Raw genomic sequence first — 53,071 nt, forward strand, 5'->3', positions numbered from 1 at the left:
CGCCGCCTGATGGTCGGCCGCTTCGGCTGGAAGGCCAACGTGGCCACCATTGCACACCAGACGGGCGGTGCCTTCCTGGGCGACATGGGCATCACCTCGCGCCACTTCGCGCAAGAGGCCTGCACACCCACGCAGAAGGACTGCCTGGCCGCCCCCAGCGGCAAGAGCGGTGGCGAGCAGGGCCAGCCCGGCGTCGAGATCGACGACAAGACCCTGGCCGACGTGATCTTCTACCAGGCCACGCTGGCCCCGCCCGCGCGCCGCAACATCAACGCTACGCAGGTGCTGCGCGGCCAGGCGCTGTTCTCGCAGGCCCAGTGCGCTACCTGCCACCGCCCGAGCTACGTCACCAAGGAAGGTCCCTTCCCCCATCTGACCAGCAAGGCACTGAACGGCCAGCGCATTGCGCCCTATACCGACCTGCTGCTGCACGACATGGGCGAGCGCCTGGCCGACGGCCGGCCCGACTTCGGCGCCAACGGCCGACAGTGGAAGACTCCTGCGCTGTGGGGCACGGGCCTGATCAAGGACGTCAACGGCCACACCCGCCTGCTGCACGACGGCCGCGCGCGCGGTGTGCTCGAAGCGGTGCTGTGGCATGGCGGCGAGGCCGAAGAGGCCAAGGACCAGGTGCTCAAGATGAAGAAGGCCGACCGGGACGCGCTCGTGAAATTTGTGGAGTCGTTATGACAGATCACCCCCACACTCCGCCGCTGCGCGGGTCGCTGCCCCCCAAGGGGGCCGCTGTTCACCTTCTCACAGCCGCCTTGCTGCTGGCCACCCTGGCCCCACTCGCAGCGCAGGCACAGTCTGCCGCTCCCACTGCAACCACCGTCCCACCATGGCAGCGCAACGCCGTGCCCTTCTACGACACGGTGCATGCCCTGCAAGGCATCTACGGCCACTGGGCCTTGCCGCGTTCACAGGACTTTGACCGCGATGCCCGCGCCCTGGTGCCCGCCGTGGCGGCGCTGTGCCAGGCCCCGGCGGCAGACGGCAAGGCGGCGCTCGAATCCGCACGCACTGCCTGGCAGGCCACGGCCCGCGCGTGGGAGCAGCTCGCCGCCGTGTCTGTGGGCCCCGTCATCGCACGCCGCAGCCAGCGCGCCATCGACTTCACACCCACACGCCCCGCGCTGATCGAAAAAGCCATCGGCACGCAGCCCCAGGGCGCCAAGGCCTTCGAGCGCATCGGCACGCCCGCCAAGGGCCTGCCCGCGCTGGAATGGCTGCTGTGGACACGCCCGGCCCAGCCCGGCAGCCCCGCCTGCAGCTACGCGCACGAAGTGGCCCAGGACGTGGCGCGTGAATCGGCCGCACTGGCCAAGGCCTATGCCGACGCAGCCACCACCGACTGGGGCGCCGAGGACGAGCAGGAGGCGTCCACTGCGGCCATCAGCGAATTCGTGAACCAGTGGGTGGGCGGCATCGAACGCCTGCGCTGGGCGCAGATGGACAAGCCCCTGCGCGCCGCGGGATCGGGATCCGGCACCCGCACGCCCGACTACCCCCGCACCGCCAGCGGCACCACACTGGCGGCCTGGGCCGCGACCTGGGGTGGCCTGCGCAGCCTGACCACCCTGCCCGCCAGCGCCGACATGCCTGCCGCCGGCGAAGCCCTGGTGCCGCTGGAGATGTACCTGCGCGGCAAGGGCCTGAACCCGCTGGCCGACAAGCTGCGCCAGGCCACCGACAAGGTCGACGTGTCGATGGCCCAGGTGCAGAAGTCCGGCTTGCAGAACAAGGCGGCCATCCAGCAGATGGCCAAGGATCTGACGGCGCTGAAGTTTCTGGCCGAGTCCGAAGTGGCGCCGGCGCTGCAGGTGAGCATCGGTTTCTCGGATGCAGACGGTGACTGATCTTCTGCACCGCCGCCGTGCGCTGGCCCTGCTCGGGGGCCTGGGCGCCTGCGTGATTGCGCCCAGTGCCGCCTTCGCCAAAGCCGGTGATCGCGTGCAGCTGGCGGCCGCGTGGGAGCGCCAGGGCAGCTTTTACATCGGCCTGCTGTCCACACGGGAAGGCGCTGGGCAGGCGCTGCAGATCCACGCCGCGCTGGAAGTCCCCACACGCGCCCACGGCCTGTGCGTGCTGGCCGACGGCTCCGTGCTGGCCACCGCCCGCCGGCCCGGTGACTGGCTCGTGCGCTGGCATCCGGGACAGGGGGCGGAGCCGCAGTGGCTCTGGCAGGACGGTGAACGGTCGTTCAACGGCCACGTGCTGGCCAGCGCGGACGGGGGTCAGCTCTACACCACCGAAACCGACGCAGAGACCGGTGCGAGCTCTATCGTGGTGCGCGACGCCCGCACCCTCGCGAAGACCGCCGAATGGCCCACCCTCGGCATCGACGCGCATGAATTGGTCTGGGACACGCAGGTCGGCAGAAACCAAAGCGGCGGCGCCCCCACCTTGATCGTCGCCAACGGCGGCGTGCCCACCGCGCCCGAAACCGGCCGCGTCAAGCGCAATCTGGACACCATGGACTCATCGCTCGTGCGGCTCGATGCCCGCACGGGCCGGCCGCTGGGCCAATGGCGTCTGCAGGACCCGCGCCTGAGCCTGCGCCACCTGGCCTGGAGCCCTGATGGAACCACGCTCGGCATCGCGCTGCAGGCCGAGCACGACGACACTGCCGCCAAGGACACCGCCCCCGTGCTGGCTCTGTTCGACGGCACGGCGCTGCGCGTGGTGGCCGCGCCCCAGCCCACCGCGCAGAGCCTTCGCGGCTACGGCGGCAGCATCGCCGCGACACCCACAGGCTGGGCCGTGAGCTGCCCACGCGCCCACGGCATTGCCACGTTTTCGTTGCAGGGCGCGTGGCAGGGCTTGGTGCCACTGCCTGAGGTGTGCGCGCTGGCGATGCGCGGCGGTGCGCTGTGGGCAGGCGGGTTGGCGTCCAGCCTGCAGGATGTGCAGGCGCGGGCCCCGTGGAACCACCCGCATGGTCAGGCCCTGCACGGTGCGCGGCTGGACAACCACTGGGTGGTGGCCTGAATTTCAGTAAAAACAGCCTCTAGCGCTTGATAGATAAGCGCCAAAAGCTATTAAAACAATAGCAAATGCACTTGTATGTTCCAGTGCCCGCGGTCACCGCCCCGTGAACATGAAATACGCCAGTACACACACCGCCAGCGCCACGATCAATTTGGCAATCCACGGGGTGACCAGCCACGCGCCCAGCACCACCGCGACGCGCCCCCACAGGTGCGGCGACTGCAGCGCGTTGGGCTGTTGCGCAGCAGGCGGGGCATTCTTGGCTTGTATCGGGTAGCCGCACGCCGGGCAGGCAGGCGCCTGGGATGACACCTCACGACTGCATTCGGGGCAACGGATGAGCGCCATGGTTTACCTGCCCTCCTTCGTCGGCACGCCGATCAGGATCTGCACACGCCGATTGAGCTGCCGACCCTGCGGATCGTCGCGTCCATCTGGCGTGGTGTTCGGCGCTATCGGGTCCCGCTTGCCTCGCCCCTCCACACGCGCCTGGCGTTGGGTCTGGCGCTGCAGTGCGCGCGCCACGGCCTCGGCACGGCGGAGCGACAACGCGTCGTTGTAGGCGTCGGTGCCCTTGCCGTCCGTGTGGCCCAGCACTGAGAGCGGGGCGGTGGCGTAGCTCTTGATGAGCTCAGCCGCCTTGTCGAGCGACGGCGCAGCGTCGGCACGTAGCTCGGCCTTGTCGAAGTCAAACAACACGTCCGCCGGCAGGTCGATGGAGATCGCCTGCTGGGGCGTCGGCCGGGCCTTGAGTTCGACCAGCAACGCACGTGTCTGCTCCAAACGCTCCTTGGGTACCTCGGCCTCGCGCAGGATGGTTTGTGGCCCGGCACTGCGCTGCAGCGTGGTGTCTTGGGTGCGGCTGACCAAACCGCCGGCAGGCTCCTGCTTGCGCAATGTGGTGGCTGGCGCACCCGACGCGGGCACGAGGCGGGTGGGCACATCAGCCAGTGCCCGGCCGCTGCGCACCACCTCTTGCGCCGCCACAGGCAACGCCCATGCCAGCACCACGAGCGCTAAGGACACCCCGGCCTGCCTGAGCGTGCCGGCGCGCGCCGGGCGGCCCGTCTGCGTTCGACGCCGCATCAGCCGCCTTGCAAGGGCAGGTCGACCACCAGCCCCGGCGCGACGATGTTGTCGCCTTGGTTGCCGTCGTTGAACACGAGCTTGAGCTTGCGCGCCGAGGGCGCGACCGCGCCCATGAAGACCAGCTGGCCGTCCAGCGTCTCGCCTTCGCGGATGGTGATGTCGCGGTTGTTGTCGGGCCGCTTGATGTGCAGGCGCGCACCGCTCTCGTCCTGCAGGTAGGTGTCGGCCAGGGCCAGCATGGTCGTGTCGGTGATGCGGTTGGCAAACGAGATGCTCACATCAAGCACGGTGGCGTCGGCGCCAATCTCAACCGCCTTGATGCGCACCGTGACGCCTGCAGCGGCCACGCCCTGGACGGACAGGGGCACGCGCTTGGGGGCTGCTGCGGTGGGAGGTGCCGCTGCCAGCGGGGGTGCCGGCTGCGCTGCAGCTGGGGGTGTTGTTGTTGCGGCCGGGCTGGCGGCGGGTGCAGCGCTGGCCGGCGGGGCGGCGGGCGCGTCAGGCGTGCGCTCTTTGCACGCGGCCAGCATCAGGGCGGCGGTGGCGACGGCCATGGCCAGGGCTGCGCCCTTGCGCGGCGGTGGCCATCCAGAGTTCGAAAAAATCATGTGTCTGATGCTCCTCGTGCGATAGGGGTGGTCGGTTCAGTGGTCCATGAACTACGAGCGGTGGATTGTTGCGGCGCACGGCTATTGCTGCGTAAAAAGATGTAGATCGGTCACACGCGCCACTCAGAGCTCGCGTTCGGCCACATGCGCTAAACCTGTTGGGGTCATACCCCCATGCATAAATGCCAAGACGAGTTTTGCCGAACGAACAGTTCCTCGGACCCGCCGCTCCACAAGGCAGCCACTCTGGTCCCCAGTTGATGGTTCGGCGTGTGCAAGTGAGACCCACCGGGCCTAAGGTTCACGCGCCTGCGGTCGGTGCTTTGAGTTTCCTGAGCTCAACCAGGATGCGCGCTGCCGCGTCATCGGCACTGCAATGCGCGGTGTCCACCACCAGGCGGTCGCCGGACACCCACGGCGCATAGTCGTGCCGGCGCACGGCGGCCCAGGTGGGTGGCAGGAGTCCGGGCACGTTGCTCACCTGCCGTCGCTCAACCCGCTTTTGATGCTCGGCCACATCCGAGCAGACCACCTCGACATCAAGCCACGGCACCTGCGCGGCAAGCGCCACGCCGTGCCAGGCTTTGCGCGTCACGGGCAGGGGGTTCACGCTGTCGGCCAGCACCGGCAGGCCCAGCGCAAGCTGGGTCTTCGCCACTGCATACGCCGCCATGTAGCCCGCTGCGCCCACATTGGGAACTCTGGGCCCATCGGGTCCATTGGCCGCATCGCATGCACTGCCTGCGTTGCCTGCAGTGCCTGCACCCTGACCCGCCAAAGCACCCGCATCCCGCAGCGCCTGCTCGATGGTGTCGATGCGCAGATACACCGCAGGCCACCGGGCCAGGAGTGCGCGGGCGATGGTGCTTTTGCCCACACCCGGCAGCCCGCCCAGCACCACCAGCATGGGGCCGGCGGGCGCGGTCACTCAGTCCACCACCGTGAGCTTGGCTACCGAAAGCGCCAGCCACTTGGTGCCGTGGCGCGGGAAGTTGACCTGTGCCCGCGCGTCGTCGCCCGTGCCTTCGATGGCCAGCACCTTGCCCTCGCCGAATTTGGTGTGGAACACGGCAATGCCTGCCCGCAGGCCGTGCGCCGGCGCCGCCTTCTGCACCGGCACCGGGGGGCTCGCAAAGGTATCGGATTTAAAGCCAAATTGGCTTCTAGCGCTTGATCCATAACCGCTACCAGCTCCTGAATTAGGAGCAAACGTGCCAAACCCCTGTTGCTTGGGCGTAATCCACTTGAGTGCGCCCTCAGGCAGTTCGTCGAAGAATCGGCTCTTGATGTTGTAGCGCGTCTGGCCGTGCAGCATGCGCGTCTGCGAGTGGCTCAGGTACAGGCGCTTGCGGGCGCGGGTGATGGCCACATACATCAGGCGGCGCTCTTCTTCCAGGCCGTCGCGTTCGTTGGCGGAGTTTTCGTGCGGGAACAGGCCCTCTTCCATGCCGCCGATGAACACGCCGTCGAACTCCAGGCCCTTGCTGGCGTGCACGGTCATCAGCTGCACGGCGTCCTGCCCGGCCTGGGCCTGGTTGTCGCCAGCCTCGAGTGCAGCGTGGGTGAGGAAGGCAGCCAGCGGCGAGAGCGTCTCGCCCGTGTCGGCGTCCACGATGCCAGGCACACCTTGCGGCAGCGACTCGTCGAGCACCGGCGCATTCGGGTCCAGGCCCTGGCTGACCGCGCTTTGCGTGAGCGGCGCGCCGTGCTCGTCCAGCGGCAGCGCTATGGCATCTCGGCCAAAGCCTTCCTGCGTCACAAAGCTCTCGGCTGCGTTGACGAGTTCTTCCAGGTTCTCGATGCGGTCGGCGCCTTCCTTTTCTGTGCGGTAGTGCTCCACCAGGCCAGACGATTCCAGCATCTGCTCGATAATGCCGCGCAGGTTCAGCCCCTGGGTCTGCTCGCGCAGCACATCCACCATGGCCACGAATGCGCCCAGGTTGGCGCCGGCCTTGCCGGGCACGGCGCTCACACCGTCGTGCAGCGAGCAGCCCGCGGCGCGAGCGGCGTCCTGCAGCACCTCGATGCTGCGCGCCCCGATGCCGCGCGGCGGGAAATTGACTACGCGCAGAAAGCTGGTGTCGTCGTGCGGGTTCTCCAAGAGGCGCAGGTAGGCCAGTGCGTGCTTGATTTCAGCGCGTTCAAAAAAGCGCAGGCCGCCGTACACGCGGTAGGGCACGCTGGCATTGAACAGCGCAGATTCGATCACGCGGCTTTGCGCATTGCTGCGGTAGAGCACGGCGATCTCCTTGCGCTCAAAGCCATCGTTGCGTACCAGCTGCTTGATTTCATCGACCATCCACTGCGCTTCGGCCAGGTCGGTGCTCGACTCGTACACGCGCACGGGCTCGCCGGGCCCCTGCTCGGTGCGCAGGTTCTTGCCCAGGCGGCGGCTGTTGTGGCTGATGAGCGCGTTGGCCGAATCCAGGATGTTGCTGTAGCTGCGGTAGTTCTGTTCGAGCTTGATCTGCTGCTGCACATCGAACTCGCGCACGAAATCGGCCATGTTGCCCACGCGCGCACCGCGAAACGCATAGATGCTCTGGTCGTCATCGCCCACCGCAATCACGCTGCCACGCGCCTCAAAGCGGCCGCCGATTTCATTGCCCGCCAGCTGCTTGAGCCAGGCGTATTGCAGCTTGTTGGTGTCCTGAAACTCGTCGACCAGGATGTGCGCAAAACGGCGCTGGTAGTGCTCGCGGATGGGCTCGTTGTCGCGCAGCAGCTCATAGCTGCGCAGCATCAGCTCGCCAAAGTCGACCACGCCTTCGCGCTGGCATTGCTCTTCGTACAGCTGGTAGACCTCGACCTTCTTGCGGCTGTCGCTGTCGTGGGTGGGCACGTCGCCGGGGCGCATGCCTTCTTCCTTGCAACCCGCGATGAAGTACGACAGCTGCTTGGGCGGAAACCGCTCCTCATCCACGTTGTGCTGCTTGCACAGCCGCTTGATGGCCGAGAGCTGGTCTTGGGTGTCGAGGATCTGAAACGCCTGCGGCAGCCCCGCGGCCTTGTGGTGCGCGCGCAGCAAGCGGTTGCACAGGCCGTGGAAGGTGCCGATCCACATGCCGCGCACATTGACCGGCAGCATGGCCGACAGGCGCGCCACCATTTCCTTGGCAGCCTTGTTGGTAAAGGTGACGGCCAGAATGCCGCCCGGCGTGGCGTAGCCGTTTTGCATGAGCCAGGCAATGCGCGTGGTGAGCACGCGGGTCTTGCCCGAGCCGGCGCCTGCCAGGATCAGCGCATGGCCCGCGGGCAGCGTGACGGCTGCGAGTTGCTCGTCATTGAGGTTCTGCAGCAGGGGAGGCTGCGGGTGTTGTGTGGACATATGCCATTGTAGAAAACAGCCCGACTATCATCCGGTCTCCATCCATCCCAGAAGGAGATCTACGTGAAGGTCAACGCTCGCAAACTTCGCGTGGCAGGAGTGGCAATGGTGCTGATCGGCCTTTACGGTTGCGGCGGTGGTGGCAATGAAGCGCCAACAGATACCTCGCCACCGACTCCGGTGCCGCTAAATCCGCCGCCGGCGCTGACATATAAGCCCGATGCGAAGGTTTGCGCTTGGATGATTGAGCACATCAAGCCCTTTGTGTGGCCTTCGCAAACATGGGGGCCGCGCACCTGGCAGCCGGCCCAAATCGAGACTGTGCAGACACCACTTCGTGACAACCAGGGACTGGTCCGATATCAAGTGACGAGCAGCCCCGTGGTGTTGCATGCCCACTATGCACCGCAAATTGAGGCGAAGGGGCTTGCCTATTCCAGCGGTGAGCTGTGGGCTCAGGAAGCCTCGTGCAAACACGGCATCGGCATTGACTCCCAACAATATTCGTCACTCAGCGCGTATTGGCTCGCATACATGCCGGATACCACCGCTGGGCGCGTGGCGCTTGAAGAGTACACAGCTGGCATCAAACAAATAGCCATGCCAGACCCTTGCAAGCCAGGGCCAGGGTTCCCGGAAGCCCCCGCACGGCCCCCCGGGTGCACAACTCCACCACAGTAGCTGCGAGCGACCATGCGTCTCCTGACTGCTCTTTTGCTTGCCACAACTTCGTTGGTGGGCCACACCCAATCTGTATGCTCCAGCGATGGTGATGCCAAGCCGGTTGCATTGTTCGAACGCTTCCTCAGCGCGGACTGCGAGGCCTGCTGGTCCGATCGCACCGTCCCGGCCCCATCTGCCACGAGTGGCACCGTGGTGCTCGACTGGATCGCGCCGGGTGCATTGGGTGACGACGCCCCGCTGTCGGCCGCTGCGACGCGCGACGCGCTCGACCGGCTCGATGCCCTGGGCCGCAAGCCACCCACCGCCACCGATGTGCACACCGCCGTGGTCGAGGCCGCTGGAGGCAACGCGGGGCTGCGCGTGGCGCACGGGATTCCGTTCAATGACTATGTGGGCGCGTCGATTCACTTCAATCCGGCGCGGCGGAATACGGGGAGCCGTGGCGCGGCGCTGGGTGACCTTCACTATTACCTGGTGCTGGTAGAGGCCGTGCCCGCGGGCACCGATGGCACCGCCAGCTCTCGAAATATTGTCAGAAACATGCTCCACGGCACGTGGAACAAGCGCAATACGCTATCAAAACAAGAGCATATGAAATGGATGGAGGCCCGGTCCATGCGCATCCCCGAAGGTGCCCAGTCCGAGCGCCTGCGCATGGTGGGCTGGGTAGAGGATGCCCAGGGCCGCACCATTGCCGCAGCGCAATCAACCTGCCGGTGATACCGGTCATACCGATGCGGTTATAGGGCCCCGGGGACAGGCGGGTAGAATCAATCACCGGGCCCAAGTTTCTTGACGCCCGGTTTTTTTGTGCCCGCGCACTGCGGGGATCGGAGCGGCCTCCTCGGCCCGCACCCACGGAACCGGTCTGAAAGCCAAGCGCCCGCCGCAGCCGAAATTGTTCGGTTGCGTCCTTTTATGGAGCTTGGAATCTCATGGAAATCTTCGACTACGACAACGTTCTCTTGCTTCCGCGCAAGTGCCGGGTGGAAAGCCGCTCGGAATGCGACGCCAGCGTGGAATTGGGCGGCCGCTCGTTCCGGTTGCCCGTCGTGCCCTCCAACATGAAGACGGTGGTGGACGAAAAGATCTGCACCTGGATGGCGCAGAACGGCTACTTCTATGTCATGCACCGGTTTGACCTGGACAACGTGCAGTTCGTCAAGGACATGCACGCACAAGGCTGCTACGCCTCGATCTCGCTGGGCGTGAAGCAGCCCGACTACGACACCGTGGACCAGCTGGTGGCCTTGGGCCTCACGCCCGAGTACATCACCATCGACATCGCCCACGGCCACGCAGACAGCGTGAAGAACATGATCGGCTACCTGAAGCAGCACCTGCCCAAGGCCTTTGTGATCGCCGGCAACGTGGCGACGCCGGAGGCCATCATCGACCTGGAGAACTGGGGTGCAGACGCGACCAAGGTGGGCGTGGGCCCGGGCAAGGTCTGCATCACCAAGCTCAAGACAGGCTTTGGCACGGGTGGCTGGCAGCTGTCGGCGCTCAAGTGGTGCGCGCGCGTGGCCACCAAGCCCATCATTGCCGACGGTGGTATCCGCAGCCACGGCGACATCGCCAAGAGCATTCGCTTTGGCGCAAGCATGGTGATGATCGGCTCGCTGTTCGCAGGGCACGAGGAGTCGCCCGGCCAGACGGTCGAGGTCGACGGCGCGCTGTTCAAGGAGTACTACGGCTCTGCCAGCGACTTCAACAAGGGCGAGTACAAGCATGTCGAAGGCAAGCGCATCCTGGAGCCCGTCAAGGGTCCATTGGCCGGCACGCTGGTCGAGATGGAGCAGGACGTGCAAAGCTCCATCAGCTACGCCGGTGGCAAGAAGCTGATGGACATCCGCAAGGTCAACTACGTGATCCTGGGCGGCGACAACGCGGGCGAGCACCTGTTGATGTAACTCGGCGCCGGTGGCCTGCTGCGCAGGCCCTGCATCACGATCGCAGCAGGTTTTGCGCCATGTGGTGCAGGTCGTGCCCCGGCTTGGCCAACGCGTCCACGATGCTGAAGTGGTGCAGGCCGGGCAAGCTCACGCTGCGGGGCACAAAGTGGCTGCCCCAGGCGTCTTGCATCAATTGGTTCTGCCGCAGGAACTCGGGGCTTTCATCCGCGCCCACGGCGCAATGCAGCGTGCCGGTGGCAGGCTCCAGCAGGCGTGCAGGGCTGTATTGCAACACCTGCTGTTCCGTCAGGTTCAGCGCGGCCTGGTACATGGGGGTGTACATGATCGGCTCCAGATCGTGGATGCCCGAAATCGACAGCGCATTGCGCACCAGCCCGTCGGGCAGGCCGTTGGCGATCAACGGCCACACGCTGGTCAACAGCATCGCGGCCAGATGGCCGCCTGCCGAATGCCCTGCCACGGTAATGCGCTTCGGGTCCCCTCCATGGCTGGCAATGTGGTGCGCCACCCAGGCCAGCGCCTTTTCCATCTGCCGAAGGATGTGGGGAATGGTGACCGGCGCCTCGGGCGTGCCGGGGCACAGCGCGTAGTTCACCACCACCACACAAAAGCCGGCCTGCGTGAACGGCGGGGCGATGAAGGAATGGTCGGACTTGTCGAGTGCGCGCCAGTAACCGCCGTGGATAAACACCAGCACCGGAACACCCTCAGGGGCGGTGCGCGCGGCCGGGAAAATATCCAGGCTTTCTCCCGCACCCGTGCCGTATGCCACGTCCAGCACGCAGGGTTGGCTGGCCCGCACCCGCGCTGAGTCTTCGGCCCAGCGCTGCAGGTAATCCATGTGGTCAGGAACCAGGGCGCGGTTGTTGTACATGCGCTCCAACCACGCGGGGTCATTGAGGGGCAGGCTCATGAAAAGTCTCCTTGGGGCAGCAGAATCATCTTGCCAATCGGGCGCTGCTGCAAGCTCGGTGACAGGCAGACACGGCAAAAAGGCACATGATGCACAGAGCGACAACCCTCGACAGATAACGCCATGACGACTTCCACACCGCTTCGTATCGCCGTCCTTGGCATCGGCATGATGGGCCGCCCCATGGCGCGCCGGCTGAGCGAAGCCGGCCATCAGGTTCACGCCTGGAACCGCACCCGCGCCAAGGCCGAGCCTTTGGCCTCAATCGGGATCACCGTGCACGACACGCCTGCAAGCGCTGTCCAGCAGGCCGACATCGTGGTCAGCCTGTTGGAGAACGGCCCGGTGGTGGGGCAGGTGCTGTTCGACTCGGGCACCGCAACCGCCATGCGCAAGGGCGCGCTGTTCATCGACATGGCCTCCATCCAGCCGCGCGAAGCGCGTGACCACGCAGCGCGCCTGGGGGAGATGGGCCTCACGCACCTGGACGCCCCCGTGTCAGGCGGTACCGTGGGCGCAGAGAACGGCACCTTGGCCATCCTGGTCGGGGGACGCCCTGAGGACTTTGCCCGCGCCCTGCCCGTGTTCTCGGCCCTGGGCCGCGCCACCCATGTCGGGCCGCACGGCGCCGGCCAGTTGACCAAGCTGGCCAATCAGATGATCGTGGGCATCACCATCGGCGCGGTGGCAGAGGCGTTGCTGTTTGCAGCCAAGGGAGGTGCCGACATGGCGAAGGTGCGCGAAGCCATCAGCGGCGGCTTCGCCGACAGCCGCATCCTGCAGCTGCATGGTCAGCGCATGGTGGAACGCGACTTCGCCCCGCGCGGCCGCATGGCCGTGCAACTCAAGGACATGCGCAATGCCCTGGCGACTGCGGGGGAGATCGGGTTTGATGCGCCTATCACCGAGCTTTTCGAGGCTTTGTATACGGAAGGCGTCGAGCACGGGCTGGGCGAGCTGGACCACAGCGGCCTGTTCGTGGAGCTGGCGAGCCGCAACGCAATGCAATAATTTTGAAGCCCTACTTGCAAGGCAGCAAAAAACTGGTGCATAATTCGAGGCTCTGCAGCGATGCAGTCAGAACATTAAAAGGTTTGGGTTCTTAGCTCAGTTGGTAGAGCAGCGGACTCTTAATCCGTAGGTCGAGTGTTCGAGTCACTCAGGACCCACCAAGCCAAGCCGCAAGGCTAAATAAGCCGCAGCTATCAAATCGATAGCGGCGGCTTTTTTCTTGCCTGCGTTATGAGACGTTTTATGTGACGCGTCTCATATCCAGTGCCCTTTTCATTTGAAGAGGGGTGTCTCATATCCAGTGTTTTGGCCGGTTCCCACCGGGGTGCGAATTCCAGGCAAGTTCATGACGAAACAGCATGAACTGAGCGCCGGTGTCCCTGCCGGTGATCTTGGCACCCAAGAGCAGGTCGATACCTTCAGAACAATGAGGGTTGGATGAGTGTGTAGCCGGCCTCGGGACCTGCGTCGAAAGCTTCAGCGGGCGATAGCCGAAGGAGCCCAAGCGCTTCGTCCACAGTGCCGGCCAGCCACGTATCCACGTCGCCTTGCTCAATGGGAATGACGCTGCGCTTGTCCTGCTGCTCGGGCGGCAGCGGACGTTTTGTTGCCTTGTCCATCTCAGGTTTATGCATCCGGCTCATCAGCTGGTGAGAGTTCGCGTGTTTGGTCAGCATGCTGTAGCTCTCGTGCTCGTCGCCCGTGCGCGGGTCTATCCACGTGCTCCAGATGCCAGCAAGGCCCCATAGGCCGCCATCTGCACGCTTAAACGCCCAAGGCACATGGTGGCCAGATTCCCAGTTTGGCTCGATGAACTCAAGCGCGGGAATGATGCAGCGCTGACTTTGCCGCCACGGCCCCTTAAAGCTGGCTTTGCGGGACAGTTCCTCGGACCGAGCATTGCTGGTGGAGTACCTGTGATCGGCTTTGTCAGAAAACGCTGGGATAAGGCCCCACCGGCCCGCCAGCATCTCTCTGCCGCTTGCCGCCCCTTTAGGACACCTGATGAACAGGCCACGGCCGCCGGGCAGCAGCACCTTGTTGAAGATGCGTCCATGGTTGCGTGCGTCAATCCGCCACTCGCGTTCAGCTGCGGATTCGTTGGGGGAGATGTACCGAGTACACATGCTTGCTCCTGCTGAGATAGCACGGATCGTAGGCCCTGCGCGGGCTAGCGCAAAGTGCAAAAAAGAGGGCTGCGAGGCCACTCAAACACTGTATATTTTCACAGTATTGAGACAGGAGGCCACCCCATGAACACCCTTGAAGTTACCTACTCCGTCGCATTGCGCGACTACCCCGAAGACCTGTTGGCGGCCGACAGGATCAAGATTGAAACCCGCTATGCCGTGGAACTCGAGCGAGTCATTGGCACCCCCGAAGAAGTGGCGGCCACGCTGGACACTCTGCAGCTGCTGCAGTCATCGCCCCCGGGTTCCTTTTCGCCGGATCAGCTCGCTGTCGTGCGGCGTTGGGGGGTCGCGAGTACGGCAGCACGTCGAGCGGCATTAAAGGATGTGGGTGATGCCGAAGGGTGCCGATTCGAGGTGGAACGCATTCCTTTTTGAGCCGGTGTACTGCATTGTTTACCGTCTCTACGACGGAAGGGGCGTCCGTCTCGCGCCTGATGTAGCACAGGCGAACGGAGTGCACGGCTGGCTGGTCTACCGGACCAACCACCCTAAGACAGGCATGCCGTATTGCCATGCGGATCTCCTCCCCCTTCCGGAGGCATCTGGGCCTTCCATGATGTTTCCCACACTCAGGCATGCAACGCTGCGAAGGTGTGAGGGGGGCATGAGATTTACCGGCCAGGAATGGAATGTAGACCAGCGCTATTTCAAGCAGGGTTGGTGGGCGGTACCGCTGCCTGGAGTTGATGGGGCAAGTAATTCCACTTCGGCCACCGCTTCCACGGGCCCTGTAAGCAATTGAAAAATCAAAGCGGGCTGACAACAGTTGTTACGCGCCTCATGGAAATTACCTCTCATGCAAAATATTCTGAAAGACGCACCGGGTCGCTATAACCCGAGCAGTTACCCTCGCCCGTCCGATCTGTCACCAAAATGGGCTGCGGGGGTAGTTACAAAAGTCCGTTCCGTGCGTGTAGCCGCTTTGGCTGGTGGAGTCATTTATGACGATCCTGAAATGGATTACGTCCTTCAAGACGCTGCGGGGGTTATCGAATTGACAGGGGGTCGCGAGGGCGCAGTTCGAACATGCCTAGTCATCGGTTTTTCGAACTCGCCAGCACTGCCGCCCCCCTCTTTTGCCTTAGACGAAGGGCGGGCGATTGGCACGCTGTCGCTGCCCGCTCAATTGCTCCCATCCTTTCTGCATATCGCTCAGCTCCCAAACGCTCACTTCCGCCTAGGCGGCGACGGCAGCGTTAACGGTCTCACTTCCGAGCCGACGATGTTTCAACAGGTTAGGCAAATGGAGTGAGGCAACTGACGAAATCCGGCAAATCCCGTCACTCGAAACTTGTCGAAAACCGGCCGCGAGCCCGCACCAAGCCTTGCGCTGCCTGGGGTCGGCAGGGTCGGCAGATTCAGCCTATCAAGAGGGCAGGCGCGGCGGGGTCTCGACTGCGCGCCAGGGCAGTTGACGGGTCGGCTTAAGGTGAGGCTGCGAGGGTCTGCGGGGCTGGCTTCGCCGCCCCTAGCCAGTGGCCTCGTGTTAGTTCGAAGGGATGGTAGGCAATGGCAGTCGTCTGCTTGACGCTCAGCGCCATGACTTGCAAACTTGTTTGCACTAGGTAATTTTGGACATGGCGAGGCTACTGCGTCATTCAGGGAGATACGGAAGATGCTGACCACCGAGTACCGACGACGGACGCCAGACGGCAAGGAAACCTATTGGATTAGGTTGCTCAAAGTCAGTGCCGATGAATGGCGCATCGCAGCAATCGAACTGTTAGACGGAAGCGAGATTGAACTTCCTGAGAGCTGCCCCTACCCTACGGAGGAGCACGCTTTGAGCGTTGCCGAGGGCGTGCTGGGGCGAGGCGGCAAGCTCCTAAACTGACCTTACCCGGCCTCTGCGTCGCCCACGCCCACCACGTAAGGGTCGAAACGCACCACTTCGTCGCCCAGCCAAGCATTCAGCTCGCTGAATCGAGCCTGCAACGGCACGATCTCATTGCGGGCGAAGACTTCGGCGGCCGGCCGCACTGCGCCAAAGCCACCGGTATTGCTGGGCACTACGCCCATGAGCTGGGGCGGGATGCGGTGGGCCGCCAGCAGGTCGTCGCGGCTCACGTTCTTGATGTTGAAAAACTCGTCCTTCGCGGCCACCTCGGACAGGGGTATCACCTGGATACCGTCCTTCTTGCCGTTGGGCGCATGCATGAACAGGTTTTTGAAGTTGCCCGGCCCCTTGCTCTTCTTGAGCGCATCGCGCAGCGCATCGACGTCGCCCTGCTGCTGGGCCGCATCCGACAGGTACAGGATGAAGCCGGCGTGCGAGCCGTTGTTGTAATACTTGCGCCGGAACAAGGTGGCCGACTCGTTGAGCCAGGCCGACTGCAGAGCGGCCAGGTACTCGGGCAGGCCGTACACCTCCTGGTTCACATCCGGCTCCATCAGGTGGAACACCGCCCCACGTTTAAATTCGTGCTCGGTCTTGTGGCCCTGCACGAAGAAGTAGCTATCCAGCTCAGAGCCGCGCCGCATGTACTTCGCCAGCGCGTGGCGCAGGGGCAAAGAGCCGCCCAGCCTGTTGCGAGGCCGCTCAAGATAGGCGTTGCCAAAGGTCAGAAAGTCCAGCGCATATTTGCTGAACGTCGCCCGGTCGAGCAGCTTGTGCGGCTTGAACGTGCTGGCCAGCACGTTGCGTTTCACATAGAGCGCGCTCGCATGGTGCGGGCTCGCGCGGAACGACTTGGCCAGGCCGTCCCAGCTCAGGGGTGGCTCGTACCACTTCCCATTGATCCAGCTCTCCACGTAGTCCAGCATCTCCCCCTGCATCACTGGCGCGGGCTCGCCGAAGGTGAAGGCCTCGATCTGCGAGCGCTCGCCCGCCCCTGGCGTGTTGGTGGCGGCCTTGTCGGCCAGGCTCATGCCAGCTGTCATCAGAAAATCTCCATGCTTGATTGATTGGTGCCGGTGGTGCCTTCCAAAGGCTCGTTATCCAGGGCGTGCATGCAGGCCCATGCCAAATCCGCGTGCCCTGTTTGTTCGGTGCGGCCGGCTGTGTAGGTGGCTTGGCTACCGCTAGCGGTCAAGGTCCGCTTAATGGACATGAACGCCTGCGCCAGGTCGATGCCCGTTGCGCCGTTGTCGAACTCCAGACGGCCTTTGCTGATGATGTTTTTGGCCTTGAGCACCAGCATGGTTTTCACCTCAACCGAATAGTTGATGGCCTTTGCCGCCGGGTAGAACTTGCTGACCAGCTCGTACACGCCGCGCCCCATACCGGTGGTGTCGATGCCGATGTGCGCCACGTTGTAGCGCTCCGTGATCTTCTTGATGGCCTCGGCCTGGGCCTCGAAATCGAGCCCACGGAACTGCAGCGTTTCGAGCACACGGAATTTGCCGCCGGGCGCGGCCGGGGGCGCCAGCACCACCAACCCGGCCGAGTCGCCGGACCGCGAAGGGTCATATCCGACCCACACCGGGCGAAAGCCAAAAGGCCGCATCGCCAGCTGGTGCACATCGCTCCACTCCACCCAGCTATCGACCATGCAGGCCTGCAGCTCAGTCAACGGAAAGATGCTGAACGTGTCGTCCATGAATCCGCACATCAGCAAATTGGCGAATTCCTCGGGGCTGTACTCGTGGCGCAGTTCCTCGATATCGAACAGGTTGCACCCGCCGTGCATGGCATCCAAGATCGTGACGATCTGGCGCCAAATCTTGTCCTCGCCCGTGAAGCCGCCGGCCAGGTGCGTGTGCGACAGATCCAACTTGATGCGCTCGGCCTTCGCGCGCTTGCGGTTGTAGCGGTCCCCGCTCCACAGCGCATAGGCCGGGTGTTGGATGCTGCTGGGCGTGGAGAAGTAGGTCTTGCGCCAGTGCTTGTGCATGGCCATGCCCGAGGCCACCTTGTTCAACTCGTCAAACTTGCGCGTCCAGAAGCACTCGTCAAAGTAGAAATTGCCGTGGTACCCCTGCGCCGTCAGCGCGTTGGTGCCGAGGAAATACAGCGTCGCGCCGTTGCTCAAAACGATGGGGTCACCCGACAGCTCCACACCGCACGCCTCTTTGGCAAAGGCGATGATGTACTGCTTGAAAATGTGCGCCTGGGCCTTGGATGCCGACAGGAAAATCTGATTGCGCCCAGTCTCCAGCGCATCGGCCAGTGCCTCCCGGGCGAAGTACCACGTTGCGCCGATCTGCCGCGACTTCAGGATGAAGCGCGTGCGCTCGTCGTGCGCAGCGCGCCAGACCTTCTGATATCCGAACAGAGAGCCGGCGAAACAGTCCAGCAGCTGCTGGTGCTCGTTCTCGTCGAAGTGGTTGCGCTCGGGCTGCTTCTTGGGCCTGTCGTTGCGCCGGTTGATCGCCGGGTTCAAGTCCGCTTCCTTGCCCGTTTTCTCGTACTTGTGCACGCGGGCCAGGCGCTCAATCTGGCGCCCGAGTAGGTCGATTTCCTTGAAATCGCCCCCGGTCTTGTTGTCCTTCATGACCAGCTGCGCCATGCGGGTTTCAATCACCGCTTCGACCCGCTCCACGGGTTGCGCCTTGTCCCAACCTTCGGCATCCTTCCACCCCTGCACGGTGGAGCGCGGTTCCTCGATATATGCCGCAATGGTCGTGACAGCCCACCCCTGCCAGAACAGGTGCCGCGCCGCACGGCGCTTATCGGCCGCCAGGCCGGGACCGGGCAGTGTGGAAAAGGGCAAGGCTTTGGCGATGGCGTCAGCAGGCATGGGGCCAAGTTTGGGCCGCCCACCTGTGAAAAAGCACACGCTCCCCAGCCCTACTGCATGTGCCTGAACGGCGCACATGCGGCATTCATTGATGGGTTCGCGCGACGGCGAGACGATGGCAGCTACTGCAAACCATCGCTCTCAACGCAACCGAGGAACCCAGCACCATGGCATCCAAAACCACCGCGGCCAGCACTGAAAAGCCGCTCAAATCGCGCTACTTCCGCGTGGCGACCGAAGGCGCCACCACAGACGGCCGCGCCATCACCCGCGACCAGATCAACCAGATGGCGAAGAACTTCGATCCCGCGAAGTACGGCGCCCGGGTGTGGGTGGAGCACATGCGCGGCTTGTATGCCGACAGCCCGTTTCGTGCCCATGGCGACGTGCTTGCAGTCGAGGCCCGCGACGTGGAAGACGGCAAGCGCGCACTGTTCGCGCAGATCAAGCCGCTGCCCGAGCTGGTGGCCATGAACAAGGCCGGCCAGAAGATTTACACCAGCATCGAGGTCCACCCCAAATTCGCCGACTCGGGCGAGGCCTACCTCACCGGACTGGGTGTGACCGACAGCCCGGCCAGCCTGGGCACCGAGGTGCTGACCTTCGCTGCGCAAAAGCCCGAGGCCAGCCCGTTCGCCAAGCGTAAGAGCGATGCCGGCGCGCTGTTCAGTGAAGCGGTGCACACCGAACTGGTTTTCGAGGAAGACGAAACGCCCGAGGCCGAACCCAAGGCGTCCAAGTTCTCCGCCGTGCTCGATGGCCTGGTGAAGCGCTTCACGGGCCGGGCGAAAGACGACGACACCCGCTTTGCCGAAGTGCTCAAGGGCTTTGAGGCCTTCGGCATCTACGCCGATGCGCAGGACAAGGCACACGACGACCTGAAAGCAGAGCACGACGCCCTGGCCAAGAACTACACCGAGCTGTCGGGCAAGCACGACGCCCTGGTGAAACGCCTTGAAGAAACCCCCGAGTCGGGATTCACCACGCGCCCACCAGCAAGCGGCGGTGACGGCGCAGCAAAGACCGACTGCTGATCCCCACTCGCTCCCAATCCACCCCAATAAATCCCCAATCCATCACCCAGGAACACCGACATGCACACCGTTACCCGCCAGGCCATCGCGGCCTACTGCGCCCAGATCGCCTCCATCAATTCCGTGGCCAGCGCCAATGAAAAATTCACGGTGGCGCCGACCGTGGCGCAGACCCTGGAAACCAAAATACAGGAGTCTTCTGACGTTCTCCAGCGCGTCAACATCGTCCCCGTCCGCGAGCAGCAGGGCGCGAAACTGGGCCTAGGCATCAGCGGCCCCTCTGCCAGTCGCACCAACACCAAGTTGAAGGACCGCGCGACCCGCGACCTGACAGCGCTGGACGGCACCCAATACCACTGCTTTCAAACGAATTTCGACACCCACCTGGAATACGCAAAGCTCGACATGTGGGCGAAGTTCAAGGACTTCCAAACCCGCGTGCGCGACTCCCTGGTGATCCGCCAGGCGCTCGACCGCATCATGATCGGCTTCAACGGTACGGCCGCGGCTGCTGAAACTGACATTGCCGCCAACCCCATGCTGCAGGACGTCAACAAAGGCTGGCTGCAGCAGCTGCGCGAGACGGCCCCCGAGCGCGTCATGGACGAAGGCGCCGTGGGCGCTGGCGCCATCAAGGTCGGCGACGCTGCCGGCGCGCACTACAAGAACCTCGACGCTCTGGTGTTTGACGCCATGACGCTGCTGGACCCTTGGTTCCAAGGCGACACCAGCCTGGTGGCAATGGTCGGCGGCGAGCTGCTGCATGACAAGTATTTCCCGCTGGTCAATGTCAAACAGGCGCCGTCTGAAACCCTGGCCTCTCAGGTGGTCATGGCTCAAAAGCGCATCGGCAACGTGCAGGCCGCGCAGGTGCCTTTCTTCCCGGGCAGCTCCATCCTCATCACCAGCTGGGACAACCTGTCCATCTACTGGCAGGAGGAAACCCGCCGTCGCCTGTTCACAGACAACGCCAAGCGCGACCGCTACGAGAACTACGAGAGCGTGAACGAAGCCTACGTGGTGGAAAACCTGGGCAAGGCCGTGCTGCTCGAAAACATCGAGTTGGTCTGAGCGGGTTCCCATGACATCCCCCGCGAAAGCCCACAAACTGCGCGTGCTGGCCGAGCTGTCGGCCAGGGCGGCGCCCCACGGCCACGAGGTCCGGGGCACCGCCTACGAGCTGATGCTGCGCCAGCTTGCTGAACACAAACGGCTGCTCAAGAGCATCCAGTCGGTGGAACGCAAGATCGAGGCAAAGCGCGAGTTGCTGGCCGTGTACGACGAATACCTGACCGGCGCGCTCGCTGGCGGCCAGGGCGGGCACGACATGGTGCTGGTCACGCTAATGGTGTGGCACATGGACACCGGCTCTTGGCTGCGAGCCCTGGAGCTGGCCGGCTATGTGATCGCCAACGGTCTGGCGATGCCCGCCGACTACTCGCGCACGCCAGCCGTCATCTTGATCGACACGGCCGCCACTGCGGCGCTGGACGGCAAGCTGTTCGGCGATGAGGCCGTGCGCGTGCTCGCAGAAGTCGCGCAGCTGACCGAAGCCCACGACGCACCCGACCAAGCCCGCGCCAAGCTGTTCAAGGCCATTGGTTATGCCCTGGTGGGCCGCACCCCAACGACAACACCTGACTACACAACGGTGGACGAAACCAAGGCCCGCGCGGCCATGGCGCAGTTCTCCCGCGCAAACGAACTGTTCGCGCAAGTCGGCGTGAAAAAAGACATGGAGCGCTTGGAGCGGCGTTTGAAGAACGCCGCGCCGACCTCCTGACCGAGCGTACCCCGCACCCTGGCGGCTCCGGGTGCCGCGACCCAAGGGCGCAAGCCCAGCGATCAACGCACCCGGACCACCGCCACCAAATTCCTACACCGAGGCCTGACTGTGAGTTTCGTTGCCACCGCCAAACCCCCTGTTGTCGGCGCAGAGCTGCCGGTGCAAAACCATCCGTGGTTTCCGGCTATCTCGCCCGAAGCCCTGCGCAAGGCCTGCCGCCTGGATGGCACTGTCACGCCCGACCGCCTGCGCCTCGCGCTGGTGGCGGCATTGCGCAGCGTGAACGGCGAGCTGCGCGCCTGGCGTGATGCGCACCAAGCCATGGGCTATGCATCGTTGTCGGCCGTGCCCGGTGATGAGCTGGACGGCTCTAGCGAGAACGAATCACGCTACCTGCACGCCGTCTATTCGCACGTGCAGGCAGACCTGGCGGAGGCTTACCGCGACATCAGCACCACGCCCTCCAGTGACGGCAAGGGCGACCGCATCAAGGAAAAAATCGAGAGCCGCGCAGACACGCACCGCCAGGCCATGCGCTGGGCCATCTCCGACATCCTGGGCATCGGCCGCACCACCGTGGAGCTGATCTGATGCCGCAGGCCATCGCGCGCGACCACGAAACGCTCGACCAAATCTGCCTGCGCACCCTCGGGACCACACGCGGCACCGTCGAAGCGGCGCTGTCCATGAACCCTGGCCTTGCAGCAAAAGGCGTTCACCTGGCCGCCGGTGATCTGGTTCAGCTTCCCGACGCCCCTGCCCCCACCACCCGACCAACCATCAACCTCTGGGACTGAGCCTTCATGGACAGCACAAGCATTGTCAAAGCCGTGGGCGTGGAGGTCGCAAAGGCCTCGCCGCCCGTAACCGTCGCCGCGAATCAACCGGGCGGGTTCTTTTCGTGGAGCCCTATCACCACACTCACCTGCGTGTACCTCGTACTGCAGATCGCCTATCTGGCGTGGAAGTGGCAAAACGAACGCGCCGACCGCAACGCCGAGCGCGTCGGGGGCAGGCCGTGAGCACCACCATCCGCCAGCGCCTGGCAGTGGCGGCGCTCACCCTGTCGGCGGCCGGCTTCGCCACCTGGACCGCCAGCGAAGGCGACGGCCCGACCAGCGTGCGCGCCGATGGCGCAGTGGTGCATCACCCCTACGTGCCCACGGTGGGCGACGTGCCCACCATCGGCCATGGCTCCACCCGTTACGAAGACGGCACGCCAGTGCGGCTGTCCGATAGCCCCATCACGCGCCAACGCGCCCAGCAGCTCGCCCGCAACCTGCACAGCGAGGAAGAGGCGCGGTTCAAAGCCAGCCTGCCCGGCGTGCTGCTGTACCCGGGCGAGTACGACCTTTATCAAGATTGGGTGGGCCAGTTCGGCAGCGGCAACTGGCGCAAGCCGCAATCACCTCGCACGTGGCTGCTGCGGGGCGATTACGCGGGCGCTTGCCACGCCCTGTTGCAGTGGCGGTTTCAGGCCGGCCGGGATTGCCGACTGCCCGTGAACTGGGGGCCGAAGGGCTGCAAGGGCGTGTGGACCCGCCAGCAAAAGAGGCATGCGGACTGCATGGCGCTGCAATGATCCTCGCCACTCTTCGCGCCAACGCCTGGAAGTACAGCGCCATCGCCTTGGGCCTGGGCCTGGGCTTCGCACTGCTGATGCAAACCATCGGCCTGGCAGAGGCCCGGCTGGAAGCCGCCCACGCGGAAACCACCCTGCAGACCGAGCGGGCCGCCGCGGCGCGCGCTGCGCTGAAAACCTCAGAACGCTATCGCAAACTGGAAGGAACCCACCGTGAAGAAATCGCCCAGAGCGACACCGATGCACTGGCCGCCATTGCGGCGGCTGATGCTGGCCGTGATCGCGCCATTGATACTCGCAACCGGCTGCAGCGCGACCTTGCCGACTACCTCATCCAGCACCGTGCCGCCGCCCAGGCTTGCGCCGCTGCCGGGCAGTGCGCGCCAGACGCCGCCCCCACCGATCTGCTCGCCGACTTGCAGCGACGCGCTGACGACAGAGCGGGAGAGCTGGCGCACGTCGCTGATACCGCCCGCGCCCGTGGCCTCGCCTGCGAGCGGGCCTACGACAGCGCCCGCGCAATGATGGAGGCCGCGGCCAATGCTCAAGCCCAGTAGCCTGCGCGACCAGCTCACCGCCGCGGTGCCCTGGTTCGTGGACAACCCCGAAAACCTGGCGTTGTTTATCAGCTCGGGCCGCATCACCACCACGGGCACGGGCTCCCTGTCGTTCGAATACGCCTACACCCTGCAGGTGGTGGCGCTGGGTTACGCGGGCCACGCCGATGCGCTGGTCGTGCCGATGCTGGAGTGGATCGCGCGCAACCAGCCCGAGCTGTTCGACAACCCCGATAAACGCGACAAGGCACTGCGGTTCAATGCCGAGTTCCTGACCGACATCACCACCGATATCGGCTTTGAAATCGACCTGACTGAGCGCGTGCTGGTGCGCCCTCGCGTAGGCGCCCCGGCTGGTGCCGTTGAGCTGCACCACGTGCCCGAGCCGCCCCACCCCGTCCACATCGACAAGCCCGAGCATTGGTCCCTGTGGATGCATGGCGAGCTGCTGGCCGAGTGGGACCACGACCCTCGCTGACCTATGGACGATTTACAGCGCCTTGAAGGCTGGTTGTCGCCTCTCCTGTCCCGCTTGACCGAGGCCGAACGCCGGGTCCTTGCGCGCGACGTGGCGCGTTATCTGCGCGCGGGGAACGTAGCCAACATGCGCGCCCAACAGGCGCCAGACGGCACACCATGGGAGCCGCGCAAGCCCAATGCCCTGCGCCAGGCGCGAGGCGCCGTACGCCGCACCGTGAATAAGCCATTGCCGATGTTCCAGAAGCTGCACACGGCCAAGCACCTCAAGGCTCAGGGGTTGGCCGATGAGGCCGTGCTGCAATTCGTCGGACGGGCTGACCGCATAGCGCGCGTGCACCACTTCGGGCTTGAAGACCGCGTAAAGCCCGGCGGGCCGACCTACCGATATCCCACACGACGACTTCTGAGCATTACTGCGGATCAAGTGGAGCGCATACGTGACCTCGTTATTTTTCACCTGCAGCGTTTTTGACCCTAACATGCGCGCCACAGCAAATAGATGCAGGCACCGATGGACAAGCTCACCCCTTCCGCCACCCCACCAACAACCGCAGGAAACGCAAATGCAGTAACTGCTGCAGCGGTAGCCGTGCCGATTAAGGCAGGGATCGAGCCCACCACCATCGCGATAACGTTGGCCCCCCCTCAGTCGGCAGGCGTTCCGATGATTGAGAACCCAACTATTTGGGTCTCCGTCCTCACATTCGTGGGCGTTCTGATATCGATTTGGTATGCGGGCAAGCGATTGAAAAAAGAGCTTGCTCATTCAGCGGCAGAGGCGCAATTGAACCGAGCAGATTCAAGGGAGCTGGCCGATGCGGAAAGGGAGAACGCACGCGCTGAGGCGCACAAGGACAGAATCACAAGTGCAAGGCGGACGGCTTACACGGAGGCCAACGATGAACTGCAAAAATCCATCGGCTTTCTGAGCACACTCCAAAATAAGACTGCAAGCGATTCCGATATAGGCGGCTCGCTCAGCGGCTTCTATTCGGCAACGGCGCGAATAGAACTGATTGCCGAAATGGGCACTGTTTTGCTTGTGAAGGAGCTGACGCGAAAGCTAACAGTTCTTTTTATGGACTCTGCAGCAGAGCTCGTCCCGCTGTATGCAAAGAAGTCGGATCTGCTTCTAGCCCAGGAGCGCTACAAGTTGATAGATGCACAGCACAAGGAATTGAGTCCGATTTATCAGGCCGGCATGATGCTCAATCCGCAACAGCAGCACTTTAGAGATGAAAAGGAAAGGCTTGAAAATGATCTGCAGCGTCTGAGAGAAACCATCGAGAGCGTAACGGCGCAGATTGAAGAGATGAAGAAAACCTATGCGCTGGGCCTGGCGGGAAAGCTCATAGGCCTTCATGACCTAATAAGCACTTTGACTATTCGCGCTCGCCAGGAAATGGGGGTCGAGACAGACGTCGAACAATATGAGACTGCTGCGCGTCTATCAGTTCAAGAATCATCAGGCGCGCTCGCGAGGTTGGTTTCTGCTGTGGAAGCCACCAAGCGGTAGGAGTAGGACGCGATTGCATGTGCAAGTGCCTTGCACACGCTCAATCGCGTGCGCTTCTGAGCGCATGCGGGCACCATCGTTTGAATGGATCGGCCTACCAAACAGAGCGAATCGCCCCTTGAAATAAACCGGCGCCTGGAGAACATCCTGCGCGCCGGAACAGTTGCCGAAGTGCGCCACGGCAAACCCGCGCGCTGCCGTGTCCGCAGCGGCGACTTGCTCACCGACTGGCTACCCTGGACCAGCGGCAGCGCGGGCGGTGCATCGCGCCGCCAGTGGTGGCCGCCCAAGGTCGGCGAGCAGTGCATGGTCATGGCTCCCGGCGGCGACCTGCTCAATGCCGTAGTGCTGCCCGGTGTCTACAGCGATAAGGCCCCGCAAGGCAGCGAGAACCCCGACGCCTACCGCCTCGACTGGAGCGAAACCGAGGGGATGGAGCATGACGCGGGCGCCGGCATGCTCACCATCACCTGCGAGCAAGGCATCACCCTGCGTGTGGGCCAAGCCTTCATAGAACTGCGCCGGGATCGCATCGTCCTGTCTGCCGGTGGCGGATCTCTGGTGATCGACGCCGAGGGCGCCACCGGCTCGCCCGATGTGCTGGCCGGCGGGATCAGCCTGCGCAACCACGTGCACGGCGGCGTCAAGCAAGGCGACGACGACACCCAAGGCCCCAAATGAACCGCTTCACCGGCCACTCCATTGCCGGCCTGGAGCACCTGCGCCAGTCCGTGGGCGACATCCTCACGACGCCCATCGGCACGCGCGTCATGCGGCGGGACTACGGCTCGCTGGTGCCCGACCTCATCGACCACCCCGACACGCAGGCCACGCAGATTCGCCTGTTTTCCGCCATCGCCAGCGCCCTGATGCGCTGGGAGCCGCGCATGCGGCTGTCGCGCGTGCTGGTGGCCCGCGAGGCCGACAAACCGGGCCGCCTACAGCTCACACTTGAAGGCACCCACCTGAACGAATACCGCCGCCAGCAACCGCTGTCCCTACAGCTCACTGTGACCGGCCGGCGTGGGGGTGCTGCATGACCATTCAAGACCTGAATAAGCTCCCCCCGCCCACCGTGGTGGAGTCCTTGGATTTCGAGACGATCTACGAAACTCACCGCGACGACTTGCTTGCGCGCTACCCCGCCGCCGCCGAAGTCATCGCGCTGGAGTCCGAGCCACTGACCAAGCTGCTGCAGGCCCATGCTTACCGCGAGCTGTTGTATCGCCAGCGCGTGAACGATGCGGCCCGCGCCTACCTGCTGGCCTACGCCACGGGCGCGGACCTGGACCACAAGGGCGCTTTCTACGGCGTGCCCCGCTTGCCTGGCGAGGCTGATGCGCGCTACAGGGTCCGCATCCAGCTGCGCATTCGCGCACTTGCTGGTAACGGCACCCGCGAGCACTACGAACTGGCGGCCATGACGGCATCACAAAACGTGCGCGACGCCATCGCCATGCAGCCCTGGCCAGGGTCTGTGCGCGTGCAACTGTGGCTACACGACACCAACACGGCAGATGCCACTCAGGCCGCCGTATTGGCCGCTCTCAACGCTGATGATGCCCGCCCCCTGGGCGTGGCCGTATCCGTGGCGCTCGCCCGTCCCCGCGCCATCAACATCACTGCAGGCCTGGTGCGCGAGGCCAGCGCGCCGACGACGCTTGTTGCCCAGCTGCAGGCCGCACTGCCTGCCGCCCTGGCCAGCTATGCGCGCCTGGGTCGCGCCGTGTCGCGCAGCTGGATTACGACGCGTCTGCACGTGGAAGGCATTGCCGCGGTGCGCTACCCCGATGCATCCGCGCCTGCCGACATCACACCCATGGCAGATGACGAATACCCCGTGCTCGGGGCCTTGCTGCTGATCGATGAAGGCATGCAGTGACCACGGCCGCCACTGCACGCCGCCACCTGCTGCCGCCACAGGCCACGCAGCTGGAACGGGCCATCGACCAGACACTCCCCCAGTGGGATGCACTGGCCGGCGCGCTCCAGCCACCCAGCGAGGGCACTCCCGCAGCGTTTGCGCCCTGGCTGGCCGCAGAGTGGGGCCTCGCCCCATTCGCTCGCTACTTCCCCACGCTGGATGCGCTGATAGCGGCCGGACTGCCCTGGTTGTTCGAGCGCGGCACCGCCGCCAGCGTGCACCGGGTGCTGGGCTGGGTCGGTTTCCCTGATGCACGCGTGGACGAACGCGGCGCTCTGCTGCACATCAACCTGGGCCGCCCCGCCACCGCGGCCGAGATGGCCCTGATTGCCCACGTGGTGCGCGAGTCCGTGCCCGTGCACGTGCGCTTCTGGCGCGTGTTTTGGGACCATGACCGCCGGCCGCTGCGCCTGGACGGAGGCCAGCCGCTGGACACCGCGCAGCTCGATGGGTCTTCGGGAGTGTGGGTCAGTGTGGAAACCGGCGAGCCCATCAAGGCCAGCTTCGGCATCAAGCACAGCGGCACAACCACCAGCACCGCCGGCCAGCCGCTGGCCACTGCCACGGCCGCCTATGTGACCAAGCTCACCCGCAACGACAAAGCGGTGCTCGACTGCTGGCGCCTGGACTCCCGCCTGCTGGCCAATGAGTTCGGCGGCATCGGCGAGCTGATGCGCGGCGAGGCACCCGGCTACGTGCGCGTACAGGGCGAGGGCGGCGCGCCTGGCGTTGCCGTGCAAACAGAAACGCCATGGAGCGCGCCGCCTGCCGAGCTGGCCGGCACCGCCGACGCCATGGACGAACTACCGCCCGCCCTGCCCCAGCCGCAGAGCTGGAACGGCACCTGGGGCGCCCTGCGCTGGCGCCCTGTCTATATCGAATCCAAATCAACGGAGAGCACCTAAATGGCAACCCTGCAAGACGATGGGCGCATTGCCCTGGCCATGGCCATGGCCGCACAGCCCGTGCATTTGACCTGGGGCCGTGGCCTGCCCGCCTGGGACGCTGTGGCCGAGCCCGAGCCCAGCAACGCCAGCGCCCTGGTGGACGAAGTGGGCCGCCGCCTGGCCACGTTCGTGGGCTATGTGGAGCCGGACGCCGCCGGCGAAGTGGAGCTGCCCAGCGGCAGCAAATACGCGGTGGTGGCCGGCCCCACCCGCTGGCTGTACGTGCGCGTGGTCTTCAACTTCGAGGACGCGGACGGCGAAACCATCCGAGAGCTGGGCATCACCTTTGGCGCCTCCACCGTGGCGGGCTTGCCCGCTGGCCAGCGCTACTTCACACCCGTGCAGATCGCAGAGCCCGGCCGCCTTTACACCCTTGAGCGCGTGCCCGCGTTCACCCGCAATGGCGCCGTGCGCCAGACCTTTGAATACGTCCTGCCCTTCTAACCCATGAGCGCAAACCCACTCGCCATCTATGACCGGCACGACCCGGCCAAGAACTACGACCGCCACCTGTTCCGCGCAGACAAGGTGCTGCAAAGCGCCGAGCTGAACGAAGTACAGCGCGCCATGCACACCCGCATTGCGGGTATCGCGGGCATCCTGATGAAAGAGGGCTCCATCATCAGCGGCGCCGGCATCATCGTGAACCACGACACCGGCGCCACCACCTGCGAGAGCGGCGCCATCTATGTGGCCGGCGCCGTGCGCGGCGTGCCGCCGGCCGCCCTGGTGATTGCCACCGTGGGCGTGGTGTTCGTCGGCGTCTACCTGGTGCGCGATGTGGTCACCGAGCTGGAAGACCCCGAGCTGCTGAATCCGGCGGTAGGCACTGACGGCTACAAGGAACCCGGCGCGGCGCGCGAGCGCGTGCAGCTCGCCTGGGGCGTCCAAGGTTCTGGCCAGGCCGGCGAGTTCTTCCCGGTGTGGACTGTTGAGGATGGGTGGGTGCGGCCCAAAGAAGCGCCCCCCAACATCGACGCCGTAACCACTGCCATCAAGGCCTATGACGTGGCCAGCACGGGCGGCACCTACATCGTGCGCGGGATGGAGCTGCGCATGGCGGCAGACCTGCCCACGGGCGAGCAGGTTTACAACCTGGGCGAAGGGGCCGCCCGGATCAACGGGGCCGCGCTGGAGCTGCCCAGCGGCCGGCGCGTGGTGTTCAACGCCTTGCCGGACCTGCAATGGATCGACAGCGAACCCCACCTGTCCACCACCAACGGCGCGCAGCGTATCGACTTCGACCGCTGGCCCATGGTGGGCGCCCCACAGGTGCGCATCATCAAGCGCCGCACGGTGGACGTGGTGCACGGTGGCTTTGTGGGTGCAGCCGACCCACTGCCCGATAACAGCGTGCAGCAGATCGAGCTGATCCAGCAGGGTGCAACCGTGTTCGCCAACCCCGCCGACTACAAGCTGACGGCTGGGCAGGTGGACTGGGCCGCAGGCGGCGCAGAGCCTGCGCCAGGCAGCACCTACCAAGTCACGTATCTCTACGTGGCCGTGGTGGCACCCGATGCGGTGGACTCTCGCGGCCTGACCGTCACCGGCGCAGTGGCGGGCACCACCGTGCTGCTGTCGTACAACTTCGCGTTGCGCCGCATTGACCGGCTCACGCTGTCGGCCGATGGGGATATCGCCTGGGTGCGTGGCGTGCCCGCGCCGTGGATTCCCATTGCCCCGCAGGTGCCGGGGAACGTGCTCACGATTGCGTCGGTCTACCAGACCTGGGACGCGCAGCGCCGCATCACCCTGGACGGCGTGCGCATGGTGCCCATGTCGGAGATTGCGGACTACCGCGCCATGATCTCGCGCATCCTGCTGGATCAGGCCGAGCTGCGCCTGGCCGTGGATATCTCCGGGCGCTATTCGGGCATCAAGAAAGGGCTGTTTGCCGACCCGATGCTGAGCAATGCCATGCGCGACGCCGGCCAGCCGCAAACTGCCCTGGTGGCGGCCAGCGCCCTGCGCTTGCCCATCACGTTCAAGGTGCACCAGATTGGCGTGGCCATCAAGACACGGCAGAGCCCGGCCTACACGCAGCGCGCAGCGCTGTCGCAGCTGGCGCGCACGGGTTCGATGAAGGTCAACCCTTACAACGCCTTCGACCCCCTGCCCCGGCCCGTCACGCTCACCCCTGCGGTGGACCGTTGGACGGATGTTTACGACACCTGGGGCCTGCCCACTTCGGTGGCTATCAACTGGTTCGCAGCCACCAAAGGCATGGACGAAGCCAAGGTGCGCAGCCAGACCACCTCGCCTCTGGAGTACCTGCGCCAGATCGACGTGCGCTTTGATCTGAACTTTGGCCCCGGCGAAACGCTGCAGTCCGTCACCTTCGACGGCGTGGCCGTGGTGCCCGAGGCGCTGCCGGGCGGCACCCTGGTGGCCAACGCCCAGGGCGTGCTGTCGGGCACGTTCCCCATCCCGGCGAACGTGCCAGCCGGCACCAAGGCCGTGGACTTCCGGGGCACGGGCGGCAGCGCCGCCTCTGCGCTGTTCACCGGCCAGGGCGAGCGCACCGACCGCGAAATGTCGCAGATCATCTACTTCCGCGTCATGCCGGTGGACCCGCTGGCGCAGACGTTCATGCTGGATGCGCCCGTGCACAACACCGGGGTGGACCTGTGGTTTACCGCCAAGGGCACCACGGGTGCGCTGGTGCAGGTGCGCGAGGCAGAAAACGGCTTTCCTACGGCCCGCGTGCTGACGGAAACCCGACTGCTCCCGGCCGGCATCAAGACAGACGGCACGGCCACACGGGTCGAGTGGAGCCCGGTTGTCCTGCAAGCCCAGCGCGAATACGCCCTGGTGGTGCTGAGCGACGACGACACCACGGCGCTGAGCCTGGCCAAGCTGGGCGGCTGGGATGAGCATGCATTGCGCTGGGTCACGCCGCAGCCCTACCAAGTGGGCGTGATGCTTTCCAGCTCCAACGCCAGCACGTGGACGGCGCACCAAGACCAAGACCTGACGTTTGCGCTGCTGGCCGCCAGCTACAGCGAAGCCGAACGGGTCATCGACCTGGGCACGGTGGACGTGCTGGACGCAACTGACCTGTGCGTGCAGGCCTATGCCCACCAGCCCAGCACCGCCGCTGCGTGCGTGTTCGATATCGCGGCTACTGGCATTGCCCACACCGTGCAGGCGGCGCCTGGCCAGGTGGTGGAGCTGCCCAGCCGCTACACCGGCCCGGTAAACATCAAGGCTCGCCTTCGCGGCGATGCCAACTTTGCGGCCGTGCTGGAGCCCGGTATGCAGCTGGTGGTGGGCTCGCTGCAGGATGCGGGCGACTACATCAGCCCGATGCTGGGCGCCGGCGGCGTGGTCACGGTGCGTGCCACCTTGGAGGCCTACCTACCGGCCGGCACCTCGCTGCAGGTGCATGCCAAGGCCGATGCGCCTGGCGCGGTGTGGACCGAGGTGCCCTACCTGTCATCCAGCGCCATGACGGCTGGTGTCATGGAGCTGACCTACGAACTGCAAGACCTCGCGGCCGAGCGGCTGCGCCTGCGGGTCACGGTGCACGGCGGGTTCAATGCTCGGCCGTGGGCGACGAACCTGCGGGCGGTGGTGTTGTGATGACGAACGACCGCACCCCGGCGCTGAATCTGGCGCTGCCGCACCCGCAGAACTTGCTGGAAGAAGACGTGCTGCGTCTGCGCGAGTCGCTGGCGGCCGTAGACAGCGCTTGCGACACCCTGGCCGGACTGATCGAGGGCCGCGTGACAGACGGCGAGCTGGCCACGGCCGTGACGGCGCTGCAGGGCAGCATCACGAACCTGGGCACCACCGTGGCGTTTCTGACCGCCAGCAAGGTGGGCGTGGTCAACGGTCAGACCGGCCCGGCCGTCACGCTCAAGCCCTCGCACCTGGCGCTGGGGCCGGCCAACGGCCCGAGCCTGCAGAGCATCACCCGCGACGGCCTGGGCCGCATTGCCACGCTGTCCACCACCGTGGGCGGCCAGGTGGCGCTTCAGACCCTGGCCTACGACGGCGACGGCCGCCTGGCCGGCGTCACCACCATCTATGACGGGCGCACGCGCACCGAAACCCTGAACTACACGGCCGGCGTTCTGTCGGGCCTGTCTGCCGTGGAGGAAACGACCCCATGACGATTGATATTGCAGTCCTTGCTGAAACCCAGCGCCAGGGCGATGCCACGCGCGCTGCCCTGGGTGTGCAGCTGCGCAGCCGGCCCGTGTGGAGCGGCGCCGGCCGCTTCACGGGCGTGCCAGTGCGCTACGCCAACCCGTACCGCCTGCGCGGCGTGAACTCGCCCGAGCTGCTGTACGAAAACATCGTGCACAACGGGACGGTGTACTGCGCCGAAGGGGGCAGCTCTGCCAACGTTTACACGTCTACCGACCTCAAGATTTGGACAGCGCGCCAGGTGGATGTCAGTACGCAACTGATGCCGGGCAAACTGATGGCCGCGGGGTCATTGCTGTTTACCGCCACTGCCTATTCGGGAAACGGTGGCCTGCGCACGTCGGTCGACCACGGTGTGACATGGAATTACCAAGGCTCCGTAGGGACTATGGATTCGTTGTGTGCCGCTGGCGGCATTGGTTACGCCATGGGCATCGGTGTAAACACAGCCTTCAGGACCATGACTGCCGCAGCGCCGGTGCCAGCCAACCGCAACTTTGCTACCGCTCAGCAATGGCGCAAGGTGTTGCACAACGGCGTACGTTGGCTTGCTTTAAACGAGGCACACAGCGTGGGCGAGTGGAGCGCCAACGGGCTGGACGGCTGGGTCAGTTCGGCGGGCTTGGCCGCCGCGCTGGCCAGCATGCCTAACGGTACACGCCGCGCTTACGCGCTGGGCGGGCGGTTCCTCGTGGTGACCTTGGCAGAGGGCACGTTATCGGGCATCTATTCCGACGACGCGAGCGCCTGGAGCGCGGGCGCCGTAGGCGACATGGAACCTACCGGCTTGCGTGTTGCACAACTGGGCGAAAGCGCTGCGGAGATGGGCGGGGTGCTCTACATCCCCGTGAAGCTCACAGACGGCGCGACCTATTGGACCGCCCTGGTGGCCACAGCGGACGGAACGAAGTTCAAGTGGCTGCCGTCCTTCTGGCGTGGGGCTGAGGCGCTGCCCAGCATCCGCACCCGTGTCGGTGGTGGAGGCCTGGTGTTCAACGGGTCCGGCCAAGCGGGTGTGCCCCCTGCAGCCCGCTACGAATCTAACCCCGACGCACTGGAGGTGTACTTTGCCATTTGAATTCGACCTGCACGGATGGTTTGCGGGCGGCGTGGCCGAGCCGGGCCTGCGCACAGTGACCGCCGCGCCGCCTTCCCAATCGACCACCACCACCGAGGGCGAGCCGCGCGCCAATTGGTCCGGTGTGGCTTGGGTGATGCGGCCCTACGTGGCACCGTCGCCCGAGCCCGAAGCGCCGGCAGTGGCAGCACCGCGCATCGTGTCGGTGTTGGGGTTCCGCCGTCGCTTCACCCCTGCAGAAAAAGCCGCCATCGAGTGGGCCGCAGTGGACCGCCCCGACCAGCCGGACGCGCTGCGCATGCAGGCCGCGGCGTTGCGCGCCACGCTGGCCGACCAAGCCACCGCACAGTTCATCGACCTTGAAGACCCGGCGACCGTGCACGGCGTCCAAGGGCTTGAAGCCCTGGGCATCCTCGCGGCCGGCCGAGCCCTCGAAATCCTCACCGCCCCCATTCAACCCGAAGAACTCCCATGAACCTGCTTACCTGCCTGGCCACCCTCGCCGCTGTTGTCGTGATCTGGTGCACCGTGCCCGCACTGTGGGTGCTCTGCCTGCATCACGTGCCTATGGCCCACCGCCGCGCCGCTGCGCTGTCGTTCGGCCGGGCCTCCCTGCGCGGGCTGGTGATGCTGCCCATTGATCTGCTGGCGCCGTTCGTGGTGCCCATCGCCCTGCTGCAGACCCGCTGGGAAGACGACGCCCTGCCGCGTTGGGCCCGCTGGTGGGGCAACGATGTGGGAATCAACGGCGACAAGTTCCTGTGGGTGGTAGACCCGGCCACCGGCCAGGGCGTACCGCTGCCCATTCCGCTGGAAGACACGCCCGCAGCCCGCGCGCTTTGCTACTGGGCGCCAGCGCATCACCCGCGCAGCCGGTGGGCGCGCTGGGTGTGGCTGGGCCTGCGCAATCGGGCGTCAGCGCTGGCGCTGCAGCTGGGCCACCCGACCGACTACGCCAAGCCGGTGGATGTGTGGGGCGATCCGGCCACCGGCCGGAGTCGTGAAGGCTGGGTGCTGCGCCACCACAACGGCGCGTATCAGCTGCACGCCACGCGCCGCGCCGGGCCGCTCTGCCTGCGAACGAACTACGGGCACAAGGTGGACTTCACCACCTGGCGCCGGCCCACCATGCCGGTGGTGTGCATTGCCATCAGTGCGCTATCGTGGAAAGAACCGCAGCCAGCGGCCGCGACATAAGTCCACCGCTTCACATCAAGCCCGCCAGGCACAGGCCCGGCGGGCTTTTTCATGTGCAAGCGCTGCCCACATGCCTATCTGGTGGCCTTGCGCGAGGGAAGGAAAGACGATCAACACATCGCATTTTTCCCTTCCCAACCGGAGAGCCCATGGCCACCCTTGCCAACTTCCACCACGGCGTGCGCGTCACTGAAATCAATGACGGTCTGAACCCCATCCGCATCGTGTCCACGGCCGTGATTGGCCTGGTGGCCACAGCCTCCGACGCTGATCCCGCGGCCTTCCCCCTCAACACCCCGGTGCTCGTCACCAAGATCGATGCGGCCATCGGCAAGGCCGGCACGCTGGGCACCTTGGCTGCGTCGCTCAACGCCATCAAGGAGCAAGCCCGGCCGGTGCTGGTCATCGTGCGCGTGGAGGATGGTGTGGGCGCAGACGATGAGGAGAAAGCCGCGGACCAAGCGGTGAAGGTCATCGGCACGACTTCCCCCGCCGGTAAAAAAACCGGGCTCCAAGCCCTGCTGTCGGCGCAGGCCGAGCTGGGCGTAAAGCCGCGCATCCTGGGCGCCCCTGGCCTGGATGGCCAGGCAGTGACCGACGCCATGGTGTCCGTGGCCCAAAAGCTGCGCGCCATGGTGTACGCCGCCGCGCAGGGTGACACCATCAGCGAAGCGCTTGCCTACCGCGACCACTTCGGCGCGCGAGAGCTGATGCTGCTGTGGCCCAACTGGAAGGCGCTGAAGACCGGCACTGGTGTGGTGGAAGTGCCCGCCGCAGCCTATGCGATGGGCCTGCGCGCCCGCATCGACACCGAGCAGGGCTGGCACAAGTCCCTGTCGAACGTGCCAGTGAATGGCGTGCTGGGCTTGTCCAAGGATGTCTTTTGGGATCTGCAAAGCTCCGACACCGACGCCGGCATCTTGAACGACGGCGGCATCACAACGCTGATCCAGTCCACCGGGCACCGCTTCTGGGGAAACCGCACCACCGAAAAAAACGGCCTGTTCTTCTTCGAGACCGCCACGCGCACGGCGCAAATTCTGGCCGACACCATGGCCGAGGGGCACATGTGGGCGGTGGACAAGCCGCTGCACCCGTCCCTGGTGAAAGACATCCTTGAAGGCATCAACGCAAAGTTCCGCGAGCTCAAGTCGCTGGGCTACATCCTCGACGGCCGCGCCTGGTACGACGAAGACATCAACGAAACCGCCACCCTCAAGACGGGCAAGTTGACCATCGACTACGACTACACGCCCGTGCCACCGCTGGAAGACCTGAGCTTTCGCCAGCGCATCACCGACCGCTACTTCGCTGACTTCGCCCTGCGCGTTGGCACTGGCCAGTAAGCGCGGCCCGCCCCCACAACAACCGGAGAAACAAACATGGGACTGCCCCGCAAACTCAAGAACTTTGTGCTGTTCAACGACGGCACCTCGCATGCTGGCGAAGTGCCAGAGGTCAACCTGCCCAAGCTGTCGCGCAAGATGGAGGATTACCGCAGCGGCGGGATGAATGCCCCCGTCAAGCTCGATTTCGGTATGGAAGCCATGGAGATGGAATGGACCGCCGCCGGCTACATGAAAGAGCTGTTCACCCAGTGGGGCACGCTGCGCCACGACGGTGTTTTGCTGCGCTTTGCCGGCGCGCTGCAGGCCGACGACAGCGAGGGTGTGGACAGCCTAGAGGTGGTGGTGCGTGGCCGGCACTCCGAAATTGACCCGGGCTCTGCGAAGGCCGGCGAGCCCACGGCCATCAAGATCAAAAGCGCCATCAGTTACTACAAGCTGGTGATGAACGGCGAAACCTTGGTCGAGGTGGACGCCGTGAACATGGTGGAGATGGTGGGCGGCGTGGACCGCTTGGCCGAAGTTCGCCAGGCACTGGGTATCTAACGCCCGGCCAGCCACCGCGCGGCCCCGAGAGGGTCGCGCCCCCTCCCCCCATTCGAGAACTTGAACCATGACGACTCAAGACCAGACCACCGCCCCTGCCAACGCCGCCACCAAAGTGGCCGACAAGGCCGCCCCCAACACCGTGACGCTCGACACCCCCGTGCGCCACGGCGATCAACTCATCACCGCCGTAACCCTGCGCAAGCCCAAGGCAGGCGAGCTGCGCGGCATTGCGCTCACCGAGCTGCTGCAGCTCAAGGTAGAGGCCATTCAGGCCGTGGTACCCCGCATCAGCTCGCCCATGCTGCACAAGCAGGATATGGCGAATCTGGACCCCGCAGACTTGGTGGCGCTGGGGGGCGTGGTGATCGGTTTTTTGTTGAGCAAGGAACAGAAGGCGGACTTCCTGACCGAGTAGAGAACGCCATGGCCGACCTGGCCATGGTCTTTCACTGGACGCCAGCCGACATGGCCGGATTCACCCTGCAAGAGCTGATGGAGTGGCGCGAGCGAGCCCGCGCCCGCCATGAGCGGCAGGACTGACGCGCGCCCCTTCCCCACAGCAACACGCCTGCCATGAAGCACTCTCACCTGAACCCGTACCAAGGGCCCCGCCATGGCTGACCAACTGCGCCTGCGCGTGGTGCTCGACCTAGCCGAACGCGTGCTGGCCCCCATGAAGCGCATCAGCGGCGCCAGCGGCGACACCGCCCGCGCGCTGAAGGCCGCCCGCGACCGGCTTAAGGAACTGAACGACCAGCAGGCCGCTGTGGGCAACGTGCAAAAGCATGCCGCCGAGTTGGCCCGGCTGAACAACGCGCTCAAGGTGAAACAGGCGCTGCTCGACGGCATGCGCGCCAGCGGCACAGCCACAGCCGCGCAGCTCAAGCGGGAGGAAAACGGGGTGCGCAAGCTCGCCGACGCGCTGGAGCTGCAAAAGGCGGCGGCCGTCAAGGCGCGCGCCGCGCTCAATGCCATGGGGGTGACGGGCAACCTGGCCGCCGCGCAGGCACGGCTTAAAACCGACATCGACAGCGCCACATCCGCCATGGCCAAGCAACGCGCCGAGCTACAGCGCCTGGGCGCCCAGCAGCGCCACCTGCAAGAGCTGCGCGACAAGCACTCCAAGGCACTGCTGCATGCCGGCGTGGTGGCAGGGGCTGGCGTTGCCATGCAGGCCGCCGGGCGCCGCGGGGTAGACGTGGGCATGGGGCCGGTGAAGAACTACTCCAAGCACGAAGACGCCATGATCGGCATTGCACGCCAGGTGCCAGGCGCGCGCGATGAGATGGGCAAGCTCGCCGAGGTCTACCGACAGGCCGAGCGCGACGTGCGCGAGCTAAGCGGGCGTATCCCCCTGGCCACTACCGAAATCACGAACATGATGACGGCCTCGGCCCGCATGGAGGTGCCTACCGACAAGCTCAAAGAATTTACGTTGATGGCGTCGGAGATGGCGACCGCTTTCGACGCTGTGCCCGATGAAATCACCGAGCGAATGGGCAAGGTGGCCAAGACCTTCAATATCCCCCTGACAGAGATTCGGGGCCTGGCTGACTCCATCAACTTTCTGGACGACAACGCCATCAGCAAGGGCGCGGACATCATCGATTTCATCACGCGCGTGTCCGGCGTGGCGGCATCGGCCAAGATGGACCCGCGCGACTATGCGGCGCTGGGCTCCACCCTGCTGACCCTGGGCGAGCGGACCGAGACCGCCGGCACCGCGACCAATTCGATCCTGCAGACCATCGCGGCCGCAACCAAAGGCACCAAAGGGTTTCGCAGCGCCCTCGGCGAGTTGAACCTGTCGGCCGAGGAACTGGAGCGCGGCATGACGCGCGACGCCATGGGCACCCTCAACAAGGTGATGGAAGCCATCAACGCACTCCCCGAAGAAAAGCGCCTAGGCGTGATGGTGGAGCTGGTCGGAAAAGAGCACTCAGACACCCTGGCCAAGCTGGTAGCCAACCCCGATGAACTGGCGCGACAGCGCGGGCTGGCCACGGGCGACAAGGCCAAGGGCTCCATGGGCCGCGAAGCCGAGGCGCGCAACCAAGCACTGTCCGCCCAATGGCAAATGACCAAGAACCGCGCGTTCAACCTGAGCGCGACCGTGGGCGAAACCCTGGCCCCTGCCCTGCTGCAGCTGCTCAAGGCGATCAACCCGCTGATCGAACGCTTCGGCAAGTTCGTTGAGCAGCACCCTGCCCTCGTTAAATGGGTGGTGGGCTCTGCGGTGGCCGTGTCTGGCCTGATGGCGGTGTTGGGCATGCTGCTGGTTCCGCTGGCCCTTGTCTTTGGCAAGGCGATGCTGCTGCGCTACGCGTTCGCGTGGCTGTCCGCCACCTTGTTCGGCGCAAAGGCTGCAACAGGCGCGGCGGCTGCGGGTATGGGCCTGCTGTACCGGGTGGGCTATTTGGCGGGCCAGGCCTTCGCCCTGCTGAGTGGTGGTGCCGGGGTGCTGCTGGCAGTGCTCCGCACGGTGGCTGTATTCCTGCTGGCAAACCCCATCGTCGCGGCGCTCGCCCTCATGGCCACGGCCGCCTACATGGTGTGGCGCAACTGGGACGGCATCAAGGGCGGGCTGCTGGCGATCTGGCAGCAACTGTCGGGCGCAGTGTCGGCCTGGTGGGCCAGCACCGCGGCCGGCGCCGCTGCGTTGTGGCAAGACCTGGTGGCGCTGAAGGATCGGTTTTTCTCCGCAGGCTCTGACCTGATGGACGGCCTCATGAACGGCATCACCAGCCGGCTCGCGGCCGTGCGGGAGGCCGTGACGGGGGTGGCCGAGGCTATAGGCGCCTGGTTCCGCGAGAAGCTGGGCATTGCCTCGCCGTCCAAGGTGTTCATGCAGTACGGCGGCTGGATAAGCGAAGGGGCCGCGCTGGGCATTGCAGGCGGCCAGGGGGCCGTGCGCACGGCCGCTCTTGCCATGGCCACTGCAGCAACCGCCACCATGCCGCTAGCGGCCGATGCTGCCGCCCTGAGCATCGACGCCCGCGCCCCGCTGTCGGCGGCCGGCGCCGTGGCGCCCGCGGGCATGGGTGGGGGCAACACCTACAACATCACCATCAACGCTGCGCCGGGCATGGACGACAAGGCCCTGGCCCGGGCAATTACCGCCGAGCTAGACCGGCGCGAGCGCGCGGGCCGCTCACGCGCCCTGTCGTCCCTGCATGACATCGACTGATCGGAGCACACCATGCACATGATGGCCCTCGGGCAGTTTCTTTTCAGCCTGCCTACGCTGGCATTCAACGACTTCAAGCGGCAGACCAGCTGGCGCCACCCCAGCAACTCGCGCGTGGGAGCGCGCCCGGCCAGCCAGTCCCTCGGGCCAGGTGATGACACCATCTGCCTGTCGGGCTTGCTGGTGCCCGAGTTCGCAGGAAGGCGCATCTACCTTGACCAGCTGCGCGACATGGGGGACAGCGGCAAGGCCTTCGCTCTGGTGTCTGGCGCGGGCGAAAGCTTCGGCGCCTACGTCATCGAGAACGTCAACGAGACCGGCACCCTGCAAACCGGCCAGGGCGTACCGCGCCGCGTGGAGTTTGACTTGCAGCTCAAGCGGGTGGATGACATCCGAGCCGAGCCGGGCGGCGGTGTGGACCCAGGCCCCATTGATGACTACTGGGAGTGGTGGCTTTGAACGACCACCTGCAAACCGCGCAGCTGTACGACGCCCCGGCCTATGCGCTGACGGTGGACGGCCGCAACATCACCGCCAACATTCGGGCGCGCTTGATGTCGCTGACCCTCACCGAATCCCGCGGCGATGAAGCCGACCAGCTCGACATCGAGCTTGACGACACAGACGGCGAGATGAACCTGCCACCCAAGGGCGCAGAGATCGCCCTGCAGCTCGGCTGGCGAGACTTTCGCTTGGTGGACAAAGGCTTGTTCGAGGTGGACGAAATCGAGCACTCAGGGGCGCCGGATCGCGTCAGCATCCGCGCCAGGTCGGCCGAGATGCGCCGCCAGCTGCGCACGCGCAATGAACGCAGTTGGCACGACACGACGCTGGGTTCCATCGTCGGTGACATCGCGCAGCGCAACAACCTGGTGCCACGCGTAGACGCCACGCTGGCAGATGCCAAGGTGGCGCACATCGACCAGACAAACGAAAGCGATCTGCACTTCCTCACGCGCCTGGCCAAGAAGCACGACGCCGTGGCCACGGTGAAGAAAGGCCGTCTGGTGTTCCTACCCATCAACGGCACCCGCAGCAGCACGGGCGAGGAACTGGAGGCCATCACGCTGACCCGCGCGGCCGGTGACAGCCACCGATACCACACAGCCGACCGCCACAGCTACAGCGGGGTGCGCGCCTATTGGCACGATAAGAACCGCGCTGAAAAGCGCTCTGTGCTGGTGGGAACTGAGGACAACGAGAAGCGGCTGAAGGACACCTACGGCAGCGAGGATGACGCCGTGGCCGCCGCACGCGCCGAACAAGGCCGAGTGGAGCGCGGCAAAGCCACCATGGAACTAACTCTTGCCATGGGCCGCCCCGACTTGATGCCGCAGACCCAGGTGACGCTGCGGGGATTCAAGCCTGAAATCGACGCCACCCACTGGCTTGTGGTCAAGCTTACGCACAACATGGCGGAAGCCGGACTCACTACCCGCATTGAACTGGAAACGGCCAGACAGAAATGACCGCGATAAGTCAAAGCATGGCGACAATTCCTTACACAGCTTTCGGTGCGAAAAGCTCAGGATGAGCTTGCATAGATGACCGATGGAGTTGGGTCTCTTCGCCCCAATCATCACAGCTCTTCAGAGGTCGGTTTATGAGTATCACAATTGCTGTTGCAGAGACGGTGCCCCAAGAGGTGTTTGCGCGCGTCGAATCCCTAGCTAGACTCCTCCAAACCGCAGATCTCACCTTTCATGATTTGCCTATAGCGGTCAAACGGGGCCCATCGACTTCGGTCGCGGTCGCAGTTACAGATGACGACGACAAGATGCGAGAGAAGCTCCTACAGCTACTTGTCGAAGACGCTATAAAAGGCGAATCGGACTCTATGCTCGGTTCGCTTTGTTAAGGTCCGTCCAAGCGGCTTGGCCCGCTCGACAGCGCTCGGACCGACAAAACAGTAGGAAGGCGCTGACGCAGCGCCACTGAGTGGAAAGCAAACTTACCGGTTCGCCTTCCCGTAGCCTTTTCTTCGGCCATGAGCATCACCGTTTCCATCGCGCCCGATGTGTCCAATGCAGACTTCCTCCAAGTGGAGGCCCTGGTCGAGCACCTCACTCGTGCCGATCACAACTTCAAGGGTCGAGCAATCACTGTAAAGCGTGGGGCAGTCACCTTCGTGGCAGACACTGACGACATCTTGCGCGGCGCCCTTCTGCGCATCATGGTCGAAAGCATTTTGAAGTGAAAACCCATTACCCGACCTACGACTCGTCAAAGCGCAGCACCACTTCGGGGCGGTTGAACTGTTCACCGGGGCCCCGAAGCTGCAAGGCCATAACGTGGCACCTAAGCCCCGGCGCCGCCATGTAATCCATCACCATAGTGGTAGCGGTCACGGAAACTTGCAGGCCGCAAAACGTCCCTGAGTACAGCTCCTCAGTATTTTCCTCGGCAACAGGCGCGCGCGACAGGTGGTGTGACTCCACAAATTCAGCAAGGTCGCGCTGGCAGTGGATCGACGCGAATGCGCTCTTGACCCTGGCAATTACCTCATCAGTATGTGAATCCATGCAGTGATGCCAAAAAGGCCGATACGCTCTATCTGGCCATGTTAATTGCTCATCTCCCTTTGTACAGAATTTCGAACAGCCCATCAGTTGACCGCCACGCCGGCTCAGACTCAGCATGAAATGACAGGAAAAGGAGTATGCCGAGGCAAGGCGCGTAACGTGCAGTTACAAGGCGTATCGTCGCGCTGGTAAGCTCCTGAGCCCACCCGCGAGCGGGTCGACCAGCGCAGAAAACAATCTTTCAACATGACTACACAAGTTCGTAACAACGTGCACGTTCTAGGTGAAGGCCCAGCAACGATTTTTTTCGCTCATGGGTTTGGCTGCGATCAGAACATGTGGCGGCTCATGGCCCCTGCATATGCGAGCAGATACAGAACAGTGCTATTTGATCTCGTCGGTAGCGGCAACTCGGACCTGAAGGCATTCGATCCAGACAAATACAGCACGCTGCAAGGCTACGCGAACGACTTGGTTGAAATCATGCAGGAGTACGCGCAAGGACCCGCGGTAGTCGTTGGACACTCTGTCAGCGCCATGATCGGAATGTTAGCGGACATCGCGTCGCCTGGCTTGGTAGCTGCACATGTGATGGTGGGGCCTTCGCCTTGCTACATCAACGATGACAGCTACGTCGGCGGCTTCACGCGCAAAGACATTGAATCCCTTCTGGATGCATTGGAAAGCAACTATTTGGGCTGGTCTAGCACGATGGCTCCAGCGATCATGGGCGCCCCGGACAGACCAGAGTTGGGGGAAGAACTGAGCAACAGTTTCTGTCGTACTGATCCAGAAATCGCGAAGCATTTTGCGCGGGTAACGTTCCTGTCCGATTGCCGGGCCGACTTGGAGCGCCTCACAACCCCGACGCTCATATTGCAATGCGATGAAGACATGATCGCGCCCGTCGCGGTGGGTGAGTACATGCACAAGGTATTGCCGCGGAGTACGTTACGAGTGATCGAAAACGTGGGGCACTGCCCTCACCTAAGTCAACCAAGTGCGAGCTCGCAAGCAATGGACCAGTTCCTTCGGGACCAGGGCCTCTGAGATGCACATTCACGATGGAAGTGCGCTTTTCGATTCAATTGAGGACCTTCCATGCGGCATCGTCACTACCGACTCAAAAGGCTTAGTTATCGAATCCAACACCACCTTCTGTGAATGGATGGGATACCGTAGAGAGGAGGTCGCTGGAATACGGTACCTCCAGGATTTCTTTACGATTGGCGGCAAGATCTTTTATCAAACCCACCTTGCACCTCTTGTAGCGATGCAAGGATCAGTGGCCGAGGTAAAACTGGACTTGCTGCATCGAGATCAATCGACGGTACCGGTTGTGTTCAACGCCAAACGATATCAGCATGGCGACAAATGGTTTCTTCGAGTAGCTGCGTTCATCGCTCGTGACCGAGATCGATATGAACGTGAACTACTCCTGTCTCGCAAGAAAATCGAAGGCACCTTTGATGAGGCAAATCGGCTAAGAAAACAGTCGGAAGACCGCGCACTTTTCGCCGAGCAGATGATCGGGATCGTGAGCCACGACCTTCGTAACCCTTTGGCCGCGATCCGTTTGGGCGTCCAGGGTATGAAGAAAAAAGGCGTACCCCAAGATCAGAACGAGATGCTGAGCAGGATCAACAGGGCGGCAGATCGAGCTAACCAGCTCATCAAAGACTTGCTGGATTTCACGTCAGCACGTATCGGAAGCGGCCTTAAGGTGGCATCGGCTGAGATAGATTTGCGCGAGACGGTGGCGCACGCCGTAGAAGAGCTTTCGCTGGCATATCCTGGGCGCCGGATCGCTCACATTCATTCCGGTTCGAGCATTTGCCACGGGGACGCAAACCGTATTGCGCAAGCGATAGGCAATTTGGTGTCCAACGCTGTGATCTACGGAGATTCCAGCAGGAACATCACGGTGACGTCTTCCATCGACCAAAGTCAGTGGACGGTGGCCGTGCATAACTGGGGCTCAGTTATCGCGCCAGAGGCACGAGAGCGATTATTCTCGCCAATGGTTCGTGGAGTGGAGGCAGGTAGCGCCAACCGTAATGTCGGCTTGGGCTTGTACATCGTTAACGAACTGACGAAAGCGCATGGTGGCGTCCTGGATGTATCTTCAACAGAAGAGCTGGGCACTAAATTTGAAATGCGTGTCCCCCTGCCCACAACCGATCCTTAGCCGCGGAGGGGCAGTAAACGCGGCTATCCGCGTATCCAAGTTGGAAGCCCATCGACTATCGTGCAGACCTTCTCAGTTCTACCCATCAGTTGGATTGCCCCCACTGAGTAGGCTCCGCCTTGGTATTGGCAAGCGGCTATCTCATCATGCAGGTAAGAGGCGCGCGCCGTGGCCCCATGGATAACGTTTGTCATGCACAGCCATGCAAGGGCCACACTCGCGGAGCCCAAAAAAAAGCCATGGCAAGCGCGCCCTGACTAGTGTTCTCGATGTACTTGTTGATGTGAGTAATCGCGTTCCCGGCCACCACTTGCCCGGCGTCTCTGCCAATCACTACTTTCCCTTGTCCCTGCACAGTTGATCCTCGTGGTCGATGCGATGATGCAAATTGTTGCAGAGCTCTCGTGCATTGATGTGGTTTCTACAAATGGGCGCTTTGCTGCGAAAATTAACCTTGCTTGCCGTCGGACCAGAGCGCGCATTCGAAGGGAACCGCCCCTGCTCACAAATTGGCGTGGATAAATTCTTTATGCAAACGATTCCCCCGTCACTTGACGTCGGCACGACCGCGGAGATCCATATGCATCAAAACCCTGTCCACCACCTTGAGTTGGCTGAGTTCGTCGAGAACGGCGTCGAGTGTCTGCACCAGGTCGGGTACGACGGCACTATTCTCTGGGCCAACAAAGCAGAACTGGAATTGTTGGGCTACGCCGCCGAGGAATACATCGGAAAAAACATCACGGAGTTCCACGTAGATCCTCCCGTCATTGCCGACATCCTTAAACGCCTGACCGCCGGCGAAACACTGCGCAACTACGAGGCGCGTGTCCGCTGCAAAAATGGCGAAATCAGGCACGTCTTGATCCATTCCAGTGCTCGTTTTGAAAACGGCAAGCTGCTTTACACACGTTGCTTTTCTAGAGATGTGAGCGAGCGTGTGGCACTGCGACACGTGGAGTGGGAAAGGGACGCACTCTTGCGTGAGGCTCCTGTTGCAACCGCTTTGCTGATGGGGCCCGAGCACAGGTTTCAGCTGGCGAACGATCTCTACAAGACGATGGTCGGGCGTCAGCAATTGGAAGGAAGGACCTATCTCGAAGTTTTTCCTGAACTCCAGGATAGCGACGCGCTAGCCGCTTTGGACCATGCTTTTGCAACTGGTGAGCCCTTCGTCGCGCATGAGCACCGCATGCTCCTTGACCGCACCGGTAGCGGTCAGTTAGAGGAATGTTTCTTCAAGTTCAACCTTCAACCGATCACCCGCGGCACCGGAAAGGTTCAAGGTCTGATGGTTGTGGCTGTGGAGGTCACAGACTTGGTTGTGGCGAGGCGGCTTGCCGAAACTGCGAAGATGGAGCGCGAGGCGCTTCTTGCAGAGCTCAAGATTGCGGCCAATGCAAAGGACGAGTTTTTAGCCGTACTCGGGCATGAATTGCGTAATCCTCTCGCGCCAATCGTGACATCGCTCGAACTCATGAAACGTCGCGGCGACCTTACCAGTTCGAGGGAGCAAGCGATCATTCATCGCCAAGTGCGGCACCTTACACGGTTGGTGGACGATCTAATGGACGTCTCGCGCATCACACGTGGAAAGGTGAGCCTGCGTATCGAGGCTGTAGAGCTCGGCCCTGTTTTAACTAAGGCTGTCGAGATGGTGAACTTGCTGATCGAGCAGCGGGGACACACGCTTCATACGGATTTTCCAAACACAGGGATGCTCTGCAAAGCCGATCCCGTTCGTCTGACGCAGGTGGTGAGTAACCTACTTACCAACGCGGCACGGTATACGCCTGACGGTGGACAAATTCATCTGAAGGCCCGTTGCGACAATGGCTTTGCCGTCATATCCGTATCTGACAACGGGCAGGGCATCTCTTCGGATGTGCTGCCCCGAGTCTTCGACCTCTTCTTTCAAGGTACCCGCAAGGTGCACCAGGCTGAGGGAGGGCTCGGTGTAGGGCTCGCCTTAGTGAAGAGTTTGATCGTTGCCCATTCGGGCTCCGTACATGTTGATAGTGGTGGGCCGGGCTTGGGCAGTACGTTCACGGTGAGCATCCCCCTTGCTGCTTCATCTCAAGCGACCGATGAACTTGTCCCAATGAGTATGAGTAGTAAGGGGCCCTCGCGGAAAGTTCTCATCGTTGACGATAACCAGGACGCTGCAGATCTTCTGGCAGATTTGATGCGCATGAGTGGGCATGAAGTCCGTGTCGCGTACGAGCCCGCCACGGCTTTGACGCTGGCGTCCACTTTCAGGCCGGACGTAGCGTTACTAGACGTCGATCTGCCGGTGATGGACGGATATGAACTGGCAGCCCAAATTCGTAAGGAAATGGGTGGCGCAACGCCCGCAATGTACTCGCTCACTGGTTTCGGCCAAACCAGTGATCGTGAGCGCAGCGTCGCTCAAGGGTTAGCGGGCCACTTCGTAAAACCCGTTGAAATTGATCGTCTTCTTCTCACTCTTGCAACGCTACCCGTGGCTCCGTCCTGACGCGCTTGCAGCTATCGGGCTCGAAGCTCTGCAACTGTTATGGGGAACCGGACGTCCCCAGTTGTGCCTCACTTGCGGCCCTTCCCTACATTGAAGGTCATAGGCGCTGTTACGGTCTGATCGCCCTGGACCTGCTGGCCCACACTGCCCGCGATGTGCACGTGAGCACCGCTCTGATTGGCAACACCGCTGCCTCTGCTGGCGAGTCCTGCAACAGCTTGCACGATGCCTCGCCCATCTGCATCGGCGCGCTTGTACAGATCCAACAGTGCGCTCTCATCGGGGGACAAATTGCCAGAGTTACCGCGTACGCCGGTTAGAACATAGGCGGCATCCAACCCTCGCAGCGCTGCAAGTGCCAGGAATTCCGTGCCCACCGCAGCCACAGCTCGTTCCCAGTCTTGGTAGGTTCGCGCTTTCGTCCCGCCGAGCTCGGCCATATCGGTTTGCGAAAGGCCCAGTTTTTCCCGTTCCTCACGTAAACGGCCAGCGACCAAAACACGGAATTCTGTATTCATCTATTGACTTGCACGGAATTCCGTGCAGAATGCGTTCTACGTTGTAACCAAGTCACCCTAAATAGTACAGGCACGGCAGGACCATGTTTACCCAACTGACCACACGAACGGAAATGCGTCCGGCATTAGCCTCAAACCGGCTAATCCACGACAAGCCCATTGCACTGCGCATGACCCAGGCAGAGCGCGACGAGGCATTCCAGTTGGCCAGCGAGGAAAGTCGCAGCGCTAGTAGTTTTGCACTGCATGCCTATCGCCTCGGGGTGGCCGAACACAAACGCCGCCGCGCTGCACTCGCCGCCGCCGTCTGAAAGCATCGACGTCGTGCGCCTTCTTCATGCCCAACCGCGCCGCTTTGGGCTTTCGGCAGTGCGCACGGCCATTGGCGCGGTGGCCTATGTCACGCCGCAGCTCCGCTTGCTCGCCCATCCACACAGCAATCGCGGTGGGTCCATTGTGCTGGCCCCTGTACGCACTGCCGCCGAGCCCATGGCCGTTTGTGCGCACTACTTCACGCCCGCTGCAGTTATTGAGGATCGCCACCCATGCGCATGATGTGCCCGCATTGCAAACAGAACGCCTACACGCGCCACAGTGGGCAGCTGACCACCACCAGCCGAGAAACGATCTTTCAGTGCCGCAACTTCGAGTGCGGGCATGTGTTCTCGACGGTGACGGAAATCAACCGGACCATCAGCCCATCGGCCACGCCTGACCCCACGGTGGTGCTGCCCATGTCCACGCATATCAAGCGCGCGCTCTTACAACAGCAGCTGCAGGCCATGCCATCGGCCGACTACCGGCCGCGCCTTGGCGGCCTGGTGACCGGCGATCTGTTTGAAGCGATGCCCGCCGCCGGGTAGCGCCCCTCCCCTTCCCTTTTCCACACGCCTGACGGTGCCCTTTTTGGGCGCTGGGGGGATTCGTTCGCCTTGAGTTTTTGGAGTGCCTATGACAACCACCAGAAATCCGACCCGCCGGGCCGTTTGCAGCGGGATGCGCTTGATAGCAATACGTATCAGCGCGCTGGCCTTTGCAGTGGTGGCTGTTGCCCTGGTGACGGACGCCATCCCTCTGCTGTGGCTGTCTGCCGCCCTGATGGTGGCTGGCCTGGCGGCCATGGTGGCCGCACTGCTGGAGCTGGCCCCATGAGCTGCTACCGCGTGACGCACATCGACGTGCACCACCGCCGCCGCCGCATGCGTGTGCAAGCGTTGAACCGCGCCGGGGCCGTGGCCTGGGTCGAGCAGCTGTACGGCGATGCCTGGTACATCGCCGCAGTGCGTGAGGCTGGGGGCCGCTGAGCATGTCTGAAGCAACGCACGCCGAGCCGCTGCAGTCACCCGTGGCGCGTGAGCACTATGCCCGCCTGTTTGGGGTGGGCAATGGCTCGCTGCGCGATGAGTTCGTGAAGGTGGCCAGCAAGATGCAATGGTCAGACGCTGAATCACGCGAGTGGGCGCGCCTGGCAGAAACGCACCGCATGGCGTTGATGCTGCTGGCCGGTGTGGATGGTGACCTTGGCGCGCTGGCGCAGCGGCACTGGCGCGAGTTGCCCGAGCCTGAGCGTGTGGCCTTGAAGGCTGAGGCACGCTTTGCGCGGCGCGAGTTTTCGCGGCTGCATGCACTGACGGGGCGCTGGTAATGGCTAAGCGCAGCCAATACCGGGACTGGGGCCTCGTAGAGCGTTGGCAAGCCAACACCTTGGCCGCCAAGCTGACGGCAACGCTGCCCAAGCAGTGGGCCGAGGGTGTGGCAGAGCTGCGGCGCCCGCAGCCAGACACCCCTGTGTGGCAGCGCAACAGTGCATGGCTGGAGCGTTTGCAAGCATTCAAGGCAGAGCACGGCGACGCGCTGCACTGGAGCATGAGCGATTCGGATATCTGCGAGCGTGCGCAAGCTGTCGCCGAGGCCGTTACGCGGTTGATGGATCTGTGGCCCGAGCCGCTGAGCGAGGCAGAACAAAAGGCCTTGGTGCTGGCTTCGTGCGGCCTGCTGGATGTGGACCCACCCGAAGCCGAAACGCGCAAGGGTGTGATCGGCAAGGGCCAGGACGTTGCGTTCTGGCGCAAGCGCCTGCGCCAGAAGGTGGCGCGGATTCGTGAGCTGGGCGCCATCAAGCTGGGCGTGGTGAACCACCAGCGTGGCGGCTACTGCAGCAACGCAGCGGTGGAAAACCGCCAGCAGCAGTTGGCGCGCGCCGCGGCCATGATGGAAAACACCCTAGTGCGCAATGAGGCCGGCCAGGTGTACCGCCTGGGCGAGCTGGCGAAGCTGGGTGTGTCTGACCGCGATGTGCGCCGCGGCGAGCTGATGGTGCGCATCCGCGGTTGCGAGGAATACGCCGACGCGGCGGGCCATGTGGGCCTGTTCTTCACGCAGACCCTGCCAAGCCGCTTCCACGCCATGCTGGCACCGCTCAAGGGCACACGCTTGCCGTCGCGCAAGAACCCGAAATTTGACGGCTCCAGCCCGCGCGAGGGACAAGCCTGGCTGTGCAAGCGCTGGGCCGATGCGCGCACAGCGTTAGACAAGGCGGGTATCCGCTTCTACGGCTTTCGCGTGGCCGAGCCGCACCACGATGGGTGCCCGCACTGGCACTCGCTGTTCTGGTTCCAAACGCGCGAAGAAGCGCGCCAGGCGTCAGCCATCATCCGGCAGCACTGGCTCAAGCCCGATGACTGGGAGTTCCCCGAGGTAGTCGGACGCAAGGCCCGGTCGGTGCTGATGACACCCGAGACGGGTGCCCGCAAAAACCGCGTGAACATCAAGTGGCTGGACACCGGCGGCGCCGCTGCGTACATCGCCAAATACGTGGCCAAGAACGTGGGCGGCTCGTACCAGATCAACCACCTGGACGGCCAAGCCGATGGCCACGCGCAGGGTCAGCTGTTCGATGTGAGCGCGGGCGAGGTGCCCGGCTACGTGCGTGTGGACGCCTGGGCCGCGACGTGGGGAATCCGACAGTTTCAGCCCATCGGCCAGCCCAGCGTGGTGGCCTGGCGCGAGATGCGCCGCGTGACGCACGACCAAGTAGAGCAAGCCCGCATTGAGGGCGACACCATCGCCTGGCGCATCTATGGCGCCGTGCACAAGGTCGGGTCCATTAAAGCCGACTGGCGCCGGTTTATGGAGCTGATGGGCGGCCCCTGCCGCAAGCGCGGCGAGTGGGCCATGTCGGTGGCGCACCGCGAAACCAAGACCACGAACCGCTACGGCGAGGACGTGGAAAAGAAGGTGGCCGTGGGCCTGGCGCTGCAATCGGGCCGGTGGCTCATCTCGCGTCGGCAAGCGTGGAACCGGGTAGCTGTTGGTACCCCGGACCCCGGTGCCCGCGCCGCGCAGGCGGCGCCTTGGACTTGTTTCAATAACTGTAGAGCACGCCTCACCGGCGAGCTGCGCCGGGCCTTTTTAGGCCGAGGGCGCCACGAAATCGAGGACTGGACAACGCCAGCCGAACCGCAGCAGCCACCCCACCGGCCCGCTGCCCACCCTTCCCCCGAGTTTTTTCAACCCTGAACCACTGCAGGAGGTATGACCGTGCCCGCAAAACTGACCATGCCCACGCTGGGCGGCCTCGCAAATCCGAAGTTCCGCTACGTCGATAGGGACCACACCAACATCGCGGACACGTTCAAGCGCGCCCGCCGCGCACTGACCAGGGCGCAGCAGGAAGCGCAGTCCGCCCAGCAGACGCTGGAACTTGAGCCCGAGGGCGCCACTGTGGTGACGCTGCCCCAGCGCGCCGGCCGCCGCAGTGCATGACGCCCGAGGAACAAGCGCAATGGACTCCCGCGATCTGCCTGCATTGCACCCATGGGCGCCCGTTTACCCAGCAGCTGCTGTGCCACTGCCCGGCTCTGGTGGCCACTCACGGCGTGCAGCCGGTCGGGGTGATGCGCAACCGGGCCGACGCCTGCGCCCAAGCGCAGCATCGGTCCATTCCGCGCCACCCGGTGCACTGACGGACACCCGCGAGGCCCAAGCCATGAACCTGCAAGCCCTGGCCCTGCTGGTGCCGCCTCTGCGTGGTTGCGCTCTGTGCAGCCACGGTGTGGACCGCAACGGCGTGCGCCACTGCAACGCACCGGCAGTGCGCGATGTCTTCGGCGTGCAGCCGGTGGCTACGGCACGCAGCTGCGTGGAGGCGTGCGGCCCTGCTGCCGCGCATATGCACATCAACGCTTGGAGCGCGGCATGACGCTACCCCGCGTTGAAGCCATGCGCGCGGCCTGGCAGGCGCTGGCCCACCTGCCTGCGTGCCGCGACTGGCCCGCCGACTACGACGCCGTGATGGCCGACCCGGTGCGCATGCGCCTGGTGCGGCTGCAGGCCACTTTCATGGCGCGCATCGCCACAGCGAAGGCCGAGGCCCGCTCACCGCCGACACGGCCGATTGCCATGCACCCGCCCTGCTTTGACCGCAAGCGGGCCGCGGCTGGCGACATCGACGACTGATTCACATGAACCCGAGGAAACCCATGAAACAACCCCTGATAGTCGCCCTCACCGGCAAGCCGGCCACCGGCAAAAAAACCATCGCGTCGATGCTGGCCCCCGGCCAGGGCTTCGCGGCCGTGTCGTTCACAGAGGCCGTGCAGCGCGACGTAGCGCAGGCTTGGCGCCTGGACGTGCGCCTGCTGTCTGAACCCCGCCTGCGCAATACCCCGTTGAACGCCCTGGCGGCTGGTGTGTGCAGCGACCCCGCTTTCATGCTTTGGCTTACCGATGGTGGCGAAACACTGCCGCCGCCGCGCACCCCGGCATGGGCCATGCAGCGTTGGGCAGAGTTCCGTTGCCGGTTCATCCCTGATTTCTACTGCCGGCAGGTTGAGCGCCAGATTGGGCGCTTGGTGGGCTGCGGCTGGTCGCGCATCGTTGTGCCTGACCTGGCCACCACAGCGCAAGAAACCATGCTGCGTCGGCTGGGTGCGAAGGTGGTGCGCGTCCATCGCATCGACCTGGCCGAGGCACCCCAGCTGCGGCAGGACGGAGCGCCGGACGTTGCCATCAACTCCCACGGGGACATCGAGAACTCGGGTTCGCTGGAGGGCTTGGCCGAGGCGGTGAGCGAGTGCATCGAATTCCTCGACGTGCTGCTGGTTGTGGAATGGCCAGTGCTGCCCACGCCAGAGAGCGCCGCGGCCTGACGGTGGTTGCCACATGAACGCGGCCCACCTCTCCCCACCATGGCTCACCGACGCGGAAATTGTCGAGATGTGCGCCCCCCTGGAGCAACCGGCCGCGCAGTGCCGGCACCTGGAAAGCCTGGGCCTGCTCGTACGGCGAAAGCCAAATGGCCGCCCGCTGCTGATGCGCAGCGAGCTGGACCGAGTGCTGGGCGCGACCAGAATCACGGTGCAAGCGGCAGCGCCTGCGCCTTCAATGACCACCCCGAACGTTACTGCGCTACGGGACCACCTGAGCAAAAAGAAACATGGCGCGACTGCGTAAAGACGGGGACCCGCTCGGCCTCAACGGCACACGCCTTTCGTTCAAGCATGGGGCCTTCTACTACCGCCACCGTGATGGGAGGTGGGAACACCTGGGCTCGGACGTGAAGGCCGCGAAAGCTCGTGCGTCGGTCTACAACGACCCA

At 64.0% G+C, this 53,071-nt stretch carries 65 protein-coding genes and 1 tRNA gene (2 of these 66 running past the window's edge); 55 read left to right on the plus strand and 11 right to left on the minus strand.

The window, feature by feature from the left end; translation table 11 throughout:
• The 3 genes in view from ACSQ3Q_RS17745 to ACSQ3Q_RS17755 are tightly spaced (each overlapping or abutting the next) and all read left to right on the plus strand, a layout consistent with a single transcriptional unit that may run on beyond the window.
• On the plus strand, positions 1-690 hold the 3' portion of the coding sequence (locus tag ACSQ3Q_RS17745; RefSeq protein ID WP_436137030.1) for a di-heme oxidoredictase family protein. Its footprint begins 792 nt before the window's first position; 690 of the gene's 1,482 nt are visible here — the last part of the coding sequence; its start codon lies off the left edge, out of view; the stop codon is at positions 688-690.
• The gene (locus tag ACSQ3Q_RS17750; RefSeq protein WP_436135648.1) at positions 687-1,859 is read left to right on the plus strand and encodes an imelysin family protein; all 1,173 of its coding nucleotides are present in this window, start codon (positions 687-689) and stop codon (positions 1,857-1,859) included. Before ACSQ3Q_RS17745 ends, ACSQ3Q_RS17750 begins: the two co-directional genes overlap by 4 nt.
• Positions 1,843-2,991, plus strand: a complete 1,149-nt coding sequence (locus ACSQ3Q_RS17755) for a DUF1513 domain-containing protein (protein WP_436135649.1) — start codon at positions 1,843-1,845, stop codon at positions 2,989-2,991. Before ACSQ3Q_RS17750 ends, ACSQ3Q_RS17755 begins: the two co-directional genes overlap by 17 nt.
• Before the next feature lie 93 nt (positions 2,992-3,084).
• Here ACSQ3Q_RS17755 and ACSQ3Q_RS17760 read toward each other — a convergent pair whose 3' ends face one another.
• The 5 genes from ACSQ3Q_RS17760 to ACSQ3Q_RS17780 form a co-directional block, all read right to left on the minus strand.
• Positions 3,085-3,339, minus strand: coding sequence for a zinc ribbon domain-containing protein (locus ACSQ3Q_RS17760; RefSeq protein ID WP_436135650.1), 255 nt, complete (start codon positions 3,337-3,339; stop codon positions 3,085-3,087).
• Positions 3,340-3,342: 3 nt separating this feature from the next.
• Complete coding sequence (locus tag ACSQ3Q_RS17765) at positions 3,343-4,077, minus strand: OmpA family protein (protein WP_436135651.1); 735 nt, start codon at positions 4,075-4,077, stop codon at positions 3,343-3,345.
• On the minus strand, positions 4,077-4,688 hold the full coding sequence (locus ACSQ3Q_RS17770; RefSeq protein ID WP_436135652.1) for a hypothetical protein: 612 nt from the start codon (positions 4,686-4,688) through the stop codon (positions 4,077-4,079). Before ACSQ3Q_RS17770 ends, ACSQ3Q_RS17765 begins: the two co-directional genes overlap by 1 nt.
• A gap of 301 nt (positions 4,689-4,989) precedes the next feature.
• Entirely contained in the window at positions 4,990-5,616 is a 627-nt protein-coding gene (locus ACSQ3Q_RS17775; protein WP_436135653.1) for an AAA family ATPase, read from the minus strand.
• A complete protein-coding gene (locus ACSQ3Q_RS17780; protein WP_436135654.1) occupies positions 5,617-8,016 on the minus strand; it encodes a UvrD-helicase domain-containing protein in 2,400 nt (799 codons plus the stop codon). It abuts the gene before it with no gap.
• Between the two features lie 63 nt (positions 8,017-8,079).
• On the opposite strand from ACSQ3Q_RS17780, the gene ACSQ3Q_RS17785 reads away from it, so the two are divergent.
• From ACSQ3Q_RS17785 to ACSQ3Q_RS17795, 3 genes are all read left to right on the plus strand, one after another.
• Complete coding sequence (locus ACSQ3Q_RS17785) at positions 8,080-8,697, plus strand: hypothetical protein (protein WP_436135655.1); 618 nt, start codon at positions 8,080-8,082, stop codon at positions 8,695-8,697.
• A 192-nt stretch (positions 8,698-8,889) separates the two neighbouring features.
• Complete coding sequence (locus ACSQ3Q_RS17790) at positions 8,890-9,420, plus strand: hypothetical protein (RefSeq protein WP_436135656.1); 531 nt, start codon at positions 8,890-8,892, stop codon at positions 9,418-9,420.
• A gap of 215 nt (positions 9,421-9,635) precedes the next feature.
• A complete protein-coding gene (locus ACSQ3Q_RS17795; RefSeq protein WP_436135657.1) occupies positions 9,636-10,613 on the plus strand; it encodes a GMP reductase in 978 nt (325 codons plus the stop codon).
• A gap of 34 nt (positions 10,614-10,647) precedes the next feature.
• On the opposite strand, the gene ACSQ3Q_RS17800 is transcribed toward ACSQ3Q_RS17795, so the two are convergent.
• Complete coding sequence (locus tag ACSQ3Q_RS17800) at positions 10,648-11,529, minus strand: alpha/beta hydrolase (RefSeq protein WP_436135658.1); 882 nt, start codon at positions 11,527-11,529, stop codon at positions 10,648-10,650.
• Positions 11,530-11,652: 123 nt separating this feature from the next.
• Between ACSQ3Q_RS17800 and ACSQ3Q_RS17805 the strand changes: the two genes are divergently transcribed.
• Both ACSQ3Q_RS17805 and ACSQ3Q_RS17810 read left to right on the plus strand, forming a co-directional pair.
• Positions 11,653-12,540 carry an NAD(P)-dependent oxidoreductase gene (locus ACSQ3Q_RS17805; RefSeq protein WP_436135659.1) on the plus strand — a complete coding sequence of 296 codons (888 nt, stop codon included), beginning with the start codon at positions 11,653-11,655 and terminating at the stop codon, positions 12,538-12,540.
• Positions 12,541-12,625: 85 nt separating this feature from the next.
• Positions 12,626-12,701: transfer RNA gene (locus ACSQ3Q_RS17810), tRNA-Lys, on the plus strand.
• Between the two features lie 258 nt (positions 12,702-12,959).
• Here ACSQ3Q_RS17810 and ACSQ3Q_RS17815 read toward each other — a convergent pair.
• A complete protein-coding gene (locus tag ACSQ3Q_RS17815; RefSeq protein ID WP_436135660.1) occupies positions 12,960-13,667 on the minus strand; it encodes an SOS response-associated peptidase in 708 nt (235 codons plus the stop codon).
• 126 nt (positions 13,668-13,793) lie between these two features.
• On the opposite strand from ACSQ3Q_RS17815, the gene ACSQ3Q_RS17820 reads away from it, so the two are divergent.
• From ACSQ3Q_RS17820 to ACSQ3Q_RS17830, 3 genes are all read left to right on the plus strand, one after another.
• A complete protein-coding gene (locus ACSQ3Q_RS17820) occupies positions 13,794-14,108 on the plus strand; it encodes a hypothetical protein (protein ID WP_436135661.1) in 315 nt (104 codons plus the stop codon).
• Positions 14,109-14,529: 421 nt separating this feature from the next.
• On the plus strand, positions 14,530-14,985 hold the full coding sequence (locus ACSQ3Q_RS17825) for a hypothetical protein (protein ID WP_436135662.1): 456 nt from the start codon (positions 14,530-14,532) through the stop codon (positions 14,983-14,985).
• 363 nt (positions 14,986-15,348) lie between these two features.
• A complete protein-coding gene (locus ACSQ3Q_RS17830) occupies positions 15,349-15,567 on the plus strand; it encodes a hypothetical protein (protein ID WP_436135663.1) in 219 nt (72 codons plus the stop codon).
• Between the two features lie 2 nt (positions 15,568-15,569).
• Here ACSQ3Q_RS17830 and ACSQ3Q_RS17835 read toward each other — a convergent pair whose 3' ends face one another.
• Positions 15,570-16,601 (minus strand): phage portal protein, encoded by a 1,032-nt coding sequence (locus ACSQ3Q_RS17835; RefSeq protein WP_436137031.1) that lies wholly within the window; start codon positions 16,599-16,601, stop codon positions 15,570-15,572.
• Positions 16,602-16,612: 11 nt separating this feature from the next.
• Positions 16,613-18,412 (minus strand): terminase large subunit domain-containing protein, encoded by a 1,800-nt coding sequence (locus ACSQ3Q_RS17840; RefSeq protein WP_436135664.1) that lies wholly within the window; start codon positions 18,410-18,412, stop codon positions 16,613-16,615.
• 167 nt (positions 18,413-18,579) lie between these two features.
• Between ACSQ3Q_RS17840 and ACSQ3Q_RS17845 the strand changes: the two genes are divergently transcribed.
• The 29 genes from ACSQ3Q_RS17845 to ACSQ3Q_RS17985 all read left to right on the plus strand — a co-directional run bounded on the left by ACSQ3Q_RS17845 (position 18,580) and on the right by ACSQ3Q_RS17985 (position 41,944).
• Positions 18,580-19,446: a GPO family capsid scaffolding protein gene (locus tag ACSQ3Q_RS17845; RefSeq protein WP_436135665.1), complete on the plus strand. Its 867-nt coding sequence runs from the start codon at positions 18,580-18,582 to the stop codon at positions 19,444-19,446.
• 60 nt (positions 19,447-19,506) lie between these two features.
• Positions 19,507-20,517, plus strand: coding sequence for a phage major capsid protein, P2 family (locus ACSQ3Q_RS17850; RefSeq protein WP_436135666.1), 1,011 nt, complete (start codon positions 19,507-19,509; stop codon positions 20,515-20,517).
• Between the two features lie 10 nt (positions 20,518-20,527).
• Positions 20,528-21,229 (plus strand): phage terminase small subunit, encoded by a 702-nt coding sequence (gpM, locus tag ACSQ3Q_RS17855; RefSeq protein WP_436135667.1) that lies wholly within the window; start codon positions 20,528-20,530, stop codon positions 21,227-21,229.
• Positions 21,230-21,340: 111 nt separating this feature from the next.
• Positions 21,341-21,823 (plus strand): head completion/stabilization protein, encoded by a 483-nt coding sequence (locus ACSQ3Q_RS17860; protein ID WP_436135668.1) that lies wholly within the window; start codon positions 21,341-21,343, stop codon positions 21,821-21,823.
• The gene (locus ACSQ3Q_RS17865) at positions 21,823-22,029 is read left to right on the plus strand and encodes a tail protein X (RefSeq protein ID WP_436135669.1); all 207 of its coding nucleotides are present in this window, start codon (positions 21,823-21,825) and stop codon (positions 22,027-22,029) included. The genes ACSQ3Q_RS17860 and ACSQ3Q_RS17865 overlap by 1 nt, the downstream gene beginning before the upstream one ends.
• A 6-nt stretch (positions 22,030-22,035) precedes the next feature.
• Positions 22,036-22,254: a hypothetical protein gene (locus tag ACSQ3Q_RS17870; RefSeq protein WP_436135670.1), complete on the plus strand. Its 219-nt coding sequence runs from the start codon at positions 22,036-22,038 to the stop codon at positions 22,252-22,254.
• A complete protein-coding gene (locus ACSQ3Q_RS17875) occupies positions 22,251-22,814 on the plus strand; it encodes a glycoside hydrolase family protein (RefSeq protein WP_436135671.1) in 564 nt (187 codons plus the stop codon). The genes ACSQ3Q_RS17870 and ACSQ3Q_RS17875 overlap by 4 nt, the downstream gene beginning before the upstream one ends.
• Positions 22,811-23,371 (plus strand): DUF2514 family protein, encoded by a 561-nt coding sequence (locus ACSQ3Q_RS17880; RefSeq protein ID WP_436135672.1) that lies wholly within the window; start codon positions 22,811-22,813, stop codon positions 23,369-23,371. Before ACSQ3Q_RS17875 ends, ACSQ3Q_RS17880 begins: the two co-directional genes overlap by 4 nt.
• Positions 23,355-23,849 (plus strand): phage tail protein, encoded by a 495-nt coding sequence (locus ACSQ3Q_RS17885; RefSeq protein WP_436135673.1) that lies wholly within the window; start codon positions 23,355-23,357, stop codon positions 23,847-23,849. The genes ACSQ3Q_RS17880 and ACSQ3Q_RS17885 overlap by 17 nt, the downstream gene beginning before the upstream one ends.
• 3 nt (positions 23,850-23,852) lie before the next feature.
• Entirely contained in the window at positions 23,853-24,323 is a 471-nt protein-coding gene (locus ACSQ3Q_RS17890; RefSeq protein WP_436135674.1) for a phage virion morphogenesis protein, read from the plus strand.
• A 39-nt stretch (positions 24,324-24,362) separates the two neighbouring features.
• Positions 24,363-25,367 (plus strand): hypothetical protein, encoded by a 1,005-nt coding sequence (locus tag ACSQ3Q_RS17895; protein WP_436135675.1) that lies wholly within the window; start codon positions 24,363-24,365, stop codon positions 25,365-25,367.
• 84 nt (positions 25,368-25,451) lie between these two features.
• Positions 25,452-26,048 (plus strand): phage baseplate assembly protein V, encoded by a 597-nt coding sequence (locus tag ACSQ3Q_RS17900; protein ID WP_436135676.1) that lies wholly within the window; start codon positions 25,452-25,454, stop codon positions 26,046-26,048.
• Positions 26,045-26,407, plus strand: a complete 363-nt coding sequence (locus tag ACSQ3Q_RS17905; RefSeq protein ID WP_436135677.1) for a GPW/gp25 family protein — start codon at positions 26,045-26,047, stop codon at positions 26,405-26,407. Before ACSQ3Q_RS17900 ends, ACSQ3Q_RS17905 begins: the two co-directional genes overlap by 4 nt.
• Positions 26,404-27,249, plus strand: a complete 846-nt coding sequence (locus tag ACSQ3Q_RS17910; RefSeq protein ID WP_436135678.1) for a baseplate J/gp47 family protein — start codon at positions 26,404-26,406, stop codon at positions 27,247-27,249. The genes ACSQ3Q_RS17905 and ACSQ3Q_RS17910 overlap by 4 nt, the downstream gene beginning before the upstream one ends.
• Positions 27,246-28,196 carry a phage tail protein gene (locus ACSQ3Q_RS17915; protein ID WP_436135679.1) on the plus strand — a complete coding sequence of 317 codons (951 nt, stop codon included), beginning with the start codon at positions 27,246-27,248 and terminating at the stop codon, positions 28,194-28,196. Before ACSQ3Q_RS17910 ends, ACSQ3Q_RS17915 begins: the two co-directional genes overlap by 4 nt.
• Positions 28,197-28,682, plus strand: coding sequence for a hypothetical protein (locus ACSQ3Q_RS17920; RefSeq protein WP_436135680.1), 486 nt, complete (start codon positions 28,197-28,199; stop codon positions 28,680-28,682).
• A 3-nt stretch (positions 28,683-28,685) separates the two neighbouring features.
• The gene (locus ACSQ3Q_RS17925; protein WP_436135681.1) at positions 28,686-31,820 is read left to right on the plus strand and encodes a DUF4815 domain-containing protein; all 3,135 of its coding nucleotides are present in this window, start codon (positions 28,686-28,688) and stop codon (positions 31,818-31,820) included.
• Entirely contained in the window at positions 31,820-32,353 is a 534-nt protein-coding gene (locus ACSQ3Q_RS17930; RefSeq protein WP_436135682.1) for a hypothetical protein, read from the plus strand. Before ACSQ3Q_RS17925 ends, ACSQ3Q_RS17930 begins: the two co-directional genes overlap by 1 nt.
• On the plus strand, positions 32,350-33,468 hold the full coding sequence (locus tag ACSQ3Q_RS17935) for a hypothetical protein (RefSeq protein ID WP_436135683.1): 1,119 nt from the start codon (positions 32,350-32,352) through the stop codon (positions 33,466-33,468). The genes ACSQ3Q_RS17930 and ACSQ3Q_RS17935 overlap by 4 nt, the downstream gene beginning before the upstream one ends.
• A complete protein-coding gene (locus tag ACSQ3Q_RS17940; RefSeq protein ID WP_436135684.1) occupies positions 33,458-33,943 on the plus strand; it encodes a hypothetical protein in 486 nt (161 codons plus the stop codon). The genes ACSQ3Q_RS17935 and ACSQ3Q_RS17940 overlap by 11 nt, the downstream gene beginning before the upstream one ends.
• Complete coding sequence (locus ACSQ3Q_RS17945; protein WP_436135685.1) at positions 33,940-34,665, plus strand: DUF7338 family protein; 726 nt, start codon at positions 33,940-33,942, stop codon at positions 34,663-34,665. Before ACSQ3Q_RS17940 ends, ACSQ3Q_RS17945 begins: the two co-directional genes overlap by 4 nt.
• Before the next feature lie 149 nt (positions 34,666-34,814).
• On the plus strand, positions 34,815-36,011 hold the full coding sequence (locus ACSQ3Q_RS17950) for a phage tail sheath protein (protein ID WP_436135686.1): 1,197 nt from the start codon (positions 34,815-34,817) through the stop codon (positions 36,009-36,011).
• Between the two features lie 36 nt (positions 36,012-36,047).
• Positions 36,048-36,557: a phage major tail tube protein gene (locus ACSQ3Q_RS17955; RefSeq protein WP_436135687.1), complete on the plus strand. Its 510-nt coding sequence runs from the start codon at positions 36,048-36,050 to the stop codon at positions 36,555-36,557.
• A gap of 67 nt (positions 36,558-36,624) precedes the next feature.
• A complete protein-coding gene (locus ACSQ3Q_RS17960; RefSeq protein ID WP_436135688.1) occupies positions 36,625-36,975 on the plus strand; it encodes a phage tail assembly protein in 351 nt (116 codons plus the stop codon).
• A gap of 8 nt (positions 36,976-36,983) precedes the next feature.
• Positions 36,984-37,100 (plus strand): GpE family phage tail protein, encoded by a 117-nt coding sequence (locus tag ACSQ3Q_RS17965; RefSeq protein WP_436135689.1) that lies wholly within the window; start codon positions 36,984-36,986, stop codon positions 37,098-37,100.
• 73 nt (positions 37,101-37,173) lie between these two features.
• Entirely contained in the window at positions 37,174-39,747 is a 2,574-nt protein-coding gene (locus ACSQ3Q_RS17970; protein WP_436135690.1) for a phage tail tape measure protein, read from the plus strand.
• Positions 39,748-39,759: 12 nt separating this feature from the next.
• Positions 39,760-40,206, plus strand: a complete 447-nt coding sequence (locus tag ACSQ3Q_RS17975) for a phage tail protein (RefSeq protein ID WP_436135691.1) — start codon at positions 39,760-39,762, stop codon at positions 40,204-40,206.
• The gene (locus ACSQ3Q_RS17980; protein WP_436135692.1) at positions 40,194-41,216 is read left to right on the plus strand and encodes a phage late control D family protein; all 1,023 of its coding nucleotides are present in this window, start codon (positions 40,194-40,196) and stop codon (positions 41,214-41,216) included. Before ACSQ3Q_RS17975 ends, ACSQ3Q_RS17980 begins: the two co-directional genes overlap by 13 nt.
• Before the next feature lie 518 nt (positions 41,217-41,734).
• Positions 41,735-41,944 carry a hypothetical protein gene (locus tag ACSQ3Q_RS17985; protein ID WP_436135693.1) on the plus strand — a complete coding sequence of 70 codons (210 nt, stop codon included), beginning with the start codon at positions 41,735-41,737 and terminating at the stop codon, positions 41,942-41,944.
• A 16-nt stretch (positions 41,945-41,960) separates the two neighbouring features.
• On the opposite strand, the gene ACSQ3Q_RS17990 is transcribed toward ACSQ3Q_RS17985, so the two are convergent.
• Positions 41,961-42,269, minus strand: coding sequence for a hypothetical protein (locus ACSQ3Q_RS17990; RefSeq protein WP_436135694.1), 309 nt, complete (start codon positions 42,267-42,269; stop codon positions 41,961-41,963).
• Positions 42,270-42,515: 246 nt separating this feature from the next.
• Between ACSQ3Q_RS17990 and ACSQ3Q_RS17995 the strand changes: the two genes are divergently transcribed.
• The 3 genes from ACSQ3Q_RS17995 to ACSQ3Q_RS18005 all read left to right on the plus strand — a co-directional run bounded on the left by ACSQ3Q_RS17995 (position 42,516) and on the right by ACSQ3Q_RS18005 (position 46,954).
• Positions 42,516-43,319: an alpha/beta fold hydrolase gene (locus tag ACSQ3Q_RS17995; RefSeq protein WP_436135695.1), complete on the plus strand. Its 804-nt coding sequence runs from the start codon at positions 42,516-42,518 to the stop codon at positions 43,317-43,319.
• Position 43,320: 1 nt separating this feature from the next.
• Positions 43,321-44,457 carry a PAS domain-containing sensor histidine kinase gene (locus ACSQ3Q_RS18000; protein ID WP_436135696.1) on the plus strand — a complete coding sequence of 379 codons (1,137 nt, stop codon included), beginning with the start codon at positions 43,321-43,323 and terminating at the stop codon, positions 44,455-44,457.
• A gap of 412 nt (positions 44,458-44,869) precedes the next feature.
• Positions 44,870-46,954: a PAS domain-containing hybrid sensor histidine kinase/response regulator gene (locus ACSQ3Q_RS18005; RefSeq protein ID WP_436135697.1), complete on the plus strand. Its 2,085-nt coding sequence runs from the start codon at positions 44,870-44,872 to the stop codon at positions 46,952-46,954.
• 68 nt (positions 46,955-47,022) lie between these two features.
• Here the strand turns inward: ACSQ3Q_RS18005 and ACSQ3Q_RS18010 are convergent, their stop codons facing one another.
• Positions 47,023-47,472, minus strand: coding sequence for a helix-turn-helix domain-containing protein (locus ACSQ3Q_RS18010; protein ID WP_436135698.1), 450 nt, complete (start codon positions 47,470-47,472; stop codon positions 47,023-47,025).
• An 83-nt stretch (positions 47,473-47,555) separates the two neighbouring features.
• Between ACSQ3Q_RS18010 and ACSQ3Q_RS18015 the strand changes: the two genes are divergently transcribed.
• The 12 genes from ACSQ3Q_RS18015 to ACSQ3Q_RS18070 form a co-directional block, all read left to right on the plus strand.
• Complete coding sequence (locus tag ACSQ3Q_RS18015; RefSeq protein ID WP_436135699.1) at positions 47,556-47,783, plus strand: hypothetical protein; 228 nt, start codon at positions 47,556-47,558, stop codon at positions 47,781-47,783.
• Between the two features lie 234 nt (positions 47,784-48,017).
• Positions 48,018-48,335 carry an ogr/Delta-like zinc finger family protein gene (locus ACSQ3Q_RS18020; protein ID WP_436135700.1) on the plus strand — a complete coding sequence of 106 codons (318 nt, stop codon included), beginning with the start codon at positions 48,018-48,020 and terminating at the stop codon, positions 48,333-48,335.
• Positions 48,336-48,423: 88 nt separating this feature from the next.
• Positions 48,424-48,624 (plus strand): hypothetical protein, encoded by a 201-nt coding sequence (locus ACSQ3Q_RS18025; protein WP_436135701.1) that lies wholly within the window; start codon positions 48,424-48,426, stop codon positions 48,622-48,624.
• Positions 48,621-48,776 carry a hypothetical protein gene (locus ACSQ3Q_RS18030; protein WP_010465933.1) on the plus strand — a complete coding sequence of 52 codons (156 nt, stop codon included), beginning with the start codon at positions 48,621-48,623 and terminating at the stop codon, positions 48,774-48,776. The genes ACSQ3Q_RS18025 and ACSQ3Q_RS18030 overlap by 4 nt, the downstream gene beginning before the upstream one ends.
• A 2-nt stretch (positions 48,777-48,778) precedes the next feature.
• Positions 48,779-49,117: a hypothetical protein gene (locus ACSQ3Q_RS18035; protein WP_436135702.1), complete on the plus strand. Its 339-nt coding sequence runs from the start codon at positions 48,779-48,781 to the stop codon at positions 49,115-49,117.
• Positions 49,117-50,991, plus strand: a complete 1,875-nt coding sequence (locus ACSQ3Q_RS18040; protein ID WP_436135703.1) for a replication endonuclease — start codon at positions 49,117-49,119, stop codon at positions 50,989-50,991. Before ACSQ3Q_RS18035 ends, ACSQ3Q_RS18040 begins: the two co-directional genes overlap by 1 nt.
• A gap of 21 nt (positions 50,992-51,012) precedes the next feature.
• Entirely contained in the window at positions 51,013-51,237 is a 225-nt protein-coding gene (locus tag ACSQ3Q_RS18045) for a hypothetical protein (protein ID WP_436135704.1), read from the plus strand.
• A 223-nt stretch (positions 51,238-51,460) separates the two neighbouring features.
• Positions 51,461-51,673 carry a hypothetical protein gene (locus ACSQ3Q_RS18050; protein WP_436135705.1) on the plus strand — a complete coding sequence of 71 codons (213 nt, stop codon included), beginning with the start codon at positions 51,461-51,463 and terminating at the stop codon, positions 51,671-51,673.
• Positions 51,670-51,930 carry a hypothetical protein gene (locus ACSQ3Q_RS18055; protein WP_436135706.1) on the plus strand — a complete coding sequence of 87 codons (261 nt, stop codon included), beginning with the start codon at positions 51,670-51,672 and terminating at the stop codon, positions 51,928-51,930. The genes ACSQ3Q_RS18050 and ACSQ3Q_RS18055 overlap by 4 nt, the downstream gene beginning before the upstream one ends.
• A 23-nt stretch (positions 51,931-51,953) precedes the next feature.
• The gene (locus ACSQ3Q_RS18060; RefSeq protein ID WP_436135707.1) at positions 51,954-52,622 is read left to right on the plus strand and encodes a hypothetical protein; all 669 of its coding nucleotides are present in this window, start codon (positions 51,954-51,956) and stop codon (positions 52,620-52,622) included.
• 13 nt (positions 52,623-52,635) lie between these two features.
• Positions 52,636-52,926: a hypothetical protein gene (locus tag ACSQ3Q_RS18065; protein WP_436135708.1), complete on the plus strand. Its 291-nt coding sequence runs from the start codon at positions 52,636-52,638 to the stop codon at positions 52,924-52,926.
• A protein-coding gene (locus ACSQ3Q_RS18070; RefSeq protein ID WP_436135709.1) for a tyrosine-type recombinase/integrase crosses the window boundary here: on the plus strand, positions 52,910-53,071 show its start. Its footprint extends 918 nt past the window's final position; the window shows 162 of its 1,080 coding nt (coding positions 1-162); its start codon is at positions 52,910-52,912; the stop codon falls past the right edge of the window. Before ACSQ3Q_RS18065 ends, ACSQ3Q_RS18070 begins: the two co-directional genes overlap by 17 nt.

It is taken from the genome of Acidovorax sp. LjRoot129 (assembly GCF_964253765.1).
Classification (GTDB): Bacteria; Pseudomonadota; Gammaproteobacteria; order Burkholderiales; family Burkholderiaceae_C; genus Acidovorax.

Excerpts from the sequence above, each read along its gene's own strand:
- ACSQ3Q_RS17925 (WP_436135681.1), top strand. The coding sequence starts at position 28,686 with ATGAGCGCAAACCCACTCGCCATCTATGACCGGCACGACCCGGCCAAG.
- ACSQ3Q_RS17990 (WP_436135694.1), bottom strand. The coding sequence starts at position 42,269 with ATGGATTCACATACTGATGAGGTAATTGCCAGGGTCAAGAGCGCATTC.
- ACSQ3Q_RS17815 (WP_436135660.1), bottom strand. The coding sequence starts at position 13,667 with ATGTGTACTCGGTACATCTCCCCCAACGAATCCGCAGCTGAACGCGAG.
- ACSQ3Q_RS17795 (WP_436135657.1), top strand. The coding sequence starts at position 9,636 with ATGGAAATCTTCGACTACGACAACGTTCTCTTGCTTCCGCGCAAGTGC.
- ACSQ3Q_RS17840 (WP_436135664.1), bottom strand. The coding sequence starts at position 18,412 with ATGCCTGCTGACGCCATCGCCAAAGCCTTGCCCTTTTCCACACTGCCC.
- ACSQ3Q_RS17910 (WP_436135678.1), top strand. The coding sequence starts at position 26,404 with ATGACCATTCAAGACCTGAATAAGCTCCCCCCGCCCACCGTGGTGGAG.
- ACSQ3Q_RS17970 (WP_436135690.1), top strand. The coding sequence starts at position 37,174 with ATGGCTGACCAACTGCGCCTGCGCGTGGTGCTCGACCTAGCCGAACGC.
- ACSQ3Q_RS17920 (WP_436135680.1), top strand. The coding sequence starts at position 28,197 with ATGGCAACCCTGCAAGACGATGGGCGCATTGCCCTGGCCATGGCCATG.
- ACSQ3Q_RS17960 (WP_436135688.1), top strand. The coding sequence starts at position 36,625 with ATGACGACTCAAGACCAGACCACCGCCCCTGCCAACGCCGCCACCAAA.
- ACSQ3Q_RS18065 (WP_436135708.1), top strand. The coding sequence starts at position 52,636 with ATGAACGCGGCCCACCTCTCCCCACCATGGCTCACCGACGCGGAAATT.
- ACSQ3Q_RS17955 (WP_436135687.1), top strand. The coding sequence starts at position 36,048 with ATGGGACTGCCCCGCAAACTCAAGAACTTTGTGCTGTTCAACGACGGC.
- ACSQ3Q_RS18005 (WP_436135697.1), top strand. The coding sequence starts at position 44,870 with ATGTGGTTTCTACAAATGGGCGCTTTGCTGCGAAAATTAACCTTGCTT.
- ACSQ3Q_RS17805 (WP_436135659.1), top strand. The coding sequence starts at position 11,653 with ATGACGACTTCCACACCGCTTCGTATCGCCGTCCTTGGCATCGGCATG.
- ACSQ3Q_RS17830 (WP_436135663.1), top strand. The coding sequence starts at position 15,349 with ATGCTGACCACCGAGTACCGACGACGGACGCCAGACGGCAAGGAAACC.
- ACSQ3Q_RS18025 (WP_436135701.1), top strand. The coding sequence starts at position 48,424 with ATGACAACCACCAGAAATCCGACCCGCCGGGCCGTTTGCAGCGGGATG.
- ACSQ3Q_RS18015 (WP_436135699.1), top strand. The coding sequence starts at position 47,556 with ATGTTTACCCAACTGACCACACGAACGGAAATGCGTCCGGCATTAGCC.
- ACSQ3Q_RS17885 (WP_436135673.1), top strand. The coding sequence starts at position 23,355 with ATGCTCAAGCCCAGTAGCCTGCGCGACCAGCTCACCGCCGCGGTGCCC.
- ACSQ3Q_RS17995 (WP_436135695.1), top strand. The coding sequence starts at position 42,516 with ATGACTACACAAGTTCGTAACAACGTGCACGTTCTAGGTGAAGGCCCA.
- ACSQ3Q_RS17985 (WP_436135693.1), top strand. The coding sequence starts at position 41,735 with ATGAGCATCACCGTTTCCATCGCGCCCGATGTGTCCAATGCAGACTTC.
- ACSQ3Q_RS17895 (WP_436135675.1), top strand. The coding sequence starts at position 24,363 with ATGGACAAGCTCACCCCTTCCGCCACCCCACCAACAACCGCAGGAAAC.
- ACSQ3Q_RS17760 (WP_436135650.1), bottom strand. The coding sequence starts at position 3,339 with ATGGCGCTCATCCGTTGCCCCGAATGCAGTCGTGAGGTGTCATCCCAG.
- ACSQ3Q_RS17890 (WP_436135674.1), top strand. The coding sequence starts at position 23,853 with ATGGACGATTTACAGCGCCTTGAAGGCTGGTTGTCGCCTCTCCTGTCC.
- ACSQ3Q_RS18035 (WP_436135702.1), top strand. The coding sequence starts at position 48,779 with ATGTCTGAAGCAACGCACGCCGAGCCGCTGCAGTCACCCGTGGCGCGT.
- ACSQ3Q_RS18000 (WP_436135696.1), top strand. The coding sequence starts at position 43,321 with ATGCACATTCACGATGGAAGTGCGCTTTTCGATTCAATTGAGGACCTT.
- ACSQ3Q_RS17750 (WP_436135648.1), top strand. The coding sequence starts at position 687 with ATGACAGATCACCCCCACACTCCGCCGCTGCGCGGGTCGCTGCCCCCC.
- ACSQ3Q_RS17770 (WP_436135652.1), bottom strand. The coding sequence starts at position 4,688 with ATGATTTTTTCGAACTCTGGATGGCCACCGCCGCGCAAGGGCGCAGCC.
- ACSQ3Q_RS18020 (WP_436135700.1), top strand. The coding sequence starts at position 48,018 with ATGCGCATGATGTGCCCGCATTGCAAACAGAACGCCTACACGCGCCAC.
- ACSQ3Q_RS17835 (WP_436137031.1), bottom strand. The coding sequence starts at position 16,601 with ATGAGCCTGGCCGACAAGGCCGCCACCAACACGCCAGGGGCGGGCGAG.
- ACSQ3Q_RS17780 (WP_436135654.1), bottom strand. The coding sequence starts at position 8,016 with ATGTCCACACAACACCCGCAGCCTCCCCTGCTGCAGAACCTCAATGAC.
- ACSQ3Q_RS17865 (WP_436135669.1), top strand. The coding sequence starts at position 21,823 with ATGCCGCAGGCCATCGCGCGCGACCACGAAACGCTCGACCAAATCTGC.
- ACSQ3Q_RS17965 (WP_436135689.1), top strand. The coding sequence starts at position 36,984 with ATGGCCGACCTGGCCATGGTCTTTCACTGGACGCCAGCCGACATGGCC.
- ACSQ3Q_RS17870 (WP_436135670.1), top strand. The coding sequence starts at position 22,036 with ATGGACAGCACAAGCATTGTCAAAGCCGTGGGCGTGGAGGTCGCAAAG.
- ACSQ3Q_RS18010 (WP_436135698.1), bottom strand. The coding sequence starts at position 47,472 with ATGAATACAGAATTCCGTGTTTTGGTCGCTGGCCGTTTACGTGAGGAA.
- ACSQ3Q_RS17845 (WP_436135665.1), top strand. The coding sequence starts at position 18,580 with ATGGCATCCAAAACCACCGCGGCCAGCACTGAAAAGCCGCTCAAATCG.
- ACSQ3Q_RS17905 (WP_436135677.1), top strand. The coding sequence starts at position 26,045 with ATGAACCGCTTCACCGGCCACTCCATTGCCGGCCTGGAGCACCTGCGC.
- ACSQ3Q_RS17820 (WP_436135661.1), top strand. The coding sequence starts at position 13,794 with ATGAACACCCTTGAAGTTACCTACTCCGTCGCATTGCGCGACTACCCC.
- ACSQ3Q_RS17755 (WP_436135649.1), top strand. The coding sequence starts at position 1,843 with ATGCAGACGGTGACTGATCTTCTGCACCGCCGCCGTGCGCTGGCCCTG.
- ACSQ3Q_RS17975 (WP_436135691.1), top strand. The coding sequence starts at position 39,760 with ATGCACATGATGGCCCTCGGGCAGTTTCTTTTCAGCCTGCCTACGCTG.
- ACSQ3Q_RS18055 (WP_436135706.1), top strand. The coding sequence starts at position 51,670 with ATGACGCTACCCCGCGTTGAAGCCATGCGCGCGGCCTGGCAGGCGCTG.
- ACSQ3Q_RS17880 (WP_436135672.1), top strand. The coding sequence starts at position 22,811 with ATGATCCTCGCCACTCTTCGCGCCAACGCCTGGAAGTACAGCGCCATC.
- ACSQ3Q_RS17850 (WP_436135666.1), top strand. The coding sequence starts at position 19,507 with ATGCACACCGTTACCCGCCAGGCCATCGCGGCCTACTGCGCCCAGATC.
- ACSQ3Q_RS17950 (WP_436135686.1), top strand. The coding sequence starts at position 34,815 with ATGGCCACCCTTGCCAACTTCCACCACGGCGTGCGCGTCACTGAAATC.
- ACSQ3Q_RS18060 (WP_436135707.1), top strand. The coding sequence starts at position 51,954 with ATGAAACAACCCCTGATAGTCGCCCTCACCGGCAAGCCGGCCACCGGC.
- ACSQ3Q_RS17930 (WP_436135682.1), top strand. The coding sequence starts at position 31,820 with ATGACGAACGACCGCACCCCGGCGCTGAATCTGGCGCTGCCGCACCCG.
- ACSQ3Q_RS18030 (WP_010465933.1), top strand. The coding sequence starts at position 48,621 with ATGAGCTGCTACCGCGTGACGCACATCGACGTGCACCACCGCCGCCGC.
- ACSQ3Q_RS17935 (WP_436135683.1), top strand. The coding sequence starts at position 32,350 with ATGACGATTGATATTGCAGTCCTTGCTGAAACCCAGCGCCAGGGCGAT.
- ACSQ3Q_RS17825 (WP_436135662.1), top strand. The coding sequence starts at position 14,530 with ATGCAAAATATTCTGAAAGACGCACCGGGTCGCTATAACCCGAGCAGT.
- ACSQ3Q_RS17945 (WP_436135685.1), top strand. The coding sequence starts at position 33,940 with ATGAACCTGCTTACCTGCCTGGCCACCCTCGCCGCTGTTGTCGTGATC.
- ACSQ3Q_RS18050 (WP_436135705.1), top strand. The coding sequence starts at position 51,461 with ATGAACCTGCAAGCCCTGGCCCTGCTGGTGCCGCCTCTGCGTGGTTGC.
- ACSQ3Q_RS17900 (WP_436135676.1), top strand. The coding sequence starts at position 25,452 with ATGGATCGGCCTACCAAACAGAGCGAATCGCCCCTTGAAATAAACCGG.
- ACSQ3Q_RS17800 (WP_436135658.1), bottom strand. The coding sequence starts at position 11,529 with ATGAGCCTGCCCCTCAATGACCCCGCGTGGTTGGAGCGCATGTACAAC.
- ACSQ3Q_RS17765 (WP_436135651.1), bottom strand. The coding sequence starts at position 4,077 with ATGCGGCGTCGAACGCAGACGGGCCGCCCGGCGCGCGCCGGCACGCTC.
- gpM (WP_436135667.1), top strand. The coding sequence starts at position 20,528 with ATGACATCCCCCGCGAAAGCCCACAAACTGCGCGTGCTGGCCGAGCTG.
- ACSQ3Q_RS18040 (WP_436135703.1), top strand. The coding sequence starts at position 49,117 with ATGGCTAAGCGCAGCCAATACCGGGACTGGGGCCTCGTAGAGCGTTGG.